This is a genomic window from Candidatus Megaera polyxenophila, assembly GCF_029982035.1.
In the GTDB taxonomy this organism is placed as follows: Bacteria; Pseudomonadota; Alphaproteobacteria; order Rickettsiales; family Rickettsiaceae; genus Megaera; species Megaera polyxenophila.
The window spans coordinates 230,687-288,357 of the sequence record NZ_CP104166.1; the positions used below are offsets into that span (position 1 = coordinate 230,687).

The following is a 57,671-nucleotide window of genomic DNA, read 5'->3' on the forward strand; positions in this document are numbered from 1 at the left end:
TGCTGTCCATTACTGAAAAAAACCCTTCACTATAGTGATTTTAGAAATTTTATCGGGAATCCATATTTAAAGACTGAGCTTTAATGCATTACCTAAATTGGTATAAAATAGATTTATATTACAGGTAAACTACAAATTTATATAACACTACTTCTCCTAAGACTCCTACTAAGTTCAATTATTAACTAAATATAAGCTTAAAAGGTTAGTTAGATTGGTCGGGGCAGAGAGATTCGAACTCCCGACCCTCTGGTCCCAAACCAGATGCGCTACCAGACTGCGCTATGCCCCGGAAATAAATATAAAGTCTAATAACACCTGTATAACCTACTAAGGCTTTTAAAGCAATAAGATTTTGTGAATTTTCTAGAAAATATTCAAGTTCTAAATATTCTTACCTTATGCTATAATTATCGCCGTCAGTAATGAGATAATAAAATGAGTATCTTTCATGCTAGTATTCTTACTTTATTCCCCGAAATGTTTCCGGGATCTTTAAACTACTCACTAGCCGGTAAGGCTCTTAGAAGTAACATTTGGTCATACGATATCATTAATATTAGAGATTTTGGTCTAACAAAGCATAAAAACGTTGACGCTGAGGCTTATGGTGGAGGTAACGGTCTCATAATGAGACCAGATGTTATTGGTCCTGCCCTAGATCAAGCGTTATCAAAAAATCCGGAAATTACTATTTACTACCCTTCTCCACGAGGAAAATTATTTAATCAAGATTTTGCGCATAAAATTAGCAAAAAAAAAGAAATAATTATTTTATGTGGAAGATTTGAAGGGATTGACGAAAGAATAATTGAAGAGTATAATGCGGAGCAGATTAGTATAGGTGACTACATCTTGTCCGGAGGTGAGGTTGCGGCTAATGTAATTCTGGATAGTGTTATAAGATTATTACCTGGGGTGCTTACAAACCAGGATACTCTTAGAGAGGAATCATTTGAAAGAAAAGACAATGGCAAAAAAATACTTGAACACCCTCTTTATACTAAACCATCAATCTGGCGAAGTAGAAAGATACCAGAAGTTTTATTGTCAGGTAATCATCAGGAGATTGAAAAATGGAAACACAATCAATCAGTTGAAGTTACAAAAAAATTAAGACCGGATTTACTAAAGTGAATACCCCATGTTCTCATATTAGTCATAAAAGTTAAGTGACTAAGGTTTTAGAACCACATGGTAACTATAAATTATGGAATAAAAAATGGAAAATTTAATTGAGCAATACGAAGCCAAGCAAATTACAAATTTGCTCCAAAACAAAACAATACCAGACTTTAGAGCAGGAGACACGGTTTCAGTAAGTGTTAGGGTTATAGACGGAACAACTGAAAGACTTCAAGTTTACGAAGGAGTGGTAATAGCTAAAAGAAACAGAGGTATTGCTTCTTCTTTTGTTGTTCGTAAAGTAAGCCACGGAGAGGGAGTAGAAAGAAAATTTATGATATATTCTCCGGTTGTTAATAAAATCGAGGTTGTAAAGCGAGGTGTGGTAAGACGCGCTAAACTCTTTTACTTAAGAGGTCTAAGTGGTAAAGCAGGCCGTATTAAAGAAAAAATATCCTACACTAAGAAAAAATAAGGGGCTTTTTGATTCAATTGCGAAATCCTATCATAATTATGTAAGTTCTAGAATTCAACATTAGGAACTAGGGTTTTGGTATTTTAAAATACAACAAGTCAACTCGCATTAAATTTGAGTAAAAAACATTCAAACAAAAATAAGCCTAAGCTAATATAAAACCAGTTTAATAAAAATCTAGCGTCCGTGATAGTAGTCGCCAAAAATTTTCAAGAGGCGACATAACTATTACGGATACTGAGGTTTAACCATAGCGTCCTTTCCCACATTAAAGAAAATCTTTTTATAGTTAATACTTTACATAACTAAAAATGTAACTAGAAATTAACGCACTTAAAAAATATAAAAATTATTTGTACAGGTGATTAATTTTTAGTTGAATATTTTTTAATATAAGTGTCAAATTGAATAATTAATTAATAAAACTAAAATTTTTTAATTTTATGCAAAGATCAAAGCAAGAAAAACTTGGTAGCGAACAAAAAAAAGCCGTAGGATTATTGTCAATAGGCACTTTTTTGGAGTATTTTGACTTAATGCTTTATATCCACATGGCTGTGTTGCTTAATGAATTATTTTTCCCTAAAACTGATCCTTTTACCGCATCCTTACTTTCTGCCTTTGCTTTTTGCTCCTCTTATATATTAAGACCATTTGGAGCTTTAATCTTTGGTTTTATTGGTGATTTCATAGGCAGAAAATCTGTTATAGTTATTACGACTATAATAATGGCAATAACCTGTACGACAATTGCCGTCTTACCAACATATGCACAAATAGGAATTACCGCCTCTTGGATTATTACAATATGCCGTATGGTACAAGGAATGGCCGCAAGTGCCGAATCTAGGGGAGCAGAAATTTATATTACAGAAAGCATAAAACCACCTCTGCAATATCCTTTAGTAGCAATAATTACCGTTTTTTCGGCAGTGGGCACAAGTTTTGCTCTTGGTATAAGCTCCATTTTTACTAACGTCAATATTTTTGGTACAGAAAACCAGTACTGGAGAGTAGCATTTTTTCTGGGTGCAATAATAGGGTTAGTTGGAGGAGTTGCGAGAACCAGTTTAAGAGAAGCATCAGAATTTGCTAACAAAAAGAAAATGCTGAAAATGAAATTTGCTGATAATAAAGTAGAGTGGGATAAAAATTATTTCAAAGATACTTTTGATAATGAAAAAACTTTTTTAACCTCTTTAGCCTATTTCATAATATGCTGCGCCCGTCCTCCTTGTTTCTATTTCATATACATTTATTGCTCAGACGTTCTTAAACATGACTTCGGCCTATCGGCTGGTGCAATTATTTCACATAATTTTTGGGTATCAATAGTAGATATGTGCGGTTTATTATTTTTAGCTTATATAAGTAGTAGAATATACCCCCTTAAAATACTTAAGGCTAAACTTTTTCTATTTTTTACCTGTATTATCTTCTTTCCTGCAGCTATGTACACTTATCCTAGTGAACTGACAGTTTTTGTGTTTCAGTGTTTAGCTTCTCTTTTTGTATTTGATGACGTGCCAGCAAGTCCCGTATTCTATAAACATTTCCCCATCATAAAAAGGTTCACTTATACTAGCTTATTGAGCTCATTTGCTAAATTAATGACCTATGCCATTACTTCATTTGGCCTGGTATATTCAACTAAGTATTTTGGATATTATGGGATATTTTTAATCTTAATCCCTGTAGGGGTTGTGTATTATTTTGCCGTTAAGTATTTCGAGGGATTGGAAAAGGTAAAATAGATTCTTCATGAAAAACGGTTTTCTTTTTTTTTATATTGCTTAAAGAGATTACCCCTAGCTCAATGTTTAACTCTACACATTGTTTATAAAGGAAGTCACTAACCTCATGTAAAGATAATTCTTCTGCAAAAATTAAAAAGTTTTTTATAGTCTCGGTTACTTGTTCCTTTTGTTTTTCCGGAGATAAATAATTTACTGTGCTTATATTATGAATCCTGTCAACTATTTTTATTAAAACCACTTCCTTATCATTTTGAAACCAAGCATTCCGTAATACTTGCTCTACACTAAGTTTACTTCCATCAGACCTATCACGAGTTAATCTATCAACCATTTCAGCAATTCTAGAACCAAAGGCTTCCGCAAGCATACTCTCTGTGGCTTCTGTATCTTCTAATATATCATGTAAAATACTGGTAACTATTACTTCCGTTTTTAAATTATAATCAGAAACAATATAAGCTACTTCTAGCGGATGGGTGTAAAAAGGTTCTCCACTTTTTCTAAACTGACCGGTATGATATTCTTTAGCAAAATAAATAGCTTTATTGATTAATTCAAAATCTAGAAAATTTTGAATATCTAAAGATTTAAGTTTTTCTATTAATCTAATAGTGTGAAGGCAAGATTCCGAATAGTCCACAATTGAAAATTATTTAGTTATATAACTTTATAGTAACACATTACGAACTGCATTGTAAATGTAAATGGGGTAAGCCGACTTGAATCTACTTCTATCCTTAGATTTATTGGTAAAAAGGCATTAATAAAATAATACTACTTTACTATCCGGTAATCTAAAATATTTAGCTAATCTTACTGTAATTTTATCTCATTGTGCTTCAGGAAATTTGGATAATAGTAGTGGTCAGCTATGACAAATCCTTCCTTAAATAATAAAAAGAGCTATCACCAGCATAACCATCTCGCTTTAATTCAATTTGAAAACCAAGTTTTTGGTAAAATTCTGGAGCTTGAAAATTCATAGTTTCTACAAATGCAAAACTGCACCCTTGTTCTTTGCCATAGCGCAGGACATGTTCGATCAAGATTCTCCCTATACCTTGCCTCCTGTATCCCTTTCTGGTTATAAGATATTTTATGTGGAGATTTCCCCAAAATAACTGACAAACACATACTCCGATATTTATTCCATTATCATTTATTTCAAATGCAATAGGTCCATTGCTTAAACCATCAAAACCCATAGTAGAAATTGCATGGTCAGCAAAATCCTTATAAATCGAATCTTTAAGTTCCGAAGTTAAGGCGCCTATAGTAATTTTGTACGTCATAACATTTTAACAAGGGTTATATATTTTTCAGAAAACGATAAAAATAATTTGCTAAAAATTTTTAGCCTACTCTAGCCTGTAATGACTATAATTTAGCCTTTTATAATTTTTTATATTTTAAAATTAACCTCAGAAACCGATATCTTAAATCCGAGTAACTTTGGTATAAGTGTTAAGCGATAATCTAGTTAATCACTCCAAAAATAGTTTTTTAGCAGTTGATTTAGAATTTGTTTTCGTTTTTTCAGAATTATTTGGGGTTGAATCGGTTTGATGGTTAAAGGTCGTTTTTAAATAATCATCGATTTCTTCATTAAGCCTGTCAATCTTCTCTCTAAAAAAATGATCCGCCCCTGCTATCATACGATAGTCTACTTTGATATATTTTTGCTTTGATAATTTCTGTGCTAGTTCGTGTACTAATTCTTCCGAGACTACGCTATCTAAATCTCCTTGCATTATCAATCCTGGTACTGGACAAGGGGAGAGAAATGAAAAATCATATTTATTAACTGGCGGAGAAACTGTTAGAAAATGAGTAATTTCAGGCCTTCTCATAATTAATTGCATAGCAATCCAAGCTCCAAAAGAAAATCCGGCAATAAGACTTCCACTCGCCATAGGGTTATTTAATTGAAGCCAATCAAGGGCCGTTGCTGCATCAGTCATCTCACCGATCCCCTCATCAAACTTACCGACCGATCTTCCTACACCACGAAAGTTAACCCTAAGAACAGTAAAATTGTTATCAGCAAGAGTCTTGTACATACTGTAAACAACTTTGTTATTCATTGTACCGCCATATAACGGATGTGGGTGAAGTACAAGTGCTACCGGTGCTCTTGGATCAGGTGATTCTGTATATCTTCCTTCTATCCGTCCGGCTGGTCCATTAAAAAAAACTTCAGGCATTATCTAGATATATAATATTTATTTTTGCATAGGAGTCTATTATGTTTTTTTATAAAATACAATAGACTTGTTATGTTAAGCTCAGTAAAAATTACATGAAAATTTCTGATATATTTATGTTTTAAGCACAACCGAGACAGAATAAAACTAGACTAAAAAAGAATTTTAGTTATTATAACTAGGGTTAATATTAATATTTAAAAATTAATTATACATCTACTTAAAATGATATTGAGAAACTTATTAACGCTAACAATAATGGCCTTGATACTTGCTGTTAACTGTGCCTTTGCCGGTGAAGAGGGATACGCTGCTATTATTAAGAAACAGTCAGCTCAAATAAAATCATTACAAAGCCGCCTTGACCATCTGGAACAAACTGTTGCTGCTATGCAAGTAAAACAGCCAAATTCAGAACCTAAACCTAACTTAGATAAGCAAATAACTCAGTCACAAGAGGCGCATTCACCGCTAGCTCAAGGCAAAAAAATTGCTTCTAAAGAAAATAAGACTACTGAAATTCAGTCTGAATATGACCTTGCCCTTGCGTCTTTAAAAGATGGTAATTTTAGCGAAGCAGAAGAGAAATTTGCGAATTTCATTCAAAATCACAAAGATCATAAACTTCGGGAAAATGCAGTTTTTTGGTATGCTGAAAGCTTTTACCGGCAAGGCAATTTCAACCAAGCAGCTATCCATTACCTTAAAGGTTATAAAGAATACACAACGGGTTCTAAAGCTAGTGATTCTTTGCTAAAACTATCACTTTCTCTGGGGAAACTGAAAAAACAAAAAGAGGCTTGCGTTATTCTTGATAAGCTAGAGACAGAATTCCCTAAAAGATCTGCGGATTCTTTAAAAAGAGCTGCTGAAGCAAGAGCGAATTTTAATTGTAAAAAATAATAACGGTTAGCTAACAATGTCTGATATCTTAGAAGAAATATTAAATGACGAAAAAGACGCAAAAAGGCTTAAGCTTTTTAGAAAACTTTTTCCTGCTATCATAACGTTAACAATCATTGTTGCTCTTGGAATAGCAGGGTATAACTGGTTTTTACAAGCAAAGGCTACACATAATCAGGAAATAGGAGATTCGTTTGTTCAATTAATTTCTGATGAATCCAAGGATACCAAATTACTTAATGACTTACTTAAAAAAATCGAAATTAACAATAAAAGTAAATTATCTGAGTTAGCATCAATAAAGCTAGTTAGCGAACAAACAAAACTAACTAATGTATCAGATTCTATGGGGCTTCTTAGCAAGATAATTAACAATAATGATTACTCTGAAATAACTAAAGCTTATGCCAGGATTTTATATATTAGCTTAGTTCTTGATATCGAGAATTTAAATAGTGAGCAGGAAAATAAAACCAGGGAATATTTACAATATTTTACTAAGGATTCTCAGATTTTTTACGCAACAGCTACTCTATTAAAATCCTTATTTCACTTAAAAAATAACCAATTAGACTTAGCCAAGCAGTATGCAATTGAAACTCTGAAGCTCCCACGAGCTTCAGCAATCATAAAAGAACAAGCAAAAGCTGTCATTTCAGGAATTTCTATCAAGACATAAAATTAATAAATCTATATTAGGTACATATTATGAATAAACTCTTTGCATTTTTGTTAATTCCTTTTTATTTAACAAGCTGCGATAACATAGGTAGTACAAAAGTAAAAAATCTTGTTGACTTAACACCAAAACTTGAAGTAGAAGCAGCAACACCGCCTTTATTTTCCACTGGTAAAAATAACCCTTTTAAAGAAAAAAAACCTCATTCTTACACGATTTCCAAGAAAGCAATTATCGCAGAACCAGTAGTTGCTAAAGGTATAATGTATAGTATCGATAAGCAGGGGTATGTTAGTGCATTCTCTTTGAAAGAAAAAAAGCTATTATGGAGTAAAAATATAGCTGGAAACGAAGTAGATAGATATTTTTACTCCGGAGGCATATTATTTAGTGATAATAAATTATACGTAACTTATGGATCGCGTAATTTAGTTGTTTTAGATGTAGAAAGCGGTAATGAACTTATCCGTAAAGAGTTTCCTGATATAATTAGGACCAAACCAGTTATGGCAGACGATAAGTTATTACTGGTACAAACAATTAGTAATCAAGTAATAGCTTACAATACAAAAAGCTCCAAATTAATGTGGATGCATGAAGGCGGAATAGAAATTATTTCTTCAAGAAACCATATTCATCCTGTGCTTTATAATGGTTATGCCTTGGTCAGTTATAGTTCCGGGGAAGTAGTATATCTCAATGCTAGTAATGGTTCTGAATTATGGCGTTATAGCCTATCTTCTTCTGAAGAGTTAGGATTGCCAAATTTTGAACCATCAGTCATAATAACAAAACCTATTATAAGCGGTAATTTTGCTTATTTTGCTAGCAGCAACAGAAAAATAATAAAACTTGATTTGAAAGAAGGCAAAGAGGTCTGGATAAAAACTGCTGATGATATACAATCGATGACTTTACATGATAATAGCCTAATAGTCACAAATAATGCCCGACAAATTGCCTTGTTATCGACAACAGATGGTAAAGTGAGCTGGACTGGAGACCTTATTTCTCCAAAAGAACGTATGTCTAAAAAACCTAAAACAGTAACTTTCCTAGATCCTTTTGTTGTTAAAGATGGAAATAGCTATGCGATAAATGTTATAGCTTCCAACGGTGAACTATATCAATTTACCACGAATGATTCAGGTCGATTATCTGAACAAGCTGTTATTTCTGCTATTGATAAAAATATAAGATACTATTGGATATCATGCTGCAGTGGAAACATACACTTAATTTCAGATACAAAGGTAAAATTTTAACTTCTGCAGCCTGCTAATAATCCTACCGCAACGTCTTAGTAAAAACAAAGAACTTACGTGTTGTAATTGGATTGTTAATTAAGCAGCTAGGGGTTTATCTACTGAGAACCAATTATAAATTGGTTCTCACAGTGTAACATCAATGCCCATGTACCGGTTTTTTAGCTATTTTAGCTAATTGTGAAGTATTGAACTGGACAGTGCTTGCATGAAGCATCGGTGGTATATCTTTGACATAATCTAGTAGTTTAGCACTTGCTCTGTGTATATTACCTTGTTCAATAGTATTTTTAGCTTTAGGAGCAGAATGATTCATACCATCAGTATAAGCATCAAGGTAATGCGATTTATTTAAGGTTGGCACATCGGAAGGTCGGTCAAGCCTAGTTGATGAAGTCGCTTGCGCGACCAAATCAACTATTCTATCTCTTCCACTTGCAACTTCGTGCTTTAGCATTTTTGCAACTTCCTCAGGTTTCCTATTTTTTAATATTTTATCTATTTCTTTTATTGCATCTTCCTTTGATGCAGAAACGGAAATTTGCACCTTGGACATTGCTTCTACTAGCGGTACTTGGGACGGGCCTTCTACTTTTGGTTTTACTTGCGCCGTTACCTCAGTCCCACTGGCTATTTGTTCTTTTGGAGATAAATTAATTCCCATACCCTGATTTTTGGCAACTTCCGTCATCATTTCATTATAGGCTTTCTTCGTCACCGGCAAAGTGTATACTTCTCCATTTCGCTCAATATAACCAATTGCATTATCTTCTTTACCCATAAATTTAATAGGTTGGGGAGAGGTAACCTCCATTAGGCCTATCGGCAACATAGCTGCTAAAAAGGCCTATAAGAAATTATGCGAACAATATTTTGTAGTGGTTGATTTATCTGGGGTTCAGGCTTTTGTGATTCCCATTTTTTAATATATTAACAACATTTAATGATAATTTGCCGCCGAAAAGTGGCGGGAATCGCTTTATTATTCGTATAATTAGTGCGTATAATGCATTTTATACGTACCTTAATAAAGAAACTATTTGTATTATACGAATCAAACATATACGCTAAGGCTATACCCTATTATTCGTATAATATAAACTAACCATGTTAGATAAATTATTAAATAATTTTAAAGATAAGATGATTGCTGAAGATATTAGCGATAACACCATAAAAAATTACCTTTCGGATATAAAAAATTTTTACAAGTGGTACCGAGAAATAGATTTTTCAGAAAATATCGAAAAAGTAACCCATTACCACTTAAATGCCTACAAAGATTATTTAATTCATAATCAACGAAAGAAAGCCTCCTCAATTAATAGAAATATTCAGAGTTTAAGAAATTTCTTTCAATTCATGACCGGTCAGAAACGCATCAAGAAGAATCCGTCCGAAAAAATAAAATTCCTGAGGCAGATTAAAAGAACGCAACCTAAAGCATTAACCAAGCATGAGATTCACAAACTGTTATCGGTAACTTCCCATTCGTCGCATGGGACAAAACAGCGCAATTATGCTCTTACACAACTTTTGCTACAGACAGGGATTAGAGTCGGCGAGATAGTTAACCTGGAAATGAGAGACCTAACACTATACGATAGATCAGGAGAAATAAGGATTGTTAACGCCAAGGGAGGTAAAGAAAGAACAATACCTTTAAATAGTTCAGCGAGAAAAGCTTTGCGGAATTATTTTGAAGGGAAAAAATTAGAGGAAAGAAAGGTAGTATTTTTAAGCAAACAAAATAAAAAAATGACTGTCAGAGCTGTGCAAAAGGTAATTAATAGCTTAGCAGGCAAAGCGGGCATAGAAAATATGAGCCCACACACTTTAAGACATACTTTTGCCATTAATTACTTAAGGTCAAACCCAGAGTGTTTAGTAGAGTTGAGCGCTCTGCTTGGACATGAGTCGCTTGATACTACTTCTATTTATACAGCGGCTTCAAAAGAAAGATTAGCCAATACGGTAGAAAACGCGGGACAATATATCAATGAATGAAGAAAGATTATTGCTAGAATGGCTTTTATCCGGAGAAGATACAGGATTTGTTATTGAAAAATCAAGAGGCACCACAAATAGGCTTAAATATGCGGTACAAATTTGTCATTTAAGGAATAATGGTCGTTTCGTTGAAGATTGGTCGGAAATATCAATCATAGTTTTAAACCACCTGTCCAAACAACTTGAATTGGAGCTGGTGCATAATCAACTGGCATTCAATCATAAAAGTATTGAGGTTAGAATCAGAGGCGAAGTAAAACAGTATTTGGGTTTTAAAGAGTTTGATTTTAAGAATGATACCCTGATACTCAATTTTTTAGAACAGAACCCTTTGCTAATTAGTAACAAGAATGAAATAGCTAAAGAAGTTGAGAATTCTCTTATCAAAGCAAAAATACATTTACCGTGCAAAAACCAGTTAATGAGGCATGTATATAGTAAATACGACAAGACTCAGGTAAATATTTTAGAAACTTTCGCGACAAGCATTAATGCAGTACAGCACCTGTACTTAAAGAGAATATACGAGCGCAATATTCTTTTGCCTGGGATAAAGAAGCCTATTGGTGAGGTAAATATTAAAAACATTACTCTGAAAATTGAGGTAATAGAAGAATTGCTAAAATTGAATTTGGAATCTTTGCCCTGGAAATTAATCCATCCAAGCTATTCAGAGAAGCTGGCTCAAATAATTCACAAATATGATATCGCGGCGATAAGAAGGATTAAGCCAAGTACAAAACGGGATGTTATGATGGTTTGCTATTTACATGAAAGTACCAAATCCATTATAGATGCTATGGTAGGTAGCTATGACAAACTGATAGGAGAAATAGAAAGAAGAGTCAACCGAGATTACGAAATTGAGCTCAAACAACTTAGAAACAGGGCCAGAGATAGTAGTCAGAGGGCAATATCAACCCTGAAACTGTTAAGAGATCACAAGAACCGCTCGATTGTAACCTTAGAACAGTTTTGTGAGGAACTTACAGATACGAATAATAACCTCGATGATATTATTAGTGACTGTGAAAAGGTAGAGGACTTTGAGGTTTATGGGAAATCAGAGTTAGCCCAAAGAAGATATGGCTATTTAACCAAGTTTTTACAAAGGTTCTTTGATTTAAAATTTAAATCAGCTACAGGAAGTGAAGATCTGATGACAGGCTTAAATGCCTATAGGCATTATCACAAGGAACAAAAATTTACAAAAGAAATGCCTACAGGCTTTATAGAAAACCCGTGGAAGAAAGGACTATATAAAAAATCAGGCGAACTGAACAGAAAAGCATGGGAGATAGGGTTATGCTTCGCGGTAAAAAAGGGATTAAGAACAGGGAATTTATATTTACCACAGAGCAAATATTACAGGGATTTTTGGGATCCTCTTTATAGTACACGGCAATGGAAACAGGAAAAAGCGATCCATTACAAGGAAATGAATGTACCCCAGCGGGGAAGCGATATCATAGCGAGACTAAAACAAGAGTTTTCGGAACAGCTTTACATGGCTACCAAATCATTTGGTCATGGCAATTTTGCTGAGATAAGAACCAATAGATTGGTGATACATAGAGATGATCCATTGCCGGAATCTGCTAAGGTTAAGGAGCTCAAAGGCATATTGGATTCTTATATCGAACCAATCAGAATAGAAGATTTACTCTTCCACGTTCAAAAACAGACGGGCTACGGTAGAGCTTTTAAACCAATAGAGGGGAACAAAACCAGAGATGTGATACTACCGAATATTTTAAACGCAGCAATAACGGGTCACGCGACAAATTTGGGGTTATATGGAATTAGCAGGAACTGCAGGGGTATTAGCGGTGATAAGCTGAGTTATGTCTCCAACTACTATATTAACTCGGCCAATCTTAAAAATGCCAGTGATATTCTGATCGCAGCACAACAAAATTACTGGTTAACTAAAATAATTGGGCTAGGAGAGCGTAGTTCATCAGACGGAATGAGATTCCGCACAAGTCATAAGGGCTTATACTCCTCCATGCATCCAAGATATTTTGGTGCTCTTGATAGGGGCATAACGATATACACTCATATGTCTGACCAATGCAGTGTTTTTAATACAGAAATTTTATCATGCGCGGTTAGGGAAGCGGTTTATGTATTAGACGGATTACTGGATAACCAGAATATATCTCGGCCATTTGAACATTCTACGGATACAGCCGGTTTTACGGAGGTATTATTCGCGTTATGCTATTTATTAGGTATATCTTTTCAACCCCATTTTAAGGATCTAAAAGATCAGCAGTTATATTGTTTTGATAGAAAGGCTACAAGCTATCCTGAATTATTTAGTAAAGAAAAAATAGATGAAGCTTTGATATGTGAACAATGGGATGACATAATCAGATTGGTATGTTCGCTGAAAATGGGATTAGTTAAACCTCATATAATTGTAAAAAAATTGCATGCACAGGAAACCTTTACAAAACTGGCAAAAGCATTGGTACATCTAGGCAGAATAGTTAAAAGTACATACATACTCAGGTACCTGCATGATGAAAAATTACGCTATGCGGTAAGACAACAATTAAATCGTGGGGAATCCAGGCATGCACTCGCAAGGTATGTATTTTTTGCGGATCAGGGATCATTTAAGACAAATGATTACGAAGAAATGATGAACAAAGCCAGTTGTCTTAGTTTTGTGTCAAATGCAATGGTACTATGGAATACGGAGCAAATGCAAAAGGTATATGAAATGTTAAATCAGAAAGGTTTTAAAGTAGATGAAGAAGATATGGCAAGGGTTTTACCCCTATCAACAAAAAATACATTGGTGCATGGCCAATATTCTTTTTAGGAAAGTAGAAGTTTTTAATCTCTTTTGGGTATATTCCCCGCCGCTTGCGGCGTAAGATGTGGGGATGAGCAAATATATACACAAGAGTCACAATGTTACTGTTTTACTGTATCACCTGGTATTTCCAGCAAAATATCGCCGAGCGGTGTTTGATGTATCGGTTGATCAAGTGCTAAGGGAAGTATGTTTAGGGATAGAAAAGAGATATCAAATAAAATTTTTAGAAATAGGAACTGATGAAGACCATGTACATTTTTTAGTACAATCTGTACCGACTTATAGCGTAACAAAAATAGTAACGATAATTAAAAGTGTTACGGCTCGTCAAATATTCAGATTATGTCCACAGGTTAAGAAACAATTATGGGGCGGAGAATTTTGGACTGATGGATATTTCACAAGTACGGTAGGTAAGCATGGAAATGAGAATATGATAGGAAAATACGTAAAAAATCAAGGCAAGGAATATAAGAAACTGCATGACGACCATCAGTTAGCTTTTTTCTAAAATTCTAAAATACCCCGCTGCTTGCGGCGGGGATTTCTTTTATTGAACTCCAACAGATAACCTGCTTTGCAGGTTACTTTAGAAAAAAGTAACTGTCAAGATAATATTAATGGGCTATTGTTCGTATAATACGCTATAGGTCTTTTTAGCAGCTATGTTGCCGATAGCCCATTAACTTCCCCGATTTATCATAATGGACGGTAAAATAAACTGCATCTTTAGCTGGCATGTTATGTCCGTTTGCATCCTTTAAGGCAAATGATGCATGCATTGGGCCACTTCCTTCTTTCAGTGACGGGGGAAATGCAATACTGCGGGTACTAACCTGTTTTGTACTACCATTAGCGGCTGTAAATGACTGAGATGAGGTGGTTTCTTTTAATGTACATACTTCCTGGCCAGCTTTATTTTTGACTACTTGTGTTTTTTCGCTCGCTGTAGAAGGCCCGTCCCACACAACAGGCTTTGCAACTTTAGCAAATTCCTGATTAAATTTTTTATAACCCTCTACTTCTGCTTGCTGCATTTGCGCTGCTATCTCTTTCTTGAAGGCAGGATTTTCAAGCGCATCAGTTACTAGCTTCTGGTGGTTTTTTAAATAATCTTTAAACTGCTCCATGCTAAGGCCAGTCGTATCAGGATGAAGTATTGCAACCGCCTGCTTTAAAATTTCAGCCTGTTTGTTAATTACTTCCTGCCTGACAAGCGCCACAGGATCAATAACGGGGCTAGTCGGTTTGCCGCTAGTAGTAGTTAAGACTGGTTGGCCTGCTTCGCTTAATCCCCTAGCAGTTCTTTCTACTTCCCGCTCTACTGGCTGACCTGATAATGCAATTGAATCTCCGGATCGTGAGAAAAGAGGTGAAGGGGTCATAACCACACCTTCTGTGCGAACTAATTCTTTTCTTAACTCCTTATTAAGCCCAAGCTGTTTTCCACGCTCCATGATATAGCTTTCTAAATCACCTTTATGAGCAGCTTTGCTAGCACTAGTTTTTACCCATTCTAATCCACCACCTTTCTGCCCTATTCCCTTAGCTTTTTCCAATTCGGCATATGCTGCTTTTATTTGATCAATTTGCTCTTTAGACGGCTCATCACCTTTCTTTTTCCCATCTATTATTTTATCAATATCTACCTGAAGCTGCATAAGTTTGCTTACGCTTGCCATTTTTTGTTGATTGTCTTTGGCAAATTGCTCTATATTAGCAAAAGCAGCATTTATTGTTTCTTTTGGACTTAATTTAGGATCAAGTTTTACACCGCTTATATTACTACTTATTGCGTCCAACGATTTTTTTAAATGTGCAATCCCTTTCTCATCTTTATTTCGCTCCATCGCCTCCAAAAGTGCTGTAAATTCTTCCCTTCCAGCAGCTATTCCTTGGCTTAATCCTGGTGATTGAGACACTTCCTTAAAAGCATCAGCCATTTCCTGAGTGGGGATCATACCAGGATAATCACGCCAAAGTTTAGATTTTGCTCCAAACTTAAGACCCGCAACATTTTCTCTATTTAAAAAATCTAAAACTTGATTATCCTTATTCCTTACTGTACCACCAAATGCTTTGGATGTATTAAGGAGATCATTAAAAGCATGCCCAAAATCTATTCGTGCTGCACGATCTTGTCCATCTTTGGTAACCACAACAAAATTACCAGGATTAATATCATGATCCCCATTTATTATCGAACCGGCTATACCTTTTGCTATGTCCTTACGTAAGGAAGCATTTTCTGGTCCACTAATATCATATTCTCTCTTTTCGGGATTTGCTCCGCCCTTTTTTCTGCTTCCATCAACAAATTTTATATGCTGCTTATCTTTAAGTTTAATACCTGTCTTTTCTACAATAAACTCGTCTAAAGTTCTAACCTCATCCCCCTCTAGATATTTCGAAGCTACCGGGGTTCGTTTTCCAACCTTATCATATACTAATGAAACATTAGGAGCTGCTTCAAAAGAATCGGTAATTAGAATCCTACGGGCTATTTTAGAGGAAATTACTTCACCATAATTTTCTCTATCAGTCCAGTTAGCTTTAATACGCCTCTTAAAAACATTATCCTTAATTGACGGTTTTAACTGGTAATTTTTACCATCCATCTTAACACGTTTACTTCCTGTAACACCCCCGCTATCGGCTGCAGTTGTAAGATCAAACTTATTATAATCAATGGGATTATTTGCAGCTCTAGCAATTTCACTGGTAGCATCTACAAGTTTTTTACCAAGTGTAGAAATCTCTGTAAACAACCCTTCTTTATAAGCTTCTGGTTTTTGAAGCGAACGAAATTCATCTATCTCTGTTTTCATAGCCTCGATAGCATCCAGAGTTTTTTTCCTATACTCCGGATCAATACTGAACTCATTTGAAAGGTTTTTAGCTGCTTTATCAAAAACTTGATGCCATTGTTTTTGTAGGGCCGCATATTGAGAAAAATCAATAAGAGGTGGTAGTGGATCTCTTCTTTCCCGTTCCGCTTTCGCTATTTCTTCCAGATTCTGTTGCTGCATTAATTTAAGAGTTTCATCAAAATAACTTCTGCTTTTTGCTATATTTACATGTATATTCTGATCGAATTGCTCCTGTAATACTTTCAATTGGTCTTCTTTTAAAGTAAGATGGAGTTGAGTATTTTTGGGGTCTTTTAAAATACGCTCTGCATATTTGGGATTTCTGGATATAGCTTCTTGTAATTCTGCTACGTTTAATTTTTTCCCCTTGCTTAAAGCAATTTTTATATCAATCTCACAGGCCATATCTTTTAAAGATTGCTGCCTTTTCTTCATGGTCTCTGTAAAATGAGTTTTTATTTGTCCTGAAGTAACCTCCCCTTTATCAGCTCCCGGAACTTTAATTTGCTTAGCAAACTCCTGTATAGTTTTAGAATTAAAGCTTTTCTCTATTTCTGCCCACTTTGCTTCAACAACTGGAGTTAGATCAATCTCTGCTACCTTACGCAACTCAGCTGAGAACGCTTTATTCATAGTTCGCTCTTTTGGGTGGTCACGTAGAAAGTAATTTTTTTGGTATCTAGCAGGTAGAGGTTTATCAGGGTATTTATTTTTATATTTTACGCCTCCTCTATTTGGTATATCCTGGTAAGGGTTAATATCATCTGTAAAATCTCTAAAAGCAGCCCCAAAATCTATCCTGACTAGTTGCTTTTTAGGTTTTTTTCCCTTTTCTCCTTCAATATTTATAACTCCAATATTTCCTGAATGGACAGAAAAATCTCCGAGAAGAAGGGAGGTAACCATAGTCTTTTCATAACCGCTATATTCATAAGCATCATCACTTTTCCTTTTAAAAGCCGACTTTGGAGATTTCAACGAAGTTGATTCCAACCCAGCTAAGGTTCCAGTTCGTTTGGAAAAAACATAAGTGTTATCTTTGAACTCATTGCGGGTTTGAATTTTTACGAAATAAAACCATTATAGCCTTGTATTTAAAAGGTTTGTAGATATATTGAGTATTCATTAATTTTATTTAAGTAACCAAATAGAATGAGCAGAATTAGACGATACAACAAGCTTCCTACTGTTTTGAGAGAAGATGAATTTAACGAATTTGTCTTACCGCATCTTAAAAAAGGCACACGTGGTCCAAGTAAAAAGATATCATTTTTCAAATTATTTAATTACATTCTTAAACTCATGCATACTGGTTGCCAATGGGAACAGATACCAATAGACAAAAATAAAGACGGCATGCCAGAAATTCACTATACTAATATCTATAATGCTTTTAAGTTCTGGGTTAAGCACGGATGCTTTGATAAGATTTTCGAAGCTTCGGTGGCAAGGTTATTTAAAGCTGGAATGCTTGATACTGATATATTACATGGTGATGGTACTTGTACTTCTGCTAAAAAAGGGGTGACAACTTAGGGTATAATGGTCATAAACACACTAAAGGAGACAAGGTTGTACCGTTTTGTGATAGAAACTGCAATGTTATTGCGCCTTTTGTTACTGCTCCGGGTAATAGGAATGAAGGAATCCTGCTTACTCCTGCAATATCAAACTTAAAAAAGATTGTAAAACTAATAGGTATAGATCTCAAGGAAAGTACCATGAGCTTAGATGGTGTATATAATTCACGTAAAAATCGTAAAGCAATTTTTAATCTTGGCATGACTCCTAATATGCCAGAGAATAAAAGGAGTCGCAAGAAATCTAAGCGAGGAAGAAAGCAAACTTTTTGCCGGAAAATCTTTAAAGAAAGGTTTAGAACGATAGAGAGAATATTTGCCTGGGAAGATAAATTCAAACAGTTGTTACTGAGATTTGAATTCCACAGCATAAACCATTATGCTCTGAAAACTATAGCCTACAGCATGGTTAACCTGCGGCATTTTTGTGGATAACGGCTAAGCATGGATTAAACAAGGTGCGGATGAAGCTAAAGGGAGAATACTGCCCACATTGCCAAAAATTAAGCAATTTGATTATAAAATCATCAAAAATTCCAATACAAAAGCTGCAGTTCCAAAATCTTATCGACGAGAATAAAAACCCACCCGTTTTTAAACTATGAAACCAGCAATGAGTTCTAAGTAAAGTATTCTTATCATAATGGCATGCAATAGGTACAAAGTCCTCTGATAAAGCGTTATAAAGGCCTTTATCTAATTTTTTCTTAATAAATGACACGCTGGTCCTTCTTAAATAGTTGTGATCAAAAATTATCCTCTTTAACGCTTAGAACACTAACCTAATTCAGTCAGTCTTGAGTTATTAAAGAATATAACGACTTTTAGTATGGCAGTAAGTTGATGTAAATTAAAATTATTAGTTGTAAAACCAATTCAATTCAATAGCAGTTGTCGCAACGATGCTATAGTAGGGTGGCAAAGCAACTGCCAAATACACAGAAATTTTTAGAAAAACAGGAGAAAAGGCCTTATAATATCAAGTATGTTCAAAGATATTAAAGAAGGCAATCTTTAACAAAAATTTTAACATTGAGAATCAGATTAAACAGATTTCCTAATTTGCTTTCTTCAGCGCCCGTGCTTTTATTATAGTTGTGATTGCTATGGCTGATAAACCAATTATAGAAACAATTATTGCACTTGGAATAATTGAAATGCTTTTTATGAAAGCATCATTACTATATTGTCTTACACCGTCAGCCATTGCTCCGTCCCATAAATTATCTAACGATAGCCCTATCGAATTATGGAAAAACCACCCAAACGCCATAATAATCATGTTAGCAACAGCTCCGGCTAAACCGCTTCTCTCTTCGGAAACAAAAGTAGATATTTTAGCAAGCATAACTACCTGATAAGCAGAGAAAACGCCAATAACAATACAAACGTAGTCTAGGATGCCAACACTAGCAATCCCGCTTAGTATATAATAAAAGCATATAATTAAACCTATTCCGGAAGTAATTGTTACACCAAAATAATAACCTGTTTTATCAGCTACATAAGGTAATATAACGCAGCCTGCGCTCATGCCGAGTAATATAGATAAAATCAAGAAATCAGCATATACTTTATCAATAGCATAGATATTTATTAAAAACGCACTGCCCCAAGCGTCAGCAAAGCCTTCCATAGGACCGACCATTAACCCGGCAAAAAAACTGGTAAGTAATAATTTATAATTACAAATTACTGATTTAACATCTGAAATAAGATTACGCTCTGATTTTTCCTCTGTTGATTTTGGCATGATGTAATAGGTAAGGATGGCAAGTATTAGGCCGGAATATAGTAATACCTTCAAAGTAGCCTCAAGCCCAACTGACACAATAACGGGTACAATTAGATTTCCAACATATACTGCTACAATTAGTCCTACCGAAACCATCAACCCTAACATTCTAGCAAATTTTGCAGGATATATAATTCTAAATATCTGCAGCGCTCCAACAGCTGCGGCAGAAGAACCTATTCCCGTAAGAACTCGCCCGATTAAGGCACTATCCCAACCCATAGGATAAATTAACGGCAGAAGACCTATAGCAGTTAGAGCTATGCATATAGGCAATATAGCCCTTGCTCCAATTCTGCTAATTGCTATCCCTATTGGAATATGGAGAAAAACATAACCTATATAATAAAGACCAGAAAAAGAACCAAATTCACTAGCACCAATATTAAAATTTGACATTACATCATGACGAATAATATTAGGTAATGAACGTAATACACACTGATAGCAATAAAAAATTGTTATCAATAACCATATTAAAAATGAAATAATTCTATTTTTTTCTGCTGTAGGCATAATTATTTTATTCGATAAACTTTTATAATTTTTGCTTCTGAAATTGGAATAATTTTTTGGCGCAAAATCAGCGTTCTTTATTAACACATTTCTAGGAAAAATACAACTACATTAGTAATTGTATTTCTTTATAGAGCTTTCAAGCTTTCTAGAAGCTATTGTCAATTTGGTTGGAATAGAAAGAAGGGGTTAAAAAGCTAAGTTTTTGAACTTCAGGCAACAAAAAGCCTTCTGGCAATTTTATCCTAGATTGACTTTTTATACCCATAATATTCTTTATTATCTTTCGCCATTAACTCTACAGTGTTTTACCCAGAATAAATTAAGCTATTTTTTTATAAAGTTTTTACCATTGACAATTACATACTAAATAGTATATATTTATCTGTTATATAAACTCATTAGTATACAAAAATGATTTTATCTAATTATACCCAAATATGTAATGCTCTTGTGCTTTTAATGGACCCATTGATTGAGGTCGTCATTCATGATATTAAGAAAAACAAAATAATTTACATCAATGGCAGGCTTTCAGGAAGAAAGGCTGGTGACCCAAGCTTATTAGATCAGGAAGGGTTAGATAGCATAGACCAAATAGTCTATCCAAAAATTAACTTTAATGGGCGGCTTGTAAAATCAATTTCAATTATTCTGCAAGCAAAATGGTTGCTTTGCATCAATTGTGATGTTTCAATATTCAGCAAGTTAAACGAATTAAGCGGGACATTGTTACAGAAAAATATGGGTAATCAGCCACAATCTCTATTTGTAAATGATTGGCAAGAAAAATTACATGTAACTATTCATTCTTATCTGCAAACTCATAACCTGCTCTTTGATCATCTAAGGCACGGGCATAAAAAAGCAATTTTGAGATATTTATTTGATCTCGGGGCATTTAATGAAAAAAATGCGGCGGACTACATAGCAAAGGCCTTGAGTCTTGGTAGGGCAACTGTTTTTAAATACTTAAAAGAATGGAGAAAATAATGAATGTTTTTAAATTAGAGGAATATCTAGCAAAATATGAATTCTCAGCTAAGTATTTATTATGTTGTTCAGATGCAGAAAGCTTTGATATGTCGAAGATTTTAGATAGTGCATCAAGCGAAGAAAAGCATTTATGGGATAATTTGCGCCTAGGTTATACTGAAGTCTCAGGTTTACCAATTCTTCGTAAAACAGTAGCTCAAGAGCTATATCAGCCTCTCGAGGGAGATCATATCCTAATGTTTGCAGGCGCTGAAGAAGGTATATTTTGCACACTTCATGCATTAATCGAAACTAATGATCATGTAATCGTTTTAACCCCATGTTATCAATCACTCGTTGAAATCCCAAAACTAAAAGGTGCAGATATCACAGAAATACAACTCCAGGAATCGAATGATTGGCGCATTGATCTAAATGCCGTTGCAGATGCAATTAAGCCTTGTACAAAGTGCATTATAATTAATTTTCCACATAATCCTACTGGTCAAGTTATAGAAGAAGACGAACTCAACACCCTTATCGAGATATGCAGATTCAGAGGAATTTGGCTTTTTTCTGATGAAGTTTATAGGCTTCTTGGACATCCTAATAAACCCTGGGCGTCTCCTGCGGCATGTTTATATGGCAGAGCATTATCTCTTGGTGTTATGAGCAAAGCTTTTGGTATGGCAGGTCTCCGTATTGGTTGGGTTGTATGTCAAGATAAAAGAATGCTGAAAAAGATTGAGTATATGAAACACTACACCTCTATCTGCAATAGCGCTCCTTCAGAAATTTTGACGATCATATCATTGCGTAATAAAGATGTAATACTAAAGCGGAATAATCAGATTGTTACTGATAATCTAAAACTTTTAGATCAGTTTTTTATAGATTATGTAAATATAATTGAATGGGTGCGTCCACAAGGGGGTTGCGTTGGTTTTGTAAAGTATAAAGGCGCTGAACCTATTGACTCTTTTTGCGAAAGATTGATGTATAAGCAACATACCCTTCTAATACCTGCATCAATTTATAGCTATAATAGTAACCATTTCCGGATTGGTTTTGGCAGAAAAAATATGCCGGAGTGTCTTGACCAATTCAGGACGTTTTTGCGCAATGAGAATATTTGACCTTAAAAAATTAAGGAAATATTAACCTAAGGCTTACTCTTATCACAATAGAGCTCTTAAGGTTTCTAAATTTCCGCTAGCAATAGCATTTACGTGTTTAGTAATTTTTTCTATAGGCCAATCCCACCAGGCAAGTTCTAAAAGAAAATCTATAGTTTTCCGCTCGAATCTATTTCTTATTAATCTTCCTGGATTACCTCCTACTATTGTATAAGGATCAACATCTTTCGTAACTAAAGCGTTACTGCCGATAATAGCGCCATGGCCGATTTTAACCCCAGGCATAATAGTAGCTGAATTACCAATCCATACATCGTTACCGATTACCGTATCACCTTTGTTTAAATCATTACTTGGAGCATTACTCCAACTTTTGCCAAAAACTTCAAAAGGATAAGTAGAGATACCGTTCATTGCGTGGTTTGCGCCATTCATTATAAAACGTACGCCGCTAGCAATTTGACAAAATTTGCCGATTATTAGCTTATCGCCGATAAAATCAAAAAGATATAATACATTCTTTTCAAAATTATACACGTCCTCTATATCATCATAATAGGTATAATCATCCACTATAATTTGGGGATTGGTTATAATATTTTTTAAAAAACATGTTCTATACCAATTTTCAATTGGATAAACTACATCAGGGCTAACATATTCTATACTATCTGTCATATAATTTATGTTTCATATCAATTGTTAGGTTATTAACTGTATAAATGCTAGAATCTAAACTTTTGGCTTTATAATAAACTTTCTAATTAGGTAATGTCCCAAATAACAAAAAGGTGTATCTGCGAGAGCAGCTATTACTTTAAAAACAATTGAATTGGTTGCTACCTTATAGTAATTTTCCCAAGCTAAAATATTGGCTAAACAAAGTATAGTTAATACTAATATCGTATCTAATATTTGCGCAAGTATTGTACTGAGGTTATTGCGTAACCATAAATGCTTTGAGTCAGTCAAAGTTTTCAAATAAGAATAAACCTTAACATCCAATAGCTGAGCAAAAAAAGTAGCAACTACTGAAGCAATTGAAGCTATACCATATACACTAAACATTTTATGAAAACTACTATCATCAACATTTGACCAGGAAGTTGCAGGAAAATAATCGCCTATCATAATTAGCCCCATAACGATAAAACTGCATAAAACTGACATTTTTATCATGTGGTTTGCGTATTTATTACCATAGAACTCGGCAGTTAAATCAGAAATTAGAAAAGTAACTGGATATAAGAGAACACCGACAGAGAGTTCAAATTCTAAGGATAAGATATTAACTGTAACAAATTTTTGAAAAATCAAATTACCGGTAATAACAACAGTACAAAATAAACTGCAGAAAAATATATATAATTTTACCGATTTATCCATGTCTACGCCCCTAAATCGGTAAATATAAATTCATCCATTACACATCTGTTTTAATATTCAGCCTTTTCAAAACTTCCTGATAAGCATTAATCACATCGTCAGGATTAGTTTCTGCTATTTCATAACAGAGCTTTTGATTATTATACATATCCCATAATTTGCAAGTATCCGGGGAAATTTCATCGGTTAGCATTATTATATAGTCTTCACCATTGAAAACTCTGCCAAATTCCAATTTTATATCAACAAGCCTTATACCGATACCGGCAAAAAAACCCGTAAGAAAATCATGTACCCTAATAGCTACTTTTTTTAAATCTCTTATTTCTTTTTTACTTAACCAAGAAAAGCTATATATCTGATGCTCATTAATAATAGGATAGTTTAAATCGCCGTTCTTTACTCTAAAATCTATGATAGGGGAATCAAAAACAAAGCCATCTTCCATACCGAAATCCGTAACATATCTACCCGAAGCTAAAGAAGATACATGAACTTGAACAGGATACACATCTACGAATTGTATTAATTGCTGACGCATATTATTTTTTTGAATAAAATGGGTTTCTACACCTATCAATTCTAGTTTCTGCATTAAAAATGCAGAAATGCTGTTGTTAATAGCCCCTTTACCCGATATTACTATTGAGCTTTTATCTTGCAGTTTTAAAGTATCATTAAATGACATAATAAGGGCGTAATCTTCATCAGCTTGATAAAGGGTTTTACTTGAGCCGGTATAAATTTTTTCCTTCATTAGTTTTAAATATTAGAATTGAGCATGAATTAGGAAATAACTATTTTATAGTGGTTATACTTTTTTGAGCAAGCTTTTTTAAAGCTTAACCATACAGCCATTTCATTTTAATCCTAATTTAATTTGATAACTTAAACATATTAAAATTAAAATTTTCTGGCATCTCTCCAACAATCGACAAGGTCGGCTTTGAAGCAAAAATTTTCTCAGCACATTCAGTTAAATTACGCGTGTTTATATTCATTATTACGTCTAGCACTTCATCAGTAGAAAAATATTTTCCAAAAAGAGCAAAATTTTTACCAATTTCTTCCGATTTATATTCAGTACGTTCTTCTGCCATTAAAATACTCGTCTTAATTTGTGATTTAGCCCTTTGTAATTCCTCTTCTGAAATGTGTTCTCGAATTTTATTTATTTCAATTATTAAATTAGTAAGTAACTTTTCTACATTTTGATGGTCGCTGCCAGCATAAATGCTAAATATTCCACTATCATAATATGAGCTGTTAAAACTACCAACTGAGTAAGCTAGCCCAAGAGTTTCCCTTATCCTTTGGAATAATCTTGAAGAGAGACTACCGCCGAAAATAACAGATAAAATTTGAGCATAATAAAATTCAGCTATATTAGAATATGGAACACTTTCAAATCCAAGCGCAATTGATGTTTGTTCAAGAATTTTCTTTGTATGGACAAAACCACCTTTATACTTAGCTGGAGCTATTTTAGGCGAACTCAATGAAGATCTTACTAATAAAAAGTACTTTTCCGCCAAATTTATTACTTTATCATGAGAAATATTACCTGCTACTGAAATATAGATATTTTCAGTAGTATAATATTTTCCTAAAAAATTTAAAAAATCTTCTTTTTGGAATTTAGCTAAATTTTTTGCATCACCCAGTATAGACTTACCAATTGGTTGCCCTTCAAACGCTAATGAGTAGAACTTTTCATAAACCAGCTCATCGGGATTATCATTAACACTTGCCATTTCCTGCATGATAACGCTTAATTCCTTCTCTATATCGGCCTTAGCGAATAATGAATTTTGTAAAATATCAGCAAGTATTTCAAGTGCTTGATCAAAATTTTCATTTAAAACTTTGCTATAGTAGACTGTATGCTCACGGCTAGTGTAAGCATTAAAATAGCCGCCTATTATATCAAATTCCTTCGCTATTTCTTCAGCACTCCGAGTTTTTGTACCTTTAAATGCCATATGCTCCAGAAAGTGAGAAATCCCAGATTCTTGCCTCGATTCATACCTACTACCAACTTTAACGATAATATTTATTGAAACTGAGCTTACATGCGGCATATTAAACGTTACAACATTTATGCCGTTAGATAGTTTGCTATTTTGAAAACTCATAATTTATCAATCTTTTTGTATGGATGTTATTAAGGATATTAACTAATTTTTTACCAACAATTTTAATATCATAATTACCTATTGATCTTAAGTAAGTGGAGGATGATAATTTATTTGCCTCTTTCCGAACTGAACTCTATTTCTGTTAATAATCCACCTTGCTTGTTTCTGGCAAGCTCACCCGACCTATTTTTTAATTGTTCATTACCTAAAACTTCTCTGGTTTCTATTATTTCATGCTTGGTAAATTTTTCTGCATATATTCCTGACCAAACTCACTTACTTTTAAATAATCAATTTTTCCACTTACCAATATTGGAATTTCTTTAATAAATACTATAATTTGGGGAATATATAGTTCTGAAAATCCTAATTCTTTAGCCTTGTTAACAATTTCTGCCCTCGTTAGATCCTTAATCGTAGTAAATAACATAATCTGCTCCTCGTTATTACCATCCAGGACAGAAATAGCTGCACTCAGCGACTCATTACCTTTTATTTTGTTTATTAATTCTTCTAAAATAGCAAATGAAACCATTTCTCCGGAAATGTTAGCAAACCGTTTTTCCCTCCCTAAAATTGTTAGATAACCGTCCTGGTCAATAGTTGCTATATCCCCAGTATCATACCAATTATTACCTAATCTTTCCACAAATGGTGCTTCTATTACACCTGGATTCTCAGGCTTTATATAACCAAGCATTATATTTGGCCCTTTAACGCAAAGTCTTCCTCCATTCTCAATATTCTTAAGCGGTTTAAAAAAATACTCGATTTTTGGTAAAAACCTACCTACTGACCCTGCTTTATAATGCATCGGAGTATTTACAGCTATTGCCGGAGATGCTTCAGTTGCACCATAAGTCTCAAGTATTCTGATTCCAAATTTATCAAGCCAGATTTGCCTTGTTTCTTCCTTAAGCTTTTCTGCTCCTGCTATAACATATCTCATTGAATAAAAATCATATGGATGAGCGGAAGAAGCATAAGCCGCTAAAAAACTATCAGTTCCAAACATTATTGTTGCACCCACGTCATAAATAACTTCAGGAATTATTCTATGATGCAGTGGAGATGGATATAAAAATGTTTTAACGCCTCCGAGCAACATAATTATTGATGTTGTGTAGCCGAAACTATGAAACAGCTGCAGAGGGTTAAAAGCCAAATCGTGCGGGTTAAAATCGATTATAGAAAGTATTTGGCATCGATTAGACTGTATATTTCGATGAGACAAAGCAACTGCTTTTGGCTTTCCTTCCGTTCCAGATGTAAATAATATCACTGCCGGTAGTTTATCATCCCTTTTGGGACAAATATATTCATAATACAGTTCTGGAAATATGCTGCCGATCATTGCTTTTATTTTTAATAAAGGCGTAATATTTGCTTTTAAATCTTCCAGGTATATAAGCTTTATTCCCTGTTTTAATAACGAATCAATAAGCTCTTCAAGCCCTGCTGTTTTTACAAATTTCTGCGAAGTATAAATGATTTTAATTGTGGCCGTATTACAGCTCGAAATGACGTGGTTTATGCCTGCAGTAAAGTTAATTATTGCCGGAATCCTCCCCATTGCTTGCATAGCAAATAAACTAATTATACTATCAACCATATTAGGGAGCATTAACCCAACTTTTTCTCCAGCTTCTGTTTGTTTTTCAATTAAACTACTAAGAACAAATGATTTTAAAATCATAGATTTATAGGTAGTTTTATTACCTTCTATATCCTCCAAGATCTTTGTGTTCATCCCAAACAATTTTGCAGAATTAATCAACGATTGGAATAAGGTTTCCTTATAATCCGAACTTTCAAACATCATGTCTCTCATTATGTCGTAAAGAGCTTGACTAATATATTTTCTTCTATCCCTACTGCTAAGATTTCCTAGAGGATTAACTTTTACCGGAGGGAGAATAGTAATAGTAATTTTTCTTCTCAAAGAGAACCTAGTTTTTAGCGTTTTACGAATTTTTGAGAAACAAGTAAACTCCGTACCGTGAACTCTTATTGGTAGAATTGTAGCATTAGCTTTATCGGCAATCATAGCCGGACCTTCATATACTTTCATTAAAGCGCCGGTAAGGCTAATTCTTCCCTCAGGAAAGATCGCAATTTTTTTATTCTTTTTTACTTCTTCAATTAAGCTCTTAATTGCCATAGGATTATTCGGATCAATCGGATAGGTACGGGCTAATTTAAGAAAAGGCCTTACCCACCATTCTTTAGAAACTCCTAAATTAATAGCAAATTGGATATTCTCAGGTATGTAAGTAGCTATCAAAATGGGATCAATATACGATAAATGGTTTGCAATTATCACTGCTTTTTTCCCAGCTTTTCTATAATTTTCCATCCCCTTTACCTCAACTTGGTAAAATAGGCTAAAAATTAGCCTAAAGATCGCTTGTAACATTTTTAGGGATATGATTTTACTATTTGGAATCAACTTATATATATGAAGAGCAACAATAAAATTTAAAATACTTATCGTTAAAATTACCGACGGTATTGAGAATTTCATATAAAAAAGTAAGGATAATATAGCAGTAGAACCTGCCATAAAGAATGAATTTATTAAATTATTTGCAGCTACTACCCGGCTTCTGTGAGCAGGGGAAGAAAAATACTGCATCACAGCAAATAACGGTACTACGTAAAAGCCACCAATAGCGGAAAGGCAAAAGAGATCAAATAATATCCGCCAATAATGTAATTTCGATAAAAAATCATAAATACTTTTTAAATGCTCCGGACTATAACTAATCTCGGCAATATGCGTAGCAAAATATAGATCAATACAGAAAATGCTTATTCCAACAGCTGAAATAAAAACATATTTGGTTGTAATATTATTAGCCAAAATCCTATTACATACAAATGCCCCTACTCCTACCCCAACGGAAAATACTACTAAAAACAAATTAGCTACACTTTCATCCGCCCCTAAGGTGTCCCTTGCTAAAAGAGGTATCTGAGCTAAAATTGCAGCCCCAATAAACCAAAACCACGAGATACCTAGAATAGCTAAATAAACTTTATTCTTTGAATAAGCATATTTTACGATGTTAATGTTTTCATTTATAATATTTAAATTAATCCTAATATTAGGATTTGTATTGCCGGAAGCGGGCATAAAAAAACTAGCTATAAAACCTATAAATGATACAACAACAGCAAATCCGACAACTAATTCACTTTCAAAATTATAAAACCCGCCTATTATAGTACCAAGCATTATGGACATAAAAGTTCCAGCCTCTATGTAACCATTAGCACCAAGTAATTCTTGTTTTTTTAAGTGGTCAGGCAACACGCTGTATTTAATTGGGCCAAAAAAAGTTGAATGTATCCCCATTAAAGTTAGAGCAACGAATAAAACAACTAGATTTACACTGTAAAAACCGTAAGCTGAAAGGAGTATTATACCTATTTCTGTAGATTTTATGATTCTAACAATAATAGTTCGTTCATAACGATCCGCTATTTGCCCTGCTAAGCTTGCAAATAGCACAAAAGGAGCTATAAACAAAACATTAGCAAGCATAACCAACATATAAGGTGCTATAGTTAGACTCTGGGCTATTTTAAATGTAATTAAAATTATAAGAGCATTTTTTATAATACTATCGTTTAGACATCCGCAGAACTGTACAATAAATATTGGTAAGAATCTTCTGTTTTTAAAAAGATACAGCTGGTTAGAATCCATTTACTTCCCTAAAAAATTATTGGGAAATACTATGTAATTTATCATTACTTGTCAAACGAACTGTTTTCTATTTACGCAGTGCTTCATATACAATTTGGGCCAGCTCTTTGTTTATTCCTTCTACTTTTGTTAATTCATCAACAGTAGCATCTGACACGGCAGCAAAAGATCCAAAATAACTTAGCAATCCTTTCTTCCGCATTTCACCAATTCCCGGTATATTATCTAGAGAAGAAATCTTTATAGCTTTTGAACGTTTTTTTCGGTGGTTTTTTATAGCGAAATTATGTGCCTCATCTCTTAGAATTTGCAAGTATTTCATTACCGGTAAGTTTTTATCTAAAGTAAATACCTCTTGATTTGGCCTATGAAACTGCTCCCTCCCTCTATTTCTATCTACTCCCTTAGACATGCATACAAATGGTATATTTAAACTAAATTTTTCCAGTACTTGCTCTACTATGTTCATATGTCCCCTGCCGCCGTCTATTATCATTAAATCAGGTAATCTATATGGCTCATTTCTTAGCCTATTAAGTCTTCTGGTTAAAACTTCCCTAAGCATTGCATAATCATCGCCCCCTCCTATATTTTGGGGTTGGTCTTTTATTGTAAATAACCGATATTCTTTTTTATCAAAACCCTCCCTACCCGCAACAATCATCGCCCCTATAGCAAATGAACCCTGTATATGGCTATTATCATAAACTTCAATACGATTTGGCAAAGCGGGCAAATTAAATAATTTTTGAACTTCTTCTAGCGCATACCGGTTTTTAGCGGAGTTTTTTAGATGTTGTTCCAACGCAATTCTTGCATTTTCCAAAGCAATCTGCATAAGATTAGCAGTTGAGCCAGATTTTTTTGATACCTCTATTTTAATCTTTATACCGTGTAATTCTTTTAGTGCTTTTGCAAAAAGGTTAGGATCATTAATAGAATGGCTTAAAATTATGTTTTCAGCAGGAATTTTATCTTGATATAATTGCATGATGAATGCTTCCAATATTTCAGAAATATTCTGGCCTTGGGTGTGCTCGGGGAAATAAGGATGGTTACCGCAAGGCTGCCCTGCCCTGTAAATATAAAGCTGCACACAATACTCACCATTAAGCTCCGTTATAGCAATTAGATCTGTATCTTTTATAAAGCCAGTAGTTTCCGCTTTTAACTGTATATAACTTAAAGCCTTTATACGGTCACGTATTTTTGCTGCTTCTTCAAAATTTAATTCCTCACTTAACGATTGCATTTTTTGAGCAAGAAGATTCTGTAAGGATTTGTTTTTTCCTGATAAAAAAGTTTTTACCTGTTCTACAAGTTCATCATAATCTTTTTTTGATATCTTGCGGGTACAAGGAGCAGAACATCTGTTTATTTGATATTGAAGGCACGGCCTTTTTCGAGTCGAAAAATAGGAATCAGAACATGACCTTAATTTAAATATTTTTTGTAGCTCTAACAAGGTAACTTCAACCTGTTTAACAGAAGCAAAGGGGCCAAAAAATTTTCCGTTTTTAAGATCTCTACCTCTATATTTAATTAATTGAGGAAAGTCATGATCAAGCCGCAGTTTAATATAAGGAAAAGATTTATCATCTTTTAATAAAATATTAAACCGAGGTTTGAATTTTTTTATTAATTGTCCTTCAAGCAAAAGTGCTGACGATTCCGAGTCAGTAACACTATATTCCAGATAATATACTAGGGAAATCATGGTTGAATTTTTACCTTCAAGATCCCCGGTATATTGTTTTAAACGATTTTTAAGATTCTTCGCTTTGCCAATATAAATAATTTTTTTATCTATATCTAGCATACGATACACCCCCGGGTGGCTTGGCATTTCCTCCAAGCGAGACTTTATAAGCTCTTTACCCGATAATATATTATCGCTCAGACTTTTTTGGTATTGGGTCATAACCTCCGTCGCAGAAAGGATGGCACTTTAATAGCCTTCTTAAAGCAAAAAACAACCCTTTTATTGTACCATGAGTATTTATCGATTCATATGCATATTCAGAACAAGTTGGGTAAAACCTGCAATTTCTACCAAGCCATGGTGAAATAAAAAATTGGTAAAACTTAATAAGTAAGGTTAAAATAAATTTCATAATCATACTTGCAAAAGGTATATATAACCATTTCTTTAGCTTAATTTATAAGTCCAGATTCTTTTTACAGTAAAGGGCCTTTAATTATTGCTATTTTTTATCTTAGCGGAAATTTATAAGTCAACCCCATAGTAAACTCTCCTACTCCTATAGTCTTTTTAATAGGAGTAGCTTCATCAAAAGAATTTGTATTATTTAAAGTTTGATACTTTACTTTAATATTATTAACTACCTGCATTTTTGCACCAAAGTCAATAGCCAGCTTATCGGTAATATCTTTACTAAACCCTAACCCCGCTTGCCATGCAAAACAATTTTGATTATTTTTCTTTATTTTAAAGTAAGGAATATCAGCGTTTGGTTTAACTGAAATTTTAGCCATACCAACACCAAAAATAACATAAGGCTTAATGCTTAGTGAAGTCATTTTCTGCATTTCATAAATCAAATTCACAGTAAATACATTAGAAGTAACCTTTGTAATTCCGGATGTTTCTGGAAGGACACCCACTCCAGCCACTAATTTTTCTGGTAATCTATACGCCATTCTATACTTTGGTTGATAAGTGCCAGAAATTTCTATCATCATGTTAGGATAAAAGCTATATCCTATTCTCCCACCATACATATGTGACTTTTTCAATCTCATTCTGGTATTTGATTCTTCATGCCTAAAAGATTTTTTTATTGGATCTGAAAGCCCAAACTCAGTACCGATATATACATATCTATCCATATGATTATCCAAAACATCTTCAGCATATGCAGCATTTAAAAACGTTACACATAACCCAAAACTACAAATTATATTTTTCATAAAAAATACCACTTCTAAGATAAAAACCAGGCCAATTATATATTTCTCCATTAAGCCGTCAACTAGAAAACCAATAATTCTGATTGTTAAAATTTTATTCTTAAATTCGTTGTAATTACCCCAATATATAGGTGTCTTAAAGAGAAAGTTAAGTAATAACTTGAAATTACAAACGACATAAATACATAGGCAATTACCCACGTCACTAATAGGATATTGATAATTTAACTTAGCTCGTACCTAAAAAGAAGTAAAAATATACGCATATGTTCAAAAATCACATAAACTAGCGGTATTTCAAATACGGCGTAATAACCTGGTAAGCAAGATAATAATAGGCAAAAGGTAAGAGTATCCACTTAAGTTATATATAATAAATATCATTATGTTCGGATAGGAAAATATACTAACCTAGTCAACCATTTTAAGCTAGTATCCATTTTTATCACAAAAGATTCTACACCTCTATATCTGTTATAGATTATGCGTTTTTAAATAAAAAAATAAGCCAGGTTTGCTACTTGGCTTATTTTTGATTCTTGGATTTGCAGAATACTAGGAAATTACAGACTTAACTTAGCACCTATTAAAGCTACAGTTCCACGCGTTTTCTTTTTCTTAAGATTACCGTTATCATATTCAGGTTTTCCTTTTAAACTAAAGCCAGAGATCTCAGCATAAGGTTTAAATCCAGGAGCAAGTTTATAGTCAGTACCAATAGTGACACAATCTACAGTATTTTTATACTGGTCTGAACGGAAGTATGTTAAGCTGGTAGTAAACGGCCCTTGTTTATAGGCTACCCCACCAGTATAATAAGTAGTTTCTCTACCTGTTCTATGGAATTCAGGACTAGTTAAGCTTTTACCTAAAGATCCAAAAGAAGCTGCATAAGAAAAATTCCCAGCATTTAGAATAGCCCCTATATTATAGGTTCTTAAATCTTTTAATTTTTTATTATTCAAAGTTATAGGTTCTTGTTTATCAGGATCAGCCTTTTTGGGATCAGAATTACTTAAATCATTATTACGAAACTTCTCTATTTTAGAAGCTTTACCATATTCACCGGTTAAAGCTAACTTTAAGTCAACTCCATCTGATATATTCTGCTCTAAAACCACACCTCCTGAAATCGCATCTTTTACGGATGTATCAAGCTTAAAGTACTCATTAGTAGCTACACCATTTCTGCCTATCTTTCTTATGTCAACTCTTGTTGAATTTTTAGTCGGATCATCAGCACCGGTATTGGAAGAATCAGGAGTATAGGAAATACCCATTTGTATCTTTGCCCCCTGGCCAAACTCGAATTTTGGCGTATAGTATGATACCCTTCTACCCGGCTCGTTACTATAAGAGCGGGTTTCAACAGCACTAACTAGCTTATTATCTAGGAAAAACTCACCGAATGTTGCAAAAGATGGACCAAAATCATATCCCTGTTTTAAATCAGTAGAATCGAACTTCGCATATCTATCCCAATCACCGCCAGTAGCCGAAGCAATTGCACTACTATCAATAAGCATATTGCTAGCAGCATCCATTGGAGAGCCAGCTTCTACTCGCCCATAACTACTATCCAGGTAGATATGAGAGCCGTTATAAGTGGCAGAGCCTTTTCTTTTTGCTGTCGGTACTAGAACTATTTTTCCACCATAAGTAATATCATTTACTTGGTTTGATATATCAGTAAATAACGCAGCATCGTTAAAAAAGGCAAAAGACTTTCTATTGGCAGACACATTTTTATCGTTCCCTGCAAGATGGTTCTGATTCCTATAACCGCCCTGAAAATGTCCATAACCGGACAATTTTACCTTTAAATCAGATGTAACAGGCATACTACCTGATTCTACATCGCCTGCAAGCGACATCTTGGAAAAACCAAATAAAACAGAAGCTATCAACATAACTTTGTTTAATTTTTTTATATTAATTTTCATAACTAACTACCTAATTTTTACTGCTAGATTATTAAACCTTTGTAGCCCTTTATTCTGGCACATATAAGAAAACTTAAGTTAGCACTTAAAGATTATCTTAACTCTTAGACATAAAACCAGAGGTTCAACTAAAACACCATGATAATTTAGCATAAAACAGCTGACATAATCAATAACCAATACCCAAAAAAACATCTTAGGACTAGCCAAAAAAAACAAACTAGTGTTATAATTGTCACTGAATTAATTTCTTCATAGGAAAAACCTGCGTTAATGATAAATTATAACTCGCATTAATCAAGAAATTTTTATAGACAGATATATATTTGTTAACTAAAACCAAACAATTAAAGGATCGTCTCATTAGAAAATAAGGTTATAGTTTATGCCAATAATGTCAGATAAATGGATACAGGAAAAAGCCGTAAGAGACGGTATGATATCACCATTTATTAACTCTCAAGTAAGAGAAATCGGAGAAAAAAAAATCATATCGTACGGAGTTTCCTCTTATGGTTATGATGCAAGAGTGTCCAATGAATTTAAAATATTTACCAATATTAACACTACTATTGTTGACCCCAAAAATTTTGATAGCCAAAGCTTGGTTAGCAAAGAAACTGATGTTTGTATCATTCCGCCAAACAGCTTCGCCTTAGGGAGAACAGTTGAATATTTTAAAATCCCCAAAGACGTTTTAGTAGTGTGTGTTGGGAAATCGACTTATGCACGGTGCGGTATCATAGTAAATGTCACTCCACTTGAACCAGGATGGGAAGGCTTTGTTACTCTTGAATTTTCAAATACAACTCCCTTGCCTGCCAAAATTTACGCAGATGAAGGTGCCTGCCAGTTTTTATTTTTTTCTGGGAACGAACCATGCGAAATATCATATTCTGACCGTGCTGGTAAGTATATGGGCCAAAAAGGCGTTACTTTACCCCGCACATGAAGTACTAACCAAAAGTTAAGTTAAATTAAACAACAAAGGAAACAAAATGAATTCCACAGAAGAAACCAAAACACCTCACATCTCAGTAAATGCTCAATATACCAAAGATCTATCTTTCGAAAACCCGGGAGCTCCTGCTTCTCTTGTTAATACAGGTAACCCACCACATATAGACCTCGCATTGGATCTCAATATCCAAAGAATGCCTGAAGATGAATATTTTGAGGTTGAAATAATTATTAGCGCAAAAGCAACAAGTGCGGATAAAACTCTCTTTATAGTTGATTTAAAATATGCCGGTATATTCCATTTGGTTAATGTTCCTGAAGAACAAATTCAAATGCTTCTTGCCGTTCATTGTCCCGCAATAATATTTCCATTTGCCCGTAAAATTCTTGCAGATGTAACACAGGATGGTGGTTTTCAACCATTAATGATTGACCCAATAGATTTTGGAGCTTTATATAGTAAAAAACTCAATGAAAAAAATATATCATAAAAATATTTGATTTAATACAAAAGCCTCTTTGACAAAATTTATCTTTAGTTGTAATTTATATCGAAAAGCAACTTTTAGTAGTTTAGATGTTAAAGAAATTTTGCCTTTTTTAAATAAAACATATACCTAGAAAATTTTAACTATTATTACCGTTATCTATATGAATATAAAAAAGAAATTAACAAAAGCCTTTTTAGTACAAAGCATTTTGATTTTTTGGTCGGCCAACGCTTCATTAGCCGCAGAAAACAAGGTGAAAATGGGAGGAATTTACGATTTTCAAGCTATTCATTACAAAAGTAACGGCGATACCAATCAAAGAGTGGTCTCTACACGCAATAAAGAATTTGGTTTCTATACATCTGGAAATATATTCGTAGACTATCAGCTTATAGCCGAAAACGACAATTTGTACGGAGCAAAAATAAGCCTTGAACATACCTCAGTAAATGATCGAGCTGTACCTTTTTTCTTATATATAGAATCTGAGCTTGGGAGAGTGGAAGGCGGAGCAGAATCAAGTGCAGGAAAAAAAATGAGAATAAACGGTTATAGCGCATCTTGTGGCCCTGGTAATGGTTGGAATTCAAGAGTTATAGCTTCTCCTAGCAACCCTGCCAAACCTTCAGAAAAACTGATTCCATACATCACCAATTTTTGTAGTTTTCTGGATTCAAAAACTAGAACAAGCTTAAGGTCAGATTACTCAAGGAAGGTTACTTATTTTACTCCTAAAATGGCGTTGGCAGAAAAACATCACATTCAATTAGGTATTTCCTATATACCCGATTCTTCAAACATGGGACACGATGATATAAATGTTGATAAACAAAACCCTCCTGTTGTTTCGCCAAAATACAAATTTGTTATTAAGGATGGTATTTCTTACGGCATTACATACAGTGGCAAATTTCATGATAAACTGGAGGCAAAGCTTTCTGTTGTAGGAGAACACGGGAAAACCCACGCCTTTAACAAAGCTGATAATACCAAATCCAGTATTAAATTCAAAGATTTAAACACCTACGTCATTGGTGGAATTTTAACATACGAAAAAATTAGCTTTTCCGCCGCATATGGAAATTATAATAAAAGTTTAACAGCAAAAGAAGTAGACGTAATTAGCAGGGATAGTTACGTTTACGGTTACGGTGCTAAATACACTTTGGGAAAGTATGCTTTCAGCATAAATCAATTTCGCAGTAGCCACAAAAAAAGCAACCTAAATGCCACTTCGTTGGGTATGGATTATGAAATTGCACGAGGACTTAAAGCTTATCTTCAGACAAACTTTTATCAAGCAAACGGTAAATACATGGATGCAAGTAGCAATACAGTTAAGTCTAATAAAAACCATGGAATGTTGACATTTTTAGGAGCGAAAATCAGCTTTTAAATGATTATGTACTAAAGAGAAATTAAAAAGTTAATAAAGTTGTAAAAAAATATTGATTTTTAATTAATATAATGAGATTATTAAAGAAAGTAAAATTATGTTAAGGAGATAATAACAATGAGGGTACTACTTATAGAAGATGATAGTTCAACTGCAAGGTCGATTGAATTAGCATTAGCAGCCGAAGGGATAATTTGCGATACCGCTGAAGTTGGAGAAGAAGGTGTAGAAATAGGAAGAATATATGATTACGACATAATCCTACTTGATTTGATGTTACCAGATATTGACGGTTACCAGGTCTTACTAAGGCTTCGGTCAGCAAAAGTTAGAACTCCTATACTAATTTTATCTGGATTATCCTCCGTCGATCAAAAGGTCAGAGGTTTAGGATTTGGAGCAGACGATTACTTAACTAAACCATTTAATAAAGATGAGTTAATTGCAAGAATCCATGCAATTGTCCGTCGTTCTAAAGGACATTCCGAATCTGTTGTTAGATTTGATAAAGTAGCAATAAATCTTGATACACGAAATGTGGAAGTTAACGGAATACAAGTCCATTTAACCAACAAGGAATATGCCATTTTAGAGCTTTTAGCGATGCGCAAAGGGTCTGTTCTGACAAAAGAAATGTTCTTAAACCACTTATACAGTAGTATGGACGAACCTGAAATTAAAATTATTGATGTTTTTGTTTGTAAATTACGTAAAAAGCTAGCTGATGCTTCTGGTGGCGTTAACTATATTGAAACTGTATGGGGACGTGGTTATATGCTAAAGGACAATGAAAGCAACGAAAACAAAAATCTCCTTGAAGAGTCTCTGGAGATTGAACAGGGCCAGAAAGCGTAAGTTTAGAATATATAATACATTTTAAGACTTAAGACATATATTTTGTGAACCTATTTGCCTAATAAGGAGCAGTAAATAATTTACTAAATAATAACTATTGTTTATTAAATATATAAAATGGTGTTCACAAAATTGTTAAGAAAAGCATTATATTCTATTATTTTTGTTATTCTGGTATTCATCACCTTCACTAATATTTTTAGCAATTACTTACATACTCCTGGGCCTTTAAATGACAAAACCATTGTTCTAGTACGTCCAGGATTATCTACAAGCGAAATAAGTAGTCTACTTGCTGAATCTGGTGTAATCAAAAATCCCGCATTTTTCTCTACCATAAGCAAACTATATTCATTATTTAGACCGCTAAAAAGCGGTGAATATGATTTTACTTATGGAATATCCCCATTACAAGTGATAAGAAAATTAGCAACCGGTAAATCAATAATTCATCGTTTAGTTATCTCAGAAGGGTCCACAGTAAACGAAATCATTGATAAAATTAATAAAGAACCACTGCTGAATGGAACAATATCAACACCAATTCCGGAAGGATATTTGATGCCTTCAACTTATTTTTATTCTTATGGCGATAAAAGAGACAATATTATTGATCAAATGCGACTAGAAATGTCATTAACGTTAGATGAAGTAATGCAAAAACTTCCAGCGAATTTTCCTTTAAAAACTCGTAAAGATGTTTTGATATTAGCCTCAATAATTGAAAAAGAAACTAGTAATGACGAGGAAAGGTCAAAAATCGCTGCTGTATTTATTAATAGGTTAAAAAAAAATATGAAGCTACAAGCATGTCCTACTGTAGCCTATGCGTTAACAGAAGGCAAATACAGACTAACAAGACCACTTACTAAAACTGATTTAAAAGTAAGTTCGCCTTACAATACTTACCAAAAATTAGGATTACCGCCTGGGGCAATCTCCTGTCCTGGGAAAAAATCCTTAGAAGCAGCTGTTAATCCCGCTCTAATAGATTCTTTATATTTTGTCGTAAATGGCAACGGTGGCCATCATTTTTCTAAAACATTTGATCAACACAATCAGCATAAAGCAAACCTCAAGTCCTCCTCTTCTAAATAACTAGGCTGTTAATAGACAATAAAAAAATTACAATAGCTAGAAGATATAATTATACTAGTTAACTTAGTTTATATTGTTTTATGTAACTATTAATAATACACTTACGGTTAGAGAGTTTCAATTAAGAGGTAATTATGTCAAAAAAAGGTGTTGACGGGCTTGTAGAAGCGTCGCAGGGGTTTGCAGAAACTGCTGCAAAACTCAATGAACAGGTTAGCGGAAAAGATGTCCCAAAAGTAGGTAAAAAACAAGAAAAAGGGCTTGCTGGAATGGCGGCTGATTTTAGAGAAAAAGCAGAAGAATTAAGGCATGCTGAATATGCAAAAGCAGAACTAGTACCGATGATTGACACTTTTGTAGCTTCTCATCTCAATGGCCAAATAGTTACTGAAGCCGAAATTAGGCAATTTTATACCGATGTTTTAGGAAAATTACAGCAACAAAACTACATTACTCCTGAAGAAGCCGCAAATTTTACAAAACCTTCAAAAATTGTTATCAAAGAAGAGACCGAAGTAGAACAAACTGGTTTGAGGGCATTGTTTAGTGGAGGTAAGAAAAAGATACAAACTGAGAAAACTATTGATGGTCCTTCTAAATTTGATGAAGCTATACAGCAAACTATCAAAACCATTAATGACCACCAAACTCTACCTCTTAAATTGGATATGACTGAGAAGTTAATGTTTGGCGTTGGTAAGTTTTGTGAAAGCCTTGGCTTAGAATCAATAAGCAAGTTTTGCATGAAACAGATTAAACCAGAAAATTTAGAAAAGATAACTAGTAGGGAAAAAGTTTTAGCAAGCGCTATGGATGCAGTAAGTACGGTAGGAAAAGGTAATAAACCTACTAAAGTTGAAGCTCTTGTCGAAAAAAGAGCAGCTAATAGAACCAGCGGTGGAATGGAAAGGTAGTTATAGCTCCTTAATTAAGACTTTTAACAAAATTAGGCAGGAAAGTCTAGGCCTGCTTAATTAAGCGTGAAAGCATTTTATTTTTTAAGGAGATAACAGGTATAAAAGAAAATATAATTAAGCCTATAATTGTATATTTAATTAGAAAAATCCCATCAACTAAGGCTACCTGTTCAAAATGAATTTTTGGGAAAGTTTTATTAACTATCAACAAAGAAAATACTCCTAAAACAGCAGACATTAAGTTACAACGCATCTTGGAATTTGTATAGTTTTTAGCATAAGAAATGGAAAGTCCATAACTAATAAGTATCCCGCCAAGACTAATTATCAGAGGCTGTACTTCTGTAGATACTAAAATATACAATATAAAAACAAAACTACACAGTAACCAGTAAGTTATCGTTTTCCCAGTTTGCCACTCCTGAAATAACTTTTCTCCTTGAGAACTAATAGCTACAAAAACAGTAACAATACCAAAAAACAGGCCTCCAAAGACCTGATCAACTGTATGAACTCCTAAATATACTCTGGATATCATTATACACAATATAATTAATACCCCTAAAAAGCGTAAAGCTCGTGATTGAAAATAATATAAAAGCAATCCCCACAGTACAGTTGCTACATGTACATCTCCACTTGGAAAACCCAAAGACTTATCGATGACATGTACCAAATGTAATGAGGTATCAGGCCTCTCTAGTAAAAATACATTTTTAAGTATTCCATTTACTACCGTAGAAAAAGGGATTAAAAACCCCAGCCTCCAAAAAACAGAAGCATTAAGCGCAAGCCAATATCCAAGGGCTATTACTCCAATATAAAAAGGTTCACTGGCAAAAAATGGAAATATTTTAAAAAGAAAAGTAAGTTCAGGATTACGGAATGAGATTATGGTGTCCTGTAAAGTCATCATAAATTTTACAAAGCTAGTTAATATCAATGGCCAGTAGAGCCAAAGCCTTTAGCACCTCGCGATGTATCCTCTAACGATTGTACTTCCTCTAAAATAATATGCTCATATCTAGCAACTACCATTTGTGCAATTCGCATTCCCCGTTCAATAACAAAGTCACTAGAGCTATGATTTATCAAAATCACCTTAATTTCTCCGCGATAATCAGCGTCTATTGTTCCGGGGGTATTTAGTACTGTAATCCCGAATTTTGCAGCTAGCCCAGATCGTGGTCTTATTTGTGCTTCAAACCCTTCAGGTAATGCGATAGCAATCCCCGTCGGTATAATTGCTATTTCGCCTGCCTTGACGACAGTCGGCTCAAAGATAGCTGCAAGTAGATCCATACCTGCACTTTGAGAAGTGGCATAAGCCGGAAGAGAGAGATCTTTTGCATGTTGGAGTTTGGTAATTTTAACAGAAAGTTTCATGAATATTACTAATTAATAAAAAATTATGATAGGAGCTGGACTTATGCGTTTTTCTAATAGAATAGTAGCTTAAGTTTACATATCTGTCAATTTCTCCGGCACAATCAGATCAATTACGGGCGTAAAAAAGTGTTGTGTGAAATTTTAGAAAAAAGTCTTAAAACAAATTCATTTCAATTTAAAAAACATATCGTCTATACAAAACAAATGATATATTTCTTACTGCCTCATCTTTTCTAGTACATCGCTTTCAAAAAGCTAACTACTCTTCATAATATAAAACTTACACCACTTTAAGCTCAATCATCATTTTCTTTACCTGCATACTTCACCTCGGATTTAATAACCTAGATTATATGATTCTTTTTTTTATATCTCTATTAACTTGAAGTGCTTAAGTAACTAATAAACATCAGTACTAGTTTTCTTATTACTCGAACAGCGCAATTAATAATTGTACTATTCTTTAAGAAATTATATTCATAATATATAGCATGCTATAATTTAGCGGTATAATTATGAACCTCATAGACAAATTTAACCTTAACGATCCTATTTGTAAATTTCGGCTTAATAAGTTCGAAATTGTTCTTTCAAGTTTAGCTATTAATCTGCTTTCTCTAGCATTACCGATAATGGTGTTACAAGTTTACGATCGTATAATGATTAATCATAGTGTAGGTACATTAACGGTTCTAGCTATTGGTGTATCACTAGCAATTATTCTAGAAGGAATACTGCGAATAGCAAGGGCTTACACTACAAGTTGGGCCGGTATGATGTATGAATATACTATGGCTGCAAACGCCATGCGATTATATATTAATGCTAATCCGATCAAACTAAAGAAAGAAGGAGCTGGCCAGCAAATACAGAATCTTAATGCCTTTTCTAAACTACGGGATTTTTATAGCGGCCAAACACTAATTAACATAGTTGACATACCTTTTGCCTTTACTTTCCTGGTTTTGATTTCGTATTTAACCGGCAAACTCGTAATAGTACCAATAGCACTAATTGCTACATTTACGGTCGTTACCTGGCTCATAGGTAATAAATTAAAGCAGGCTCTGCTAAACCAGGGAGGTGTGGATGATAGAAGATATAATTTTATTGTTGAAGCTTTGCAAGGTATCCATACTATAAAATCTTTTGGCCTTGAAGCAATTTTTACAAGGCGTTATGCGAGGCTTGAAGAAGAGTCTAGCCTTCATAATTATAAAACTGCCTTAATAAGTACAGAAGGTTATACTTTTGGTATATTATTTAACGAATTAATGGTTGTATCAGTAGTAGCTTTTGGAGCTCCTATGGTAATTAACGGAGATTTTACCAGTGGCGCCTTAGTAGCAACTGTATTACTTGCGGGGAGATTAATGCAACCAATACAAAAAACTTTATTTCTTTGGACACAGTTCCAAGAATACAGAATAGCCAATAATCAGGCTGAAAAAATGTTTGCAATTGAACAGATAGAACGTCGAAAAATAGATCCTAAAGAATATAAAGAAATCGGTACTGTAAAATTGGAGAACGTATCTTTTGGCTATGGAGAAAAATTAGTATTCGAAAATATCAATTTAGATCTAAAAATTCCGGATACTATCGGTATTAGAGGGGATAATAATGCAGGAAAAGCAACGTTAATGCGTTTAATTGCTGGTATTTTAAAACCAACTGACGGGAGGATATTCATAAATGGTATTCCTCCTAGTGATTATCATTCTGAAGAATTAGTTAAATACATCGGATATATCTCTTCCAATAATGTCATTTTTCAAGGAACGATTTTAGAAAACCTCACGGCCTTCGATGAAACTATGGAACATAAAGCACTAGAAATAGCTAAAATGCTTAATCTAGACAAAGAAATTGCCCTGCTGCCTAAAGGATATGATACAAAAGTTACTGATGGAATTGCTGATATTATTGCCCCTGGAATAAAACAAAGGGTAGCTATTGCAAGAGCTTTAATCCACAAGCCCAAGATAATATTATTTCACAATGCAGATAGAGGTTTAGATAGGGAAGGTTATAATTTATTAATTAAATTCCTCCATTTAATTAATAACCAAACTACTACAATTATAGTGACAGAAGATCACAATATAAATTTGCTTGTTGATAGGGAATACCTTTTAAAAGATGGAAAATTAACTGCAATAAACTCAAAAGATAGTAGAGTTTATGATTTAAAACCTTATAAAGAATTAAAAATATGAAAAGTAGTATTCCTCTTGCAGATCTAGCAGAAGATGGGAAATTAAATTTTATTGATACTGATAAAATTGATGAATTAATGGCATTATTTGAGATGCATAATTTAATTCCTAATTTATCTGAGGATAGCCACCTTTTTGCAAGTTCGCTAGCTATGCTACTTTCTTCGTTAAAATGGGACGGAAACGCAAAAAATCTCTTTGATTCATTACCATATGTAAGGGATAGGGACATAGATTTGCTTGATATTGTAAATACTATGGCTAACCTGGGTTTTACCAGTCATAATACGGTAATCAATATCAATGACATTGATGAAAGGCTACTTCCATGCCTTTATATACCTCATAAGTTAAATGCTTCCCCCCTTGTAATTTTAACTAAAAAAGAAGGTAATTTTTCAGCCTTCCATGCCAAAAAAAATCAAATTGTAGAGTTTAAAGCTAAAAAAGAGTTCCTTGGAGATGCTTATTTTTTTGAAAAAAATAATCCGGAAAAGATAGAAGAAGACAACCAAACTAAAAAATCAGCGGGTTTAACCTGGTTTCGGATCATTTTTGGGAGGTTTCGGCCAATTATTAATGAAATTGTTTTAACTAGCGTGATTATAAACCTTTTGTCCTTGGCCATGCCGTTTTTTATTATGTCGATATACAATACTGTAATAGGTTCAGGATCAACTGATACCTTAATACAGTTAGTAGTGGGAGTAGGAATCGCAATCGGTGCTGAAGCAATCCTTAGAGTAATCAGATTAAGACTAGTAGTCTGGCTTGGAGTCAGGCTCGATAATATAGTAAGTAATACGATTTTTGAAAAATTACTGCTTATGAAGGCAGCTTATACTGAAAGTGCCTCAATTTCATCACAACTTTCCAGAATTAAAACCTTTGAATCGGTAAGGAAATTTTTTACCGGACCTTTATTTACTGTAATGGTTGAGTTACCTTTTACAGTTATATTATTAACTGCTATATGGCTTGTCGCTGGCCCATTAGTATATATTCCAATAGTTGTCGTTATTTTATTTACCATGCTGCTTGCATATTATCAATCAAAGATAAGATTAGCTACAAGAACAGCAGCGCGAGCAAGTTCTAACAGACAGCAATTTGGTATGGAAACATTTATAAAAATGCATTCCCTGCATCAAAACGGAATGTCCAGAAACTGGTTGTTACGTTATAAAGATAAGCTAAGTTATTCTGCAACTACCAGTTTTAAATCGAATATGATATCTTCAACAATCGAAACTGCTGCGCATTCCATATCAATACTATCCGGCGTTGCGGTGGTTAGTTTCGGTATTCATTCTATCTGGAATAATACTCTTACTATGGGTGCATTAGTTGCGACGATGATGTTAATATGGAGAATTCTTGGCCCTCTGCAAACCCTTTGCTCTATGTTACCTAGAATTGAACAACTTAAAAACAGTATTGAGCAGATTAATAGATTAGTTGAAATAGAGGTAGAACACCGTCCAACTATAATAAAAAGGCCAATTGAAAATCTTAGCGGGGCGATAAAACTTACCAATATCGGTCTTCGTTATACAATAGATGTAGAACCTATATTTGTTGGCCTCGATATTGACGTAAAACCAGGAGAAATCATCGCAATTACGGGAAAACGGATCTGGCAAAAGCTCTCTTTTAAAATTAATCAATGGCTTATACCAACCCCAAACCGGAACGATAAGGATCGATGGGGTCAATATAAGGCAGCTGGACCCTATAGAACTAAGGAATTATATATGTTACCTTCCTCAAGTCCCCAATTTTTTTGAAGGAACTATCAAGGAAAATCTATTATTTGCTAATCCTTTGGCTACTGATAAGGACATTATGGATTCTTTGGAAAAGGCAACAGGCCTTGAGGAGCTCAAAAATCTGGAAAAAGGTATAGAAACTGTTATTTACGGTAATAATGCACCTATCCCCACGAGTTACACTTATACCCTAAATTTGGCCAGAGCGATCTTAAAAAAAAGTAATATACTCTTGCTTGATGAACTGCCTAATGCTTCACTAAATGAAGATGTCGGTTTGGCATACAAAAAAATAATACAGGATGCTAAAGGCAAGAAAACAGTATTCTTTGTTAGCCAAAGAGACGATTTCATAAAAATAGCAGATAGGGTAATTGTATTAACTCCTGGAATCAGGCCAGCTATTATGGATACGGCTAAATTTATCAATCAATATGGAATATAAAATGATGTTAGGCAAAATATTCGATTTTTTTTCTAAAAAAATGGACACTGAGGAGAAAAAAAGTAAATTAGCAGATGGAATATACAAAAACTTTTTAATTACCCTAAAAAAAGTATTCTGGATTCTTCGCCCTAAAATAAATTCCCATGCTAAAATCGATCAACTAAGATATTTATCCCAAACAGCTTTAATTGAAGAAACCGTTGCACCTCATGTAGTACGCACCACTTTAATGATTATAAGTACGATTATTATTGTGTTAGTAATTTGGTCTGCTCTTACTTATGTCAATGAAATAGCAGTTACGGAAGGAGAAGTTTTACCAAGCAAGCATATACAGGTTATACAGCATCTCGAAGGCGGGATAGTAAGTGAAATTAATGTTGCGGAAGGGGAATTAGTTGAAAAAGGCCAAATATTAATTAGATTGGATGGATCAGGGCTTAAGAAAGATCTAGCAAGTCTTAAAGCAAAGAAATTATCACTTCAATATCAGGCCCTAAGGCTTAAGTCTTTTATTAGCAAAACTACCCCGACTTTTAATGGAATACCTCCGGAAGATAGAAACAAGCAAATGGAAGATGAACAGTTAAAAGCTTTTGAAAGTATGATAAAGGCTAAAGAAAGCGAGAGAAAAGTTATTGAGGAACAAATTGATCAAAAAAAAGAATCCCTTAAAAGCTTGGAAGAAAAATATAAGACATTAGCAGAAAATATTAAATTAGTTTCTGAAGAACGCGATTTAAAAAAACAACTTGCAGATAAAGGGCGCTTGAGCAAATTTAATTTCCTAGATATTAACCCACCAATTAAATACCCGACATAACTATTGCCAAGAAGGAAGGAATTTGTATAATGCAATAATGTCAAAAAGTGAAGATTTTAGGAAATTATCAATAAGCGCACAAGCGTCGATGAGAAAGATTGCTCTAAAACTAGTAAAAAGAGGAGAGAGTCAATCGTCGGTAGGTGAATTAATAGGAGTGAGTCGCCAGACAGTAAATGAATGGGTAAGGAGGGAAAAGAGAGGCGACAAGTACGCAATTAGTGGGAAGTTAAGAGGTAGAAAGATAGGAGAGAAAAGGCTTATAACCGAAGATCAAAGTAAAATAATACAAGGGTACGTAAATATCTCTAGACCAGAAGATCACAATATCAAATCAGCATTATGGTCAAGAAAATCAGTTAATGCACTCATCAAAAAACATTGTGGATTTTTTCTTCCCCTAAGTACAATAGGCGAATATTTAAGAAGATGGGGGTATACTGCACAAAAGCCAAAGAAGTTAGCATATGAGCAGCAACCCAAAAGGGTTCAATTTTGGTTAGATGAAGAATATCCGTCAATAGCCAAGCAAGCAGAATATGAAAAGGCAGAAATACATTGGTGCGACGAAGTAGGGATAAAACAAGAGTGTCAGGTATTACAAAGCTATTCTTTAAAAGGAAAAACCCCTGTTGTGATTCATAAATCGAAGAGATTTAGTATAAACATGATATCCACTGTTACAAATAACGGTAAGCTAAGGTTTATGCTGTACGAAGAGACACTAAAAACAAATGTATTTATAGAATTTTTACGGAGGTTGGTAAAATACTCCAAGAAAAAAATCTTCTTAATCCTAGATATTAACCCACCAATTAAATACCCGACTTAGGCGGCATATTTTACTTCTTTCGCCTGAAATAATCTTTTGATATGTTCTGGGTTATTTTGCAGAGTCCTTAGGTAAGATTTTAAATTCCCTTGGAGTTCAGATTTTGTAAGAGGTATATGTTTCCTATTTACATTTCTTTTTAAATCGTTGTTTAAATATTCATCCGGATTATGTTGCGGAGTATACGGAGGCAGAAAAAATAAAGAAATTTTCTTTTTATGTTTCCGAGTCCATATTTGTACTTTTTTGCTATGATGAACCTTGAGATTATCTAGGATTAAGAAGATTTTTTTCTTGGAGTATTTTACCAACCTCCGTAAAAATTCTATAAATACATTTGTTTTTAGTGTCTCTTCGTACAGCATAAACCTTAGCTTACCGTTATTTGTAACAGTGGATATCATGTTTATACTAAATCTCTTCGATTTATGAATCACAACAGGGGTTTTTCCTTTTAAAGAATAGCTTTGTAATACCTGACACTCTTGTTTTATCCCTACTTCGTCGCACCAATGTATTTCTGCCTTTTCATATTCTGCTTGCTTGGCTATTGACGGATATTCTTCATCTAACCAAAATTGAACCCTTTTGGGTTGCTGCTCATATGCTAACTTCTTTGGCTTTTGTGCAGTATACCCCCATCTTCTTAAATATTCGCCTATTGTACTTAGGGGAAGAAAAAATCCACAATGTTTTTTGATGAGTGCATTAACTGATTTTCTTGACCATAATGCTGATTTGATATTGTGATCTTCTGGTCTAGAGATATTTACGTACCCTTGTATTATTTTACTTTGATCTTCGGTTATAAGCCTTTTCTCTCCTATCTTTCTACCTCTTAACTTCCCACTAATTGCGTACTTGTCGCCTCTCTTTTCCCTCCTTACCCATTCATTTACTGTCTGGCGACTCACTCCTATTAATTCACCTACCGACGATTGACTCTCTCCTCTTTTTACTAGTTTTAGAGCAATCTTTCTCATCGACGCTTGTGCGCTTATTGATAATTTCCTAAAATCTTCACTTTTTGACATTATTGCATTATACAAATTCCTTCCTTCTTGGCAATAGTTATGTCGGGTATTTAATTGGTGGGTTAATAATCTCAAGGTTCATCATAGCAAAAAAGTACAAATATGGACTCGGAAACATAAAAAGAAAATTTCTTTATTTTTTCTGCCTCCGTATACTCCGCAACATAATCCGGATGAATATTTAAACAACGATTTAAAAAGAAATGTAAATAGGAAACATATACCTCTTACAAAATCTGAACTCCAAGGGAATTTAAAATCTTACCTAAGGACTCTGCAAAATAACCCAGAACATATCAAAAGATTATTTCAGGCGAAAGAAGTAAAATATGCCGCCTAAGTCGGGTATTTAATTGGTGGGTTAATATACAAAAACAATTAAATCAGATTCAAGGAGATATAAATAGTGTGGAGTCAGATATATCTCAAGCAAAGAATGCTATTGAGGAGTATCAAAACCGCCTTGATTCTCTTAATGCAAAAGCTATTGATGAAGCTTATCAAGAACTTAACAGAGTTAATACAGATTTATCTCAGATTGATGAAGCCACTCGAAAATTATCCGATCAAATTTCTAGGCTTGATATAAGGTCACCATCATACGGTTACGTTAAAGGTTTAAAAGTTAAAACTATTGGTGGAATTATTGAATCCGGAAAAGTTATTATAGAAATAGTTCCCCTTGAAGGGGCATTAGTAATTGAAACAAAAATTAACCCTAGAGATGTTGGTTATGTAAAAATTGGCCAATTAGTAAAAGTTAAAGTCAGTTCCTATGATTTTTCGAGGTACGGAACTGTTAACGGTAACCTAGAATATGTGTCGGCAACTACTTTTATAAATGAAGACGGAACTAGATACTATTTAGGTAAAGTATCTCTTGAGAAAAAATATGTGGGGAAAGATCCTACCCGAAACTTAATTATACCTGGTATGACTGTACAGGCTGATATAGTATCAGGAAGTAAAACTATCCTTGCATATCTGTTAAAGCCTATACACACTTCTATTGCTACTGCATTCACAGAACGGTAGGTTGGTAATGCTTTTAATAAATTTGCCCTATTCGATAATGAGAAAGAAAAAATGAAAAATAATCCCTTAATTTTAGTTGTTGACGATGATAGAACAACGTTAACTATAATTGAAACTATTTTATTAACCCACCAATTAAATACCCGACTTAGGCGGCATATTTTACTTCTTTCGCCTGAAATAATCTTTTGATATGTTCTGGGTTATTTTGCAGAGTCCTTAGGTAAGATTTTAAATTCCCTTGGAGTTCAGATTTTGTAAGAGGTATATGTTTCCTATTTACATTTCTTTTTAAATCGTTGTTTAAATATTCATCCGGATTATGTTGCGGAGTATACGGAGGCAGAAAAAATAAAGAAATTTTCTTTTTATGTTTCCGAGTCCATATTTGTACTTTTTTGCTATGATGAACCTTGAGATTATCTAGGATTAAGAAGATTTTTTTCTTGGAGTATTTTACCAACCTCCGTAAAAATTCTATAAATACATTTGTTTTTAGTGTCTCTTCGTACAGCATAAACCTTAGCTTACCGTTATTTGTAACAGTGGATATCATGTTTATACTAAATCTCTTCGATTTATGAATCACAACAGGGGTTTTTCCTTTTAAAGAATAGCTTTGTAATACCTGACACTCTTGTTTTATCCCTACTTCGTCGCACCAATGTATTTCTGCCTTTTCATATTCTGCTTGCTTGGCTATTGACGGATATTCTTCATCTAACCAAAATTGAACCCTTTTGGGTTGCTGCTCATATGCTAACTTCTTTGGCTTTTGTGCAGTATACCCCCATCTTCTTAAATATTCGCCTATTGTACTTAGGGGAAGAAAAAATCCACAATGTTTTTTGATGAGTGCATTAACTGATTTTCTTGACCATAATGCTGATTTGATATTGTGATCTTCTGGTCTAGAGATATTTACGTACCCTTGTATTATTTCTTTGATCTTCGGTTATAAGCCTTTTCTCTCCTATCTTTCTACCTCTTAACTTCCCACTAATTGCGTACTTGTCGCCTCTCTTTTCCCTCCTTACCCATTCATTTACTGTCTGGCGACTCACTCCTATTAATTCACCTACCGACGATTGACTCTCTCCTCTTTTTACTAGTTTTAGAGCAATCTTTCTCATCGACGCTTGTGCGCTTATTGATAATTTCCTAAAATCTTCACTTTTTGACATTATTGCATTATACAAATTCCTTCCTTCTTGGCAATAGTTATGTCGGGTATTTAATTGGTGGGTTAATAGCACAGAATGATTATGAAATCATTACAGCGATAAATGGTAAAATGGCTCAGGAAACTATAATGAGGCATCACGACAAACTGGATGCAATTTTACTTGATAGAATAATGCCGGATATCAATGGTATAGAAATAGTAAGATGGATAAATAGCAGTAAAAAAATTTCAAAACCTCCTATAATAATGTTAACAGTTTTAGATAAACCGGAACAAGTCAAGGAAGGAATAGACGAAGGAGTATTTTATTATTTGACAAAACCTATCCAAGGAAATGTCCTGAAATCAGTTTTATTGTCAGCTGTTAATGAATCAAAACAGCATAAGCTACTGGCCCAAGAATTACAAAGACACCGAGGTGGTTTCAAGTTAATAAAAAATGCTGTATTTAACTTTCACAGTTTAGCTGAAGCTGAAGATTTGTCCTGTTTTATTGCAAATTTTTTTCCAGAATCCAATAAGGTTTTACCTGGTATTTCTGCCCTCTTAGTTAATGCTGTTGAGCATGGAAATCTACAAATTTCCTATGATAAAAAATCAAAACTGATATCAGCAGGAACTTGGAAACAAGAAGTAGAAAAAAGGTCAGAATTAGAAGAGTATAAAAATAAATTTGTAGAAGTTATTTTTAATAAAGAAGATAAGAAATACTCAATAAAAGTTACCGATCAAGGTTCTGGATTTGCCTGGCAAAAATTTATTGCCGTTGACCCTGCTAGGGCTCTTGATAATCATGGGCGAGGGATCGCTAGAGCTAATATGATTTTCGACTCTCTCCAGTATAATAAACAAGGAAACCAAGTAATTGCAATAGTAGATAACACAGGGAAGGACAGTTTTACATGGTAAAATCAATTACCAAAAATTCATTTTCTATATTTGCCGTTTTCCTTGCTTATTTTATTCCAGCAAAATTAGGTTTCCTCATAGCTCTTCCTTCTGATAATGCCACCGCAATATGGCCGGCATCCGGTATTGCAGCGGCTGCCGTTATTTTTTTTGGCTACAGAACATTACCGGGAGTTTTTTTAGGGTCTTTGACCGCAAATTTAACTAACTTTACTTCCTCCCTTGATCTTTTTATTGATAAAACATTAAATTTCATCGACATATCTCTTTATATAGCAACCGGAGCAGTTATTGAATCTTTCACTGTTGTTTTTATCATAAAAAAACTTATAGGGTATCCCAGCTCGCTTTCTCACTGGCACGATATACTTATTTTATTCATTATAGCCGGTATGGTAGGTTCTATTCCCTCCCCTACCATAGGCGTTACCTCTTTATATCTTAAAGGTATAATTCCCTTTGGTAACTATTTTTATAATTGGTGGACTTGGTGGATAGGAAACAGCCTTGGAATTATTGTATGTACCCCTATACTCGTCGCTATCTTTACCCCCAATGAATATTAACCCACCAATTAAATACCCGACATAACTATTGCCAAGAAGGAAGGAATTTGTATAATGCAATAATGTCAAAAAGTGAAGATTTTAGGAAATTATCAATAAGCGCACAAGCGTCGATGAGAAAGATTGCTCTAAAACTAGTAAAAAGAGGAGAGAGTCAATCGTCGGTAGGTGAATTAATAGGAGTGAGTCGCCAGACAGTAAATGAATGGGTAAGGAGGGAAAAGAGAGGCGACAAGTACGCAATTAGTGGGAAGTTAAGAGGTAGAAAGATAGGAGAGAAAAGGCTTATAACCGAAGATCAAAGTAAAATAATACAAGGGTATAAGGTGGCCCAATTTGTCTAGACTAAAAATCAGAAATTATGAGATATAATTTGCGTTATAATATTAGCCAATAATTTTTGTTAAATACACCTGTTCTGGAGTTAAATATTCCAAGGATTGGTGCATCCTTTTACTATTATAAAAAGTTATGTAATCTGTTATAGCATTTTTTACCTCCTTGACAGTATTTAAAATTATCAAATATATTTTTTCTTGTTTTAATGAACGCCAAAATCTTTCAATAAATACATTATCTAAAGCCCTACCTTTACCGTCCATGCTAATCTTGATTTCACGTTTAACAAGTTCGTAGATGAAATTTTTTGACGTAAATTGAGAACCTTGATCGGTATTAAAAACCTCAGGTTGACCGTGCTTTTCTAGGGCTTCTTCTAGTGCGTCGATGCAAAAATCACTTTCTAAGCTAATAGAAACCTTCCAGCTCAGAATATAACGGCTAAACCAATCAATAATGGCTACTAGATATACAAATCCTTGTGCCATTCTAATATAAGTTATATCGGTGCTCCATACCTGATTTGTCTTAGTAATTTCAACGCCTTTTAAAAGATAAGGATATACCTTATGAGCTTGGTTGCGCTTGCTTAAATTCATTTTAGGATAAATGGCTTCTATTGACATTATTCCGTAATAACGACTTACCGCTTTGCGACCAATAACAATTCCAAACGGTACAAGATGCTTGGACATTCTTCTGGCCCCGAAATACGGATGCTCTGTATAGATTTCATCAATTACTTTCATTATTTCTAAGTCTCTTGTAGTTATTCCTTTTGCCTTGTAATAATAAGTAGATTTATTAATTAAAAGTAGATCGCATTGCCTAACAATGCTTAGATTTATACAATTATTATCAATCATACTTTTCCTAGTTTCCAAGTCCAAACAATGTAGATTTTTTTTTCAGCCAGTCACGCTCAACGCTTAACTGTCCTATTTGTTCATATAATTGTTTTATCAAATCTTGATTGTCTGGATCTTTTGTTGCCGGCTTAACTTGAAAACCACTAACTAAATTTTCTATACCTCTTTTTTTCCATGCTTGTATTTGAGTTGCATGAACCCCGTACTTACTGCTTATTTGTGCTATTGTCATTTCAGCTTTTATTGCTTCTATAACAATTTTTGTTTTTTCCGTCGCACTATATTGCTTCGCTTTTTTAGACATATAATTTCCATTTCCTTGTTGTGAAATTATATCTCATTCTTCATTTTTAGCAGTCCAGTTTTTGGGTACCATTATAGTACGTAAATATCTCTAGACCAGAAGATCACAATATCAAATCAGCATTATGGTCAAGAAAATCAGTTAATGCACTCATCAAAAAACATTGTGGATTTTTTCTTCCCCTAAGTACAATAGGCGAATATTTAAGAAGATGGGGGTATACTGCACAAAAGCCAAAGAAGTTAGCATATGAGCAGCAACCCAAAAGGGTTCAATTTTGGTTAGATGAAGAATATCCGTCAATAGCCAAGCAAGCAGAATATGAAAAGGCAGAAATACATTGGTGCGACGAAGTAGGGATAAAACAAGAGTGTCAGGTATTACAAAGCTATTCTTTAAAAGGAAAAACCCCTGTTGTGATTCATAAATCGAAGAGATTTAGTATAAACATGATATCCACTGTTACAAATAACGGTAAGCTAAGGTTTATGCTGTACGAAGAGACACTAAAAACAAATGTATTTATAGAATTTTTACGGAGGTTGGTAAAATACTCCAAGAAAAAAATCTTCTTAATCCTAGATAATCTCAAGGTTCATCATAGCAAAAAAGTACAAATATGGACTCGGAAACATAAAAAGAAAATTTCTTTATTTTTTCTGCCTCCGTATACTCCGCAACATAATCCGGATGAATATTTAAACAACGATTTAAAAAGAAATGTAAATAGGAAACATATACCTCTTACAAAATCTGAACTCCAAGGGAATTTAAAATCTTACCTAAGGACTCTGCAAAATAACCCAGAACATATCAAAAGATTATTTCAGGCGAAAGAAGTAAAATATGCCGCCTAAGTCGGGTATTTAGTTGGTGGGTTAATATATTAGTATTAAACGAAAAATACTTATAGTTACTCCTCTTATTTCTGTTTTTAGTATAGTAATTATTTTATTTATAAACGCAAGTAACTGGGAGCATAAAAAATTACAACAGGAACTCGAAAGCACGGCCAGAAGCGCAATAATTCAGCTTGAAAACAAGATACACAATTATATTGAGGAAATATCCGCAATGAGTAATTTTTATCTTGCATATGATCAGGTAGATAGGTCAAATTTTAAATATTTAATTGGTAATCTTCTAAAACATTCGCCGGAAATATACAGCCTACAATGGGCTCCCAAGATGGATATAAATTCCCAAAATAAATTTATAGATCAAGCTAGAAAGGAGGGAATTAATTATCAAATAAAGAAATATTCCGGTAGTAGAAATTTATTACAGAGTCAAGAAAAAGCAATATTCTTTCCTATGAACTCATTGCGGGTTTGAATTTTTACGAAATAAAACCATTATAGCCTTGTATTTAAAAGGTTTGTAGATATATTGAGTATTCATTAATTTTATTTAAGTAACCAAATAGAATGAGCAGAATTAGACGATACAACAAGCTTCCTACTGTTTTGAGAGAAGATGAATTTAACGAATTTGTCTTACCGCATCTTAAAAAAGGCACACGTGGTCCAAGTAAAAAGATATCATTTTTCAAATTATTTAATTACATTCTTAAACTCATGCATACTGGTTGCCAATGGGAACAGATACCAATAGACAAAAATAAAGACGGCATGCCAGAAATTCACTATACTAATATCTATAATGCTTTTAAGTTCTGGGTTAAGCACGGATGCTTTGATAAGATTTTCGAAGCTTCGGTGGCAAGGTTATTTAAAGCTGGAATGCTTGATACTGATATATTACATGGTGATGGTACTTGTACTTCTGCTAAAAAAGGGGTGACAACTTAGGGTATAATGGTCATAAACACACTAAAGGAGACAAGGTTGTACCGTTTTGTGATAGAAACTGCAATGTTATTGCGCCTTTTGTTACTGCTCCGGGTAATAGGAATGAAGGAATCCTGCTTACTCCTGCAATATCAAACTTAAAAAAGATTGTAAAACTAATAGGTATAGATCTCAAGGAAAGTACCATGAGCTTAGATGGTGTATATAATTCACGTAAAAATCGTAAAGCAATTTTTAATCTTGGCATGACTCCTAATATGCCAGAGAATAAAAGGAGTCGCAAGAAATCTAAGCGAGGAAGAAAGCAAACTTTTTGCCGGAAAATCTTTAAAGAAAGGTTTAGAACGATAGAGAGAATATTTGCCTGGGAAGATAAATTCAAACGGTTGTTACTGAGATTTGAATTCCACAGCATAAACCATTATGCTCTGAAAACTATAGCCTACAGCATGGTTAACCTGCGGCATTTTTGTGGATAACGGCTAAGCATGGATTAAACAAGGTGCGGATGAAGCTAAAGGGAGAATACTGCCCAAATTGCCAAAAATTAAGCAATTTGATTATAAAATCATCAAAAATTCCAATACAAAAGCTGCAGTTCCAAAATCTTATCGACGAGAATAAAAACCCACCCGTTTTTAAACTATGAAACCAGCAATGAGTTCGAATACTCAATATATCTACAAACCTTTTAAATACAAGGCTATAATGGTTTTATTTCGTAAAAATTCAAACCCGCAATGAGTTCATAATTATTTAAAACATACTCAGATACTTTCAATTCTTGATACACTTCTCTTTTAATTTTACTACTATTTAAAAGTTTCTGTATTTCAGCCGGTTCATAGTTTTGCTTAAGATACTCAAGATCACGTAGGGTTTTTCTTCTCATTATATTTGTTGGTTTAGTATATATCACAAAGAATAAAAAACTTTAATAGTTAAATAAACTTTTTGATTTCGGTAATTGATAAGCCAGTGATTTTAGCAATCTTGTCAACTGGATTACCTTGGTTAAGCATCATTTTTATTAATTCAGATTTGCCTTTCTCAATACCTTTCTCAATACCTCTAGCTTCACCAATGGAGATGCCTTCAGCTAAAGCTTCTGCTGCAGCTTTCTTTAGCGTATTGGCTTCTATCCTTAGCCATTTAAGATGATCTTCGTAAAGTTCTCTTTCCTCTTTGCTAAAGTTAAGGACATCCAATACATGTAGCGCTTTCTTCAGATTCTTATCATCTAGTTCTTTAGGTAACCTGTCAGCTGTCAGTAAATCATGTCTGGTTAAAAATGCAACCCAGATATCAAGAGCGGTTCTGGTTTTGGCAACTATATCCTTTAATTCCTCACTTGAATCACTGGTAAATTTATTGAGCTCTATAGTGTGTAATTCCAAGTCCTTAAAATAGGCAAACCCGTTCTCTTTTTCCGTAATGTGAAAAACGTTATGATAATTTTTTGCTTGTGGAATGGAAGTAAAGTTCAGTATATGAATACCTATGGCTTTAGATAGAGCTGAATAATCCTGTGCTACCTTTAGCTGCTCGGTATATAATTTTGCCCAGTAATAAAGAGCCCGTTTATCATAATCAGCTTCGTCACTGATCTGAATCTCAATATTGAATCTTTTGCCGTCCTGATTGGTAGCTTTAACGTCTAGTATTGATAATTTATCTTGTTTAAAGTTTTTAGGATTATAAGGATTCAGTAAAGTAACCTCTTTTACCTGATCTTCCGTGCCAACAATAGAATTTATAAGAGAAATAAGTAAATCCTTATTCTCTTCGACACCGAAGATTTTCTTGAAGGCCAAGTCCACGCGAGGAGATATTTTTTCCATAATTACCGTTATAAATACTTACAAATATTATATCACAAAACCTTTAGAAGTTCCATAGTTTTATTGGTGTTTAAGGGTTTTTATAACAATTATCGTTATTAGTTTTATTTTGAAGTGCTATAAAACTACATTCCAAATAATCTGTATCTTTTGTAAATAAGCAAATAAAGCAGTTTCTGTTAAGTTACCTTGATCTAAAATTTCATAAGCTTTCGTTAAAAGGTTAAGTTCTCTAGGAGTAACAGTCTGTTGTTCTTGATTTTGTTTATATCTACTATGCGCAGCTTCACCATTTTCAGCTATATTGTGCATTTCCCTAGTGCGTATTTGTATTTCAACGAACTCATTGC

57 protein-coding genes, 1 tRNA gene and 2 pseudogenes (2 of these 60 running past the window's edge) are annotated in these 57,671 nt (G+C 33.9%); 32 read left to right on the forward strand and 28 right to left on the reverse strand.

All coding sequences use genetic code 11. The features are described 5' to 3' along the window. Positions 1-35, forward strand: the end of a protein-coding gene (locus N3Z16_RS01150; protein WP_282486425.1) for a S41 family peptidase. It extends 1,432 nt beyond the left edge of the window; only the last 35 of its 1,467 coding nucleotides appear in the window; its start codon lies off the left edge, out of view; its stop codon occupies positions 33-35. A gap of 180 nt (positions 36-215) precedes the next feature. Here N3Z16_RS01150 and N3Z16_RS01155 read toward each other — a convergent pair. Next, positions 216-292: transfer RNA gene (locus tag N3Z16_RS01155), tRNA-Pro, on the reverse strand. 146 nt (positions 293-438) lie between these two features. Between N3Z16_RS01155 and trmD the strand changes: the two genes are divergently transcribed. The 3 genes from trmD (at position 439) to N3Z16_RS01170 (ending at position 3,354) form a co-directional block, all read left to right on the forward strand. Continuing rightward, complete coding sequence (gene trmD / locus N3Z16_RS01160; protein WP_282486426.1) at positions 439-1,137, forward strand: tRNA (guanosine(37)-N1)-methyltransferase TrmD; 699 nt, start codon at positions 439-441, stop codon at positions 1,135-1,137. 85 nt (positions 1,138-1,222) lie between these two features. Further along, complete coding sequence (rplS, locus tag N3Z16_RS01165; protein WP_223939165.1) at positions 1,223-1,600, forward strand: 50S ribosomal protein L19; 378 nt, start codon at positions 1,223-1,225, stop codon at positions 1,598-1,600. Between the two features lie 443 nt (positions 1,601-2,043). Further along, on the forward strand, positions 2,044-3,354 hold the full coding sequence (locus N3Z16_RS01170) for an MFS transporter (RefSeq protein WP_282486427.1): 1,311 nt from the start codon (positions 2,044-2,046) through the stop codon (positions 3,352-3,354). Here N3Z16_RS01170 and N3Z16_RS01175 read toward each other — a convergent pair. From N3Z16_RS01175 to N3Z16_RS01185, 3 genes are all read right to left on the reverse strand, one after another. Next, positions 3,320-3,997 (reverse strand): HD domain-containing protein, encoded by a 678-nt coding sequence (locus N3Z16_RS01175; RefSeq protein WP_282486428.1) that lies wholly within the window; start codon positions 3,995-3,997, stop codon positions 3,320-3,322. The two genes, N3Z16_RS01170 and N3Z16_RS01175, sit on opposite strands and share 35 nt — an antisense overlap. A 229-nt stretch (positions 3,998-4,226) precedes the next feature. Continuing rightward, positions 4,227-4,649 carry a GNAT family N-acetyltransferase gene (locus N3Z16_RS01180; protein WP_223939162.1) on the reverse strand — a complete coding sequence of 141 codons (423 nt, stop codon included), beginning with the start codon at positions 4,647-4,649 and terminating at the stop codon, positions 4,227-4,229. A gap of 192 nt (positions 4,650-4,841) precedes the next feature. Next, the gene (locus N3Z16_RS01185) at positions 4,842-5,561 is read right to left on the reverse strand and encodes an alpha/beta hydrolase (protein ID WP_282486429.1); all 720 of its coding nucleotides are present in this window, start codon (positions 5,559-5,561) and stop codon (positions 4,842-4,844) included. A 231-nt stretch (positions 5,562-5,792) separates the two neighbouring features. Between N3Z16_RS01185 and ybgF the strand changes: the two genes are divergently transcribed. From ybgF to N3Z16_RS01200, 3 genes are read left to right on the forward strand one after another with little or no spacing between them, the layout of a single operon-like run. Then, entirely contained in the window at positions 5,793-6,464 is a 672-nt protein-coding gene (gene ybgF / locus N3Z16_RS01190) for a tol-pal system protein YbgF (RefSeq protein ID WP_282486430.1), read from the forward strand. A gap of 16 nt (positions 6,465-6,480) precedes the next feature. Beyond that, positions 6,481-7,143: a DUF2659 family protein gene (locus tag N3Z16_RS01195; RefSeq protein WP_282486431.1), complete on the forward strand. Its 663-nt coding sequence runs from the start codon at positions 6,481-6,483 to the stop codon at positions 7,141-7,143. Between the two features lie 29 nt (positions 7,144-7,172). Then, a complete protein-coding gene (locus N3Z16_RS01200; protein WP_282486432.1) occupies positions 7,173-8,408 on the forward strand; it encodes an outer membrane protein assembly factor BamB family protein in 1,236 nt (411 codons plus the stop codon). A gap of 139 nt (positions 8,409-8,547) precedes the next feature. Here N3Z16_RS01200 and N3Z16_RS01205 read toward each other — a convergent pair whose 3' ends face one another. Continuing rightward, on the reverse strand, positions 8,548-9,240 hold the full coding sequence (locus N3Z16_RS01205) for a Sca4 family protein (protein WP_282486433.1): 693 nt from the start codon (positions 9,238-9,240) through the stop codon (positions 8,548-8,550). A 275-nt stretch (positions 9,241-9,515) separates the two neighbouring features. Between N3Z16_RS01205 and N3Z16_RS01210 the strand changes: the two genes are divergently transcribed. The 3 genes from N3Z16_RS01210 to tnpA all read left to right on the forward strand — a co-directional run bounded on the left by N3Z16_RS01210 (position 9,516) and on the right by tnpA (position 13,759). Then, the gene (locus N3Z16_RS01210; RefSeq protein ID WP_282486434.1) at positions 9,516-10,415 is read left to right on the forward strand and encodes a tyrosine-type recombinase/integrase; all 900 of its coding nucleotides are present in this window, start codon (positions 9,516-9,518) and stop codon (positions 10,413-10,415) included. Beyond that, positions 10,408-13,251 (forward strand): Tn3 family transposase, encoded by a 2,844-nt coding sequence (locus tag N3Z16_RS01215; RefSeq protein ID WP_282486435.1) that lies wholly within the window; start codon positions 10,408-10,410, stop codon positions 13,249-13,251. Before N3Z16_RS01210 ends, N3Z16_RS01215 begins: the two co-directional genes overlap by 8 nt. Positions 13,252-13,315: 64 nt before the next feature. Further along, positions 13,316-13,759 (forward strand): IS200/IS605 family transposase, encoded by a 444-nt coding sequence (tnpA, locus tag N3Z16_RS01220; RefSeq protein WP_282485655.1) that lies wholly within the window; start codon positions 13,316-13,318, stop codon positions 13,757-13,759. 145 nt (positions 13,760-13,904) lie between these two features. Here the strand turns inward: tnpA and N3Z16_RS01225 are convergent, their stop codons facing one another. After that, entirely contained in the window at positions 13,905-17,111 is a 3,207-nt protein-coding gene (locus N3Z16_RS01225; RefSeq protein ID WP_282486436.1) for a Sca4 family protein, read from the reverse strand. 159 nt (positions 17,112-17,270) lie between these two features. On the opposite strand from N3Z16_RS01225, the gene N3Z16_RS01230 reads away from it, so the two are divergent. Next, a complete protein-coding gene (locus N3Z16_RS01230; RefSeq protein ID WP_282485819.1) occupies positions 17,271-17,654 on the forward strand; it encodes a hypothetical protein in 384 nt (127 codons plus the stop codon). 10 nt (positions 17,655-17,664) lie between these two features. On the opposite strand, the gene N3Z16_RS01235 is transcribed toward N3Z16_RS01230, so the two are convergent. Further along, the gene (locus N3Z16_RS01235) at positions 17,665-18,069 is read right to left on the reverse strand and encodes a hypothetical protein (protein ID WP_282486437.1); all 405 of its coding nucleotides are present in this window, start codon (positions 18,067-18,069) and stop codon (positions 17,665-17,667) included. Positions 18,070-18,755: 686 nt separating this feature from the next. Continuing rightward, positions 18,756-20,009, reverse strand: coding sequence for an MFS transporter (locus N3Z16_RS01240; protein WP_282486438.1), 1,254 nt, complete (start codon positions 20,007-20,009; stop codon positions 18,756-18,758). A 414-nt stretch (positions 20,010-20,423) separates the two neighbouring features. Between N3Z16_RS01240 and N3Z16_RS01245 the strand changes: the two genes are divergently transcribed. Both N3Z16_RS01245 and N3Z16_RS01250 read left to right on the forward strand, forming a co-directional pair. Then, a complete protein-coding gene (locus N3Z16_RS01245) occupies positions 20,424-21,002 on the forward strand; it encodes a helix-turn-helix transcriptional regulator (protein ID WP_223938668.1) in 579 nt (192 codons plus the stop codon). Then, complete coding sequence (locus N3Z16_RS01250; protein ID WP_282486439.1) at positions 20,990-22,120, forward strand: aminotransferase class I/II-fold pyridoxal phosphate-dependent enzyme; 1,131 nt, start codon at positions 20,990-20,992, stop codon at positions 22,118-22,120. The genes N3Z16_RS01245 and N3Z16_RS01250 overlap by 13 nt, the downstream gene beginning before the upstream one ends. A 42-nt stretch (positions 22,121-22,162) precedes the next feature. Here N3Z16_RS01250 and N3Z16_RS01255 read toward each other — a convergent pair whose 3' ends face one another. From N3Z16_RS01255 to N3Z16_RS01295, 9 genes are all read right to left on the reverse strand, one after another. Further along, positions 22,163-22,798, reverse strand: coding sequence for a CatB-related O-acetyltransferase (locus N3Z16_RS01255; protein ID WP_282486440.1), 636 nt, complete (start codon positions 22,796-22,798; stop codon positions 22,163-22,165). 54 nt (positions 22,799-22,852) lie between these two features. Further along, positions 22,853-23,506 carry a queuosine precursor transporter gene (locus N3Z16_RS01260; protein ID WP_223939091.1) on the reverse strand — a complete coding sequence of 218 codons (654 nt, stop codon included), beginning with the start codon at positions 23,504-23,506 and terminating at the stop codon, positions 22,853-22,855. Positions 23,507-23,543: 37 nt separating this feature from the next. Next, a complete protein-coding gene (locus N3Z16_RS01265; protein WP_282486441.1) occupies positions 23,544-24,263 on the reverse strand; it encodes a phosphoribosylaminoimidazolesuccinocarboxamide synthase in 720 nt (239 codons plus the stop codon). Positions 24,264-24,381: 118 nt separating this feature from the next. Further along, positions 24,382-25,641, reverse strand: a complete 1,260-nt coding sequence (locus N3Z16_RS01270; protein ID WP_282486442.1) for a M16 family metallopeptidase — start codon at positions 25,639-25,641, stop codon at positions 24,382-24,384. Between the two features lie 229 nt (positions 25,642-25,870). Beyond that, the gene (locus tag N3Z16_RS01275; protein ID WP_282486443.1) at positions 25,871-29,356 is read right to left on the reverse strand and encodes an acyl-[ACP]--phospholipid O-acyltransferase; all 3,486 of its coding nucleotides are present in this window, start codon (positions 29,354-29,356) and stop codon (positions 25,871-25,873) included. 67 nt (positions 29,357-29,423) lie between these two features. After that, complete coding sequence (gene uvrC / locus N3Z16_RS01280; RefSeq protein WP_282486444.1) at positions 29,424-31,277, reverse strand: excinuclease ABC subunit UvrC; 1,854 nt, start codon at positions 31,275-31,277, stop codon at positions 29,424-29,426. After that, positions 31,246-31,470, reverse strand: coding sequence for a membrane protein insertion efficiency factor YidD (yidD, locus tag N3Z16_RS01285; RefSeq protein ID WP_223939086.1), 225 nt, complete (start codon positions 31,468-31,470; stop codon positions 31,246-31,248). The genes uvrC and yidD overlap by 32 nt, the downstream gene beginning before the upstream one ends. Before the next feature lie 97 nt (positions 31,471-31,567). Then, positions 31,568-32,338 carry an outer membrane protein gene (locus N3Z16_RS01290; protein WP_282486445.1) on the reverse strand — a complete coding sequence of 257 codons (771 nt, stop codon included), beginning with the start codon at positions 32,336-32,338 and terminating at the stop codon, positions 31,568-31,570. 512 nt (positions 32,339-32,850) lie between these two features. Continuing rightward, the gene (locus N3Z16_RS01295) at positions 32,851-34,230 is read right to left on the reverse strand and encodes a porin (RefSeq protein ID WP_282486446.1); all 1,380 of its coding nucleotides are present in this window, start codon (positions 34,228-34,230) and stop codon (positions 32,851-32,853) included. A 385-nt stretch (positions 34,231-34,615) separates the two neighbouring features. Here N3Z16_RS01295 and dcd point away from each other — a divergent pair, with 385 nt between their 5' ends. The 6 genes from dcd (at position 34,616) to N3Z16_RS01325 (ending at position 39,944) form a co-directional block, all read left to right on the forward strand. Beyond that, entirely contained in the window at positions 34,616-35,182 is a 567-nt protein-coding gene (gene dcd, locus N3Z16_RS01300) for a dCTP deaminase (protein WP_223939083.1), read from the forward strand. Between the two features lie 46 nt (positions 35,183-35,228). Beyond that, positions 35,229-35,681, forward strand: coding sequence for a protein-export chaperone SecB (gene secB / locus N3Z16_RS01305; RefSeq protein WP_223939082.1), 453 nt, complete (start codon positions 35,229-35,231; stop codon positions 35,679-35,681). A gap of 160 nt (positions 35,682-35,841) precedes the next feature. Further along, positions 35,842-37,077, forward strand: coding sequence for a porin family protein (locus N3Z16_RS01310; RefSeq protein ID WP_282486447.1), 1,236 nt, complete (start codon positions 35,842-35,844; stop codon positions 37,075-37,077). A 117-nt stretch (positions 37,078-37,194) separates the two neighbouring features. Next, the gene (gene ctrA / locus N3Z16_RS01315) at positions 37,195-37,932 is read left to right on the forward strand and encodes a response regulator transcription factor CtrA (protein WP_282486448.1); all 738 of its coding nucleotides are present in this window, start codon (positions 37,195-37,197) and stop codon (positions 37,930-37,932) included. Between the two features lie 132 nt (positions 37,933-38,064). Beyond that, positions 38,065-39,030, forward strand: a complete 966-nt coding sequence (gene mltG / locus N3Z16_RS01320) for an endolytic transglycosylase MltG (RefSeq protein WP_282486449.1) — start codon at positions 38,065-38,067, stop codon at positions 39,028-39,030. A gap of 134 nt (positions 39,031-39,164) precedes the next feature. Continuing rightward, positions 39,165-39,944 carry a hypothetical protein gene (locus tag N3Z16_RS01325; protein ID WP_282486450.1) on the forward strand — a complete coding sequence of 260 codons (780 nt, stop codon included), beginning with the start codon at positions 39,165-39,167 and terminating at the stop codon, positions 39,942-39,944. Between the two features lie 46 nt (positions 39,945-39,990). Here the strand turns inward: N3Z16_RS01325 and N3Z16_RS01330 are convergent, their stop codons facing one another. Next, a complete protein-coding gene (locus N3Z16_RS01330; RefSeq protein WP_282486452.1) occupies positions 39,991-40,860 on the reverse strand; it encodes a phosphatase PAP2 family protein in 870 nt (289 codons plus the stop codon). Positions 40,861-40,886: 26 nt separating this feature from the next. Beyond that, on the reverse strand, positions 40,887-41,333 hold the full coding sequence (dut, locus tag N3Z16_RS01335; RefSeq protein ID WP_282486454.1) for a dUTP diphosphatase: 447 nt from the start codon (positions 41,331-41,333) through the stop codon (positions 40,887-40,889). A gap of 518 nt (positions 41,334-41,851) precedes the next feature. Here dut and N3Z16_RS01340 point away from each other — a divergent pair. The 5 genes and pseudogenes from N3Z16_RS01340 to N3Z16_RS01360 all read left to right on the forward strand — a co-directional run bounded on the left by N3Z16_RS01340 (position 41,852) and on the right by N3Z16_RS01360 (position 47,427). Then, positions 41,852-43,555 (forward strand): peptidase domain-containing ABC transporter, encoded by a 1,704-nt coding sequence (locus N3Z16_RS01340; protein ID WP_282486455.1) that lies wholly within the window; start codon positions 41,852-41,854, stop codon positions 43,553-43,555. A 257-nt stretch (positions 43,556-43,812) separates the two neighbouring features. After that, positions 43,813-44,913 (forward strand): annotated as a pseudogene (locus N3Z16_RS01345) (ABC transporter transmembrane domain-containing protein); the annotation flags it as partial. 304 nt (positions 44,914-45,217) lie between these two features. After that, positions 45,218-45,769 (forward strand): ATP-binding cassette domain-containing protein, encoded by a 552-nt coding sequence (locus N3Z16_RS01350; RefSeq protein ID WP_282486931.1) that lies wholly within the window; start codon positions 45,218-45,220, stop codon positions 45,767-45,769. Continuing rightward, entirely contained in the window at positions 45,759-46,595 is an 837-nt protein-coding gene (locus N3Z16_RS01355) for a putative HlyD family type I secretion protein (protein WP_282486456.1), read from the forward strand. Before N3Z16_RS01350 ends, N3Z16_RS01355 begins: the two co-directional genes overlap by 11 nt. Before the next feature lie 37 nt (positions 46,596-46,632). Continuing rightward, entirely contained in the window at positions 46,633-47,427 is a 795-nt protein-coding gene (locus N3Z16_RS01360) for an IS630 family transposase (protein ID WP_282486457.1), read from the forward strand. Here N3Z16_RS01360 and N3Z16_RS01365 read toward each other — a convergent pair. Next, entirely contained in the window at positions 47,424-48,536 is a 1,113-nt protein-coding gene (locus N3Z16_RS01365; RefSeq protein ID WP_282486458.1) for an IS630 family transposase, read from the reverse strand. The two genes, N3Z16_RS01360 and N3Z16_RS01365, sit on opposite strands and share 4 nt — an antisense overlap. A 25-nt stretch (positions 48,537-48,561) precedes the next feature. Between N3Z16_RS01365 and N3Z16_RS10880 the strand changes: the two genes are divergently transcribed. Together N3Z16_RS10880 and N3Z16_RS01370 are read left to right on the forward strand one after the other, a co-directional pair. Next, complete coding sequence (locus N3Z16_RS10880) at positions 48,562-48,801, forward strand: transposase (RefSeq protein WP_410519628.1); 240 nt, start codon at positions 48,562-48,564, stop codon at positions 48,799-48,801. 26 nt (positions 48,802-48,827) lie between these two features. Continuing rightward, positions 48,828-49,496, forward strand: coding sequence for an HlyD family type I secretion periplasmic adaptor subunit (locus N3Z16_RS01370; RefSeq protein WP_282486932.1), 669 nt, complete (start codon positions 48,828-48,830; stop codon positions 49,494-49,496). A gap of 148 nt (positions 49,497-49,644) precedes the next feature. On the opposite strand, the gene N3Z16_RS01375 is transcribed toward N3Z16_RS01370, so the two are convergent. Then, positions 49,645-50,445 carry an IS630 family transposase gene (locus N3Z16_RS01375; protein ID WP_341850337.1) on the reverse strand — a complete coding sequence of 267 codons (801 nt, stop codon included), beginning with the start codon at positions 50,443-50,445 and terminating at the stop codon, positions 49,645-49,647. Next, the gene (locus N3Z16_RS01380) at positions 50,408-50,680 is read right to left on the reverse strand and encodes a helix-turn-helix domain-containing protein (RefSeq protein ID WP_282486459.1); all 273 of its coding nucleotides are present in this window, start codon (positions 50,678-50,680) and stop codon (positions 50,408-50,410) included. The genes N3Z16_RS01375 and N3Z16_RS01380 overlap by 38 nt, the downstream gene beginning before the upstream one ends. Here N3Z16_RS01380 and N3Z16_RS01385 point away from each other — a divergent pair. The 3 genes from N3Z16_RS01385 (at position 50,674) to N3Z16_RS01395 (ending at position 52,501) form a co-directional block, all read left to right on the forward strand. Next, positions 50,674-51,591 (forward strand): response regulator, encoded by a 918-nt coding sequence (locus N3Z16_RS01385; protein ID WP_282486460.1) that lies wholly within the window; start codon positions 50,674-50,676, stop codon positions 51,589-51,591. The two genes, N3Z16_RS01380 and N3Z16_RS01385, sit on opposite strands and share 7 nt — an antisense overlap. Then, a complete protein-coding gene (locus N3Z16_RS01390; protein WP_282486462.1) occupies positions 51,585-52,157 on the forward strand; it encodes an MASE1 domain-containing protein in 573 nt (190 codons plus the stop codon). The genes N3Z16_RS01385 and N3Z16_RS01390 overlap by 7 nt, the downstream gene beginning before the upstream one ends. A 62-nt stretch (positions 52,158-52,219) precedes the next feature. Next, positions 52,220-52,501: a helix-turn-helix domain-containing protein gene (locus N3Z16_RS01395; protein WP_282486464.1), complete on the forward strand. Its 282-nt coding sequence runs from the start codon at positions 52,220-52,222 to the stop codon at positions 52,499-52,501. A 42-nt stretch (positions 52,502-52,543) separates the two neighbouring features. Here the strand turns inward: N3Z16_RS01395 and N3Z16_RS01400 are convergent, their stop codons facing one another. Further along, positions 52,544-53,362: an IS3 family transposase gene (locus N3Z16_RS01400; RefSeq protein ID WP_282485683.1), complete on the reverse strand. Its 819-nt coding sequence runs from the start codon at positions 53,360-53,362 to the stop codon at positions 52,544-52,546. 7 nt (positions 53,363-53,369) lie between these two features. Beyond that, on the reverse strand, positions 53,370-53,669 hold the full coding sequence (locus N3Z16_RS01405; RefSeq protein WP_282485684.1) for a transposase: 300 nt from the start codon (positions 53,667-53,669) through the stop codon (positions 53,370-53,372). Positions 53,670-53,755: 86 nt separating this feature from the next. Here N3Z16_RS01405 and N3Z16_RS01410 point away from each other — a divergent pair, with 86 nt between their 5' ends. The 3 genes from N3Z16_RS01410 (at position 53,756) to N3Z16_RS01420 (ending at position 55,480) form a co-directional block, all read left to right on the forward strand. Further along, on the forward strand, positions 53,756-54,526 hold the full coding sequence (locus tag N3Z16_RS01410) for an IS630 family transposase (protein WP_282486933.1): 771 nt from the start codon (positions 53,756-53,758) through the stop codon (positions 54,524-54,526). A 217-nt stretch (positions 54,527-54,743) separates the two neighbouring features. Continuing rightward, positions 54,744-55,004, forward strand: coding sequence for a CHASE domain-containing protein (locus N3Z16_RS01415; RefSeq protein ID WP_282486465.1), 261 nt, complete (start codon positions 54,744-54,746; stop codon positions 55,002-55,004). Positions 55,005-55,096: 92 nt separating this feature from the next. Further along, on the forward strand, positions 55,097-55,480 hold the full coding sequence (locus N3Z16_RS01420; protein WP_282485819.1) for a hypothetical protein: 384 nt from the start codon (positions 55,097-55,099) through the stop codon (positions 55,478-55,480). A 10-nt stretch (positions 55,481-55,490) separates the two neighbouring features. On the opposite strand, the gene N3Z16_RS01425 is transcribed toward N3Z16_RS01420, so the two are convergent. The 4 genes and pseudogenes from N3Z16_RS01425 to N3Z16_RS01440 all read right to left on the reverse strand — a co-directional run. Beyond that, positions 55,491-55,895 (reverse strand): hypothetical protein, encoded by a 405-nt coding sequence (locus tag N3Z16_RS01425; protein WP_282485820.1) that lies wholly within the window; start codon positions 55,893-55,895, stop codon positions 55,491-55,493. Between the two features lie 288 nt (positions 55,896-56,183). Continuing rightward, positions 56,184-56,372, reverse strand: a complete 189-nt coding sequence (locus N3Z16_RS01430; RefSeq protein WP_282486466.1) for a hypothetical protein — start codon at positions 56,370-56,372, stop codon at positions 56,184-56,186. Positions 56,373-56,421: 49 nt separating this feature from the next. Continuing rightward, complete coding sequence (locus tag N3Z16_RS01435) at positions 56,422-57,321, reverse strand: Rpn family recombination-promoting nuclease/putative transposase (protein WP_282486467.1); 900 nt, start codon at positions 57,319-57,321, stop codon at positions 56,422-56,424. A 117-nt stretch (positions 57,322-57,438) separates the two neighbouring features. After that, positions 57,439-57,671, reverse strand: a pseudogene (locus N3Z16_RS01440) (hypothetical protein) (its annotated part continues 58 nt past the right edge of the window); the annotation flags it as partial.

Excerpts from the sequence above, each read along its gene's own strand:
- N3Z16_RS01255 (WP_282486440.1), bottom strand. The coding sequence starts at position 22,798 with ATGACAGATAGTATAGAATATGTTAGCCCTGATGTAGTTTATCCAATT.
- N3Z16_RS01275 (WP_282486443.1), bottom strand. The coding sequence starts at position 29,356 with ATGGATTCTAACCAGCTGTATCTTTTTAAAAACAGAAGATTCTTACCA.
- uvrC (WP_282486444.1), bottom strand. The coding sequence starts at position 31,277 with ATGACCCAATACCAAAAAAGTCTGAGCGATAATATATTATCGGGTAAA.
- N3Z16_RS01290 (WP_282486445.1), bottom strand. The coding sequence starts at position 32,338 with ATGGAGAAATATATAATTGGCCTGGTTTTTATCTTAGAAGTGGTATTT.
- N3Z16_RS01260 (WP_223939091.1), bottom strand. The coding sequence starts at position 23,506 with ATGGATAAATCGGTAAAATTATATATATTTTTCTGCAGTTTATTTTGT.
- N3Z16_RS01420 (WP_282485819.1), top strand. The coding sequence starts at position 55,097 with ATGAGCAGAATTAGACGATACAACAAGCTTCCTACTGTTTTGAGAGAA.
- dut (WP_282486454.1), bottom strand. The coding sequence starts at position 41,333 with ATGAAACTTTCTGTTAAAATTACCAAACTCCAACATGCAAAAGATCTC.
- tnpA (WP_282485655.1), top strand. The coding sequence starts at position 13,316 with ATGAGCAAATATATACACAAGAGTCACAATGTTACTGTTTTACTGTAT.
- N3Z16_RS01205 (WP_282486433.1), bottom strand. The coding sequence starts at position 9,240 with ATGTTGCCGATAGGCCTAATGGAGGTTACCTCTCCCCAACCTATTAAA.
- ctrA (WP_282486448.1), top strand. The coding sequence starts at position 37,195 with ATGAGGGTACTACTTATAGAAGATGATAGTTCAACTGCAAGGTCGATT.
- N3Z16_RS01185 (WP_282486429.1), bottom strand. The coding sequence starts at position 5,561 with ATGCCTGAAGTTTTTTTTAATGGACCAGCCGGACGGATAGAAGGAAGA.
- N3Z16_RS01210 (WP_282486434.1), top strand. The coding sequence starts at position 9,516 with ATGTTAGATAAATTATTAAATAATTTTAAAGATAAGATGATTGCTGAA.
- N3Z16_RS01245 (WP_223938668.1), top strand. The coding sequence starts at position 20,424 with ATGATTTTATCTAATTATACCCAAATATGTAATGCTCTTGTGCTTTTA.
- N3Z16_RS01430 (WP_282486466.1), bottom strand. The coding sequence starts at position 56,372 with ATGAGAAGAAAAACCCTACGTGATCTTGAGTATCTTAAGCAAAACTAT.
- secB (WP_223939082.1), top strand. The coding sequence starts at position 35,229 with ATGAATTCCACAGAAGAAACCAAAACACCTCACATCTCAGTAAATGCT.
- N3Z16_RS01250 (WP_282486439.1), top strand. The coding sequence starts at position 20,990 with ATGGAGAAAATAATGAATGTTTTTAAATTAGAGGAATATCTAGCAAAA.
- dcd (WP_223939083.1), top strand. The coding sequence starts at position 34,616 with ATGCCAATAATGTCAGATAAATGGATACAGGAAAAAGCCGTAAGAGAC.
- N3Z16_RS01395 (WP_282486464.1), top strand. The coding sequence starts at position 52,220 with ATGTCAAAAAGTGAAGATTTTAGGAAATTATCAATAAGCGCACAAGCG.
- N3Z16_RS01180 (WP_223939162.1), bottom strand. The coding sequence starts at position 4,649 with ATGACGTACAAAATTACTATAGGCGCCTTAACTTCGGAACTTAAAGAT.
- N3Z16_RS01340 (WP_282486455.1), top strand. The coding sequence starts at position 41,852 with ATGAACCTCATAGACAAATTTAACCTTAACGATCCTATTTGTAAATTT.
- N3Z16_RS01405 (WP_282485684.1), bottom strand. The coding sequence starts at position 53,669 with ATGTCTAAAAAAGCGAAGCAATATAGTGCGACGGAAAAAACAAAAATT.
- N3Z16_RS01330 (WP_282486452.1), bottom strand. The coding sequence starts at position 40,860 with ATGACTTTACAGGACACCATAATCTCATTCCGTAATCCTGAACTTACT.
- trmD (WP_282486426.1), top strand. The coding sequence starts at position 439 with ATGAGTATCTTTCATGCTAGTATTCTTACTTTATTCCCCGAAATGTTT.
- N3Z16_RS01435 (WP_282486467.1), bottom strand. The coding sequence starts at position 57,321 with ATGGAAAAAATATCTCCTCGCGTGGACTTGGCCTTCAAGAAAATCTTC.
- N3Z16_RS01415 (WP_282486465.1), top strand. The coding sequence starts at position 54,744 with ATGAGTAATTTTTATCTTGCATATGATCAGGTAGATAGGTCAAATTTT.
- N3Z16_RS01200 (WP_282486432.1), top strand. The coding sequence starts at position 7,173 with ATGAATAAACTCTTTGCATTTTTGTTAATTCCTTTTTATTTAACAAGC.
- N3Z16_RS01270 (WP_282486442.1), bottom strand. The coding sequence starts at position 25,641 with ATGAGTTTTCAAAATAGCAAACTATCTAACGGCATAAATGTTGTAACG.
- N3Z16_RS01195 (WP_282486431.1), top strand. The coding sequence starts at position 6,481 with ATGTCTGATATCTTAGAAGAAATATTAAATGACGAAAAAGACGCAAAA.
- N3Z16_RS01170 (WP_282486427.1), top strand. The coding sequence starts at position 2,044 with ATGCAAAGATCAAAGCAAGAAAAACTTGGTAGCGAACAAAAAAAAGCC.
- yidD (WP_223939086.1), bottom strand. The coding sequence starts at position 31,470 with ATGAAATTTATTTTAACCTTACTTATTAAGTTTTACCAATTTTTTATT.
- N3Z16_RS01390 (WP_282486462.1), top strand. The coding sequence starts at position 51,585 with ATGGTAAAATCAATTACCAAAAATTCATTTTCTATATTTGCCGTTTTC.
- N3Z16_RS01235 (WP_282486437.1), bottom strand. The coding sequence starts at position 18,069 with ATGCTGTGGAATTCAAATCTCAGTAACAACTGTTTGAATTTATCTTCC.
- N3Z16_RS01310 (WP_282486447.1), top strand. The coding sequence starts at position 35,842 with ATGAATATAAAAAAGAAATTAACAAAAGCCTTTTTAGTACAAAGCATT.
- N3Z16_RS01360 (WP_282486457.1), top strand. The coding sequence starts at position 46,633 with ATGTCAAAAAGTGAAGATTTTAGGAAATTATCAATAAGCGCACAAGCG.
- N3Z16_RS01380 (WP_282486459.1), bottom strand. The coding sequence starts at position 50,680 with ATGTCAAAAAGTGAAGATTTTAGGAAATTATCAATAAGCGCACAAGCG.
- N3Z16_RS01325 (WP_282486450.1), top strand. The coding sequence starts at position 39,165 with ATGTCAAAAAAAGGTGTTGACGGGCTTGTAGAAGCGTCGCAGGGGTTT.
- N3Z16_RS01295 (WP_282486446.1), bottom strand. The coding sequence starts at position 34,230 with ATGAAAATTAATATAAAAAAATTAAACAAAGTTATGTTGATAGCTTCT.
- N3Z16_RS01400 (WP_282485683.1), bottom strand. The coding sequence starts at position 53,362 with ATGATTGATAATAATTGTATAAATCTAAGCATTGTTAGGCAATGCGAT.
- N3Z16_RS01425 (WP_282485820.1), bottom strand. The coding sequence starts at position 55,895 with ATGCTGTGGAATTCAAATCTCAGTAACAACCGTTTGAATTTATCTTCC.
- N3Z16_RS01355 (WP_282486456.1), top strand. The coding sequence starts at position 45,759 with ATGGAATATAAAATGATGTTAGGCAAAATATTCGATTTTTTTTCTAAA.
- N3Z16_RS01240 (WP_282486438.1), bottom strand. The coding sequence starts at position 20,009 with ATGCCTACAGCAGAAAAAAATAGAATTATTTCATTTTTAATATGGTTA.
- N3Z16_RS01215 (WP_282486435.1), top strand. The coding sequence starts at position 10,408 with ATGAATGAAGAAAGATTATTGCTAGAATGGCTTTTATCCGGAGAAGAT.
- N3Z16_RS01230 (WP_282485819.1), top strand. The coding sequence starts at position 17,271 with ATGAGCAGAATTAGACGATACAACAAGCTTCCTACTGTTTTGAGAGAA.
- N3Z16_RS01265 (WP_282486441.1), bottom strand. The coding sequence starts at position 24,263 with ATGAAGGAAAAAATTTATACCGGCTCAAGTAAAACCCTTTATCAAGCT.
- rplS (WP_223939165.1), top strand. The coding sequence starts at position 1,223 with ATGGAAAATTTAATTGAGCAATACGAAGCCAAGCAAATTACAAATTTG.